Origin of the sequence: Maribacter arcticus (assembly GCF_900167935.1) — a bacterium.
In the GTDB taxonomy this organism is placed as follows: domain Bacteria; phylum Bacteroidota; class Bacteroidia; order Flavobacteriales; family Flavobacteriaceae; genus Maribacter; species Maribacter arcticus.
On sequence record NZ_FUYL01000005.1, the window covers coordinates 57,672 to 115,342 of the forward strand.

Sequence of the window (57,671 nt, forward strand, 5' to 3'; positions counted from 1 at the left end):
AAAGCAGCAGCACTAGGTCCTTTTAGCACTGAAACTTCGGCAATATCATCAGGATTCACTTCCATAGCTCCGTTTCCAAAATCAATCTCTTGAAAACCGGCAGCGGCTTCATTGGTAAAATTGAAAACCGAATTATTGTTAATAGGTACACCATCAACAATAAATAAAGGATTGTTGTTAGAGAAAGAAGCTTCTCCTCTTATGGTGATTTTTGAGGAGGACCCTACTCCTGTGGCGCCTTGATTAATAGTAACTCCGGCTAACTTACCAGAAAGGTTGTCTAAAAAGTTTACTGACTTTACTTCGGTAATGCCTTCAGCATCTAAGCTTTGAACGACATAACCCAATTCTTTAGTTTCTCTTTTAAGTCCTAACGCGGTTAATACGACTTCATCAAGTACTTCGGTTGATTCTTCAAGGGTAATGTTTATACTCCGATTATTATTTATAGGAACTACCATGGTTTGATATCCTAAAACAGAAAATTCTAGAGCCCCTAAAAGGTTAGGAATATTTAAAGAATATATTCCAGCTTCATTGGTGATGGTTCCTGTTGACGTACCCGAAAGAATGATATTAACGTAGGGAATAGTATTTCCTTCCGTACCTGTAACAATACCAGTGATCGTTTCTTGAGCATTGACCATGGTTAGCATAAACATAGTCAACACCATAAAAATGTGTTTCATAAATAGCTTTTGAACTGAGTTTTACATTTACCCTATTATTGGGTAAGGTGGGTAATAGACAAATGAAATCTCAGGAGAGCCTTTATTATAAAAACATCTGTTAGACAACAGATTTATGAAGTTGTATTTTTTATGAAAAAGCCCAAGTTTTACTCTTAGCAGGCCAATAATTAGAAGTAGTATGGAAGTAGATAAGGTTTTTGAAAATAACAATAAAGACCGTAAATCTTTTTCATTATCAACATCTTGTAGAACGGGTAGTTTTATTAATTCAGAAGATTCAGACTGTAACCATGTAGAAATATGGCTATATAAACTATACCGCTGCCATGGTAACTTTTCGAATTTCGAAACATCAAAATTATTTTTTTGTAAACCAAGCAAGTAAAATCCACCATCAACCGAAGGGCCAATTATGGTTTTACCTAATGCCAATTGTTTCGCTGTTTTTTTAAGATGTTGTGTCTTTAAATGAGGAGTGTCATTACCAATTGTGATGATATTATCAAATCCTTTTTCAAAAACAGTAGCTATAGCGTTGGTAAATCGTTCACCAAAATTAGAACCTACTTGGTCTTTATCTGTAAAATGAAATGTGGGTAATCCTGTTTTTTTTGCTTTTAGAAGCGTGTTTTGAGTCAGCTTATCGAATAATTCTTCACTATTGGGAATAGACTTATTTGCCAATTCTTCCTTCGCGGAATTGGCAAATACCAAAATTGCAGTTGTGTGCAGTGTATTCAATTAAATTATCTTTCTCATTAATAAACTTACGTAAAAATATTGCAAAGGTTTTTTTTGTTTAACAAATATCCAAAACTTCTTACTTTAAGTCAAAATGTCAGTTTTAGACTAGTCAGTCGGTTTTTAAGGTTCAAAATGTGATATTAAACATCAATTTCAGGCATAAACAAACACTTAAATCTGTCCATAAGCACCTTTTTAGCTAATTTACTAGCGAGATTTTTACGTTGCAGACTAGTTAGTCTAAAAAAATCCTTAAAATTTCAACCAAATTTAGATAATTATTAGCATTTGCTTAACTAGCAGTGGCACAGCTATTGCTACTAGACTGTTAGAAGAATTTAATAAAATATTAATTATGAAATCAGACACAAATACAAAAAGTGCTTGGAAGATTTACTTCTTCTCAGCCATTATTGCCCTAGTAGTAAGTTATGGGGTTATTGAATTTAATAAACAAACGACAAAAGATGCTGTTGGGGTAACGGTTGTTGATTCTGTTCACGGTAGTCATGTACTTTATACTGCAGACAATGAGGGCAATATTAAGCCATTAGATTTTACAGAAACTTCTGAAAAGGTTTTAGATGCGGTAGTGCATATTAAGTCCACTCAAAATGGTACGTCTTATGGAAACCAAGGGGCCCGCGAGTTACCTGACCCATTTAAGGAATATTTTGGTGATATGTTTAAAGGGCAATCTCCAGAAGATATGCAGTCACGACCAAGGGTTGGCACTGGTTCTGGTGTCATTATTAATGATAAAGGGTATATCGTGACCAACAATCATGTTATTGCCAATGCAGATGAAGTCGAAGTAACTCTTTATAATAACCAGTCTTATAAAGCAACGGTTATAGGTACAGATCCAACAACAGATTTAGCACTGTTGCAGATTAAAGCCGATAATCTAAAAACAATGGCCTTGGTAAATTCTGATGATGTTGAAGTAGGAGAATGGGTGTTGGCAGTTGGTAATCCGTTAGGATTGAATTCTACGGTCACTGCGGGTATCGTTAGTGCTAAGGCCAGAAGTATCCATATCAATACAGACAAGTTTGCGGTTGAAAGTTTCATACAGACCGATGCTGCCATTAATCCTGGTAATAGCGGTGGTGCCTTAGTAAATCTTGATGGTAATTTAGTTGGAATCAATACAGCCATTGCTAGTACAACTGGAACTTATACCGGATATGGTTTTGCCGTACCTAGTAATATCGTTACCAAAGTGGTCGAAGATTTGTTAAAATATGGTAATGTACAACGTGGTATGTTGGGGGTTACTATTAGAACAATGGATGGTAATTTGGCTAAAGAGAAGGATGTGGCGTTTACCAAAGGAGTTTGGGTAGAACAAGTAGGTGAAGATAGTGGTGCAGATATGGCAGGTATTGAATCTGGCGATATCATTGTTAGTGTAAATGGAAAAGAAACAGGGACTTCACCAAGACTTCAAGAAATCATTGCGGGTAAAAGACCTGGTGATAAAGTTGCCATCATTGTTAATAGAAATGGTAAGGAGAAAGAGCTAGAGGTTGAACTTAAAAATTCTGAGGGTGGTACGAGTATCATTAAAAAGGAAGAGAATGAAGTTTTTAACCTTTTAGGTGCTGATTTTGAAAACGTGAACAAAGAACTAGCTAAAAAATTCGGGCTAGACGGCGGTGTTCAGGTGACAAAACTATATCCTGGAAAAATTAAAAAGGAAACCCAAATGCAAGAAGGTTTTATCATCACACATATAGATGGTAAACGGGTTAAGGATATTGAAGATGTAGCGTCTATTCTTGAAGGTAAAAAAGGCGGAGTCATGATAGAAGGTATCTACGAAGATGGTACTAAATATTATTATGCCTTCGGATTGGATTCATAGTCCTTGATTATACTTAATTTTATGCCGTGCAGATATTATTATTGGCACGGCATTTTTTTTGAAATCAATTCTAGATAGATGCAAACACGTTCAAAGTCCATAGGTTTAGTGCTTTCAGGTGGTGGAGTGCGCGGTATGGCGCATATAGGAGTAATAAAAGCGATGCAAGAGTTTGGCCTTGAAGCAACAGTTGTGGCAGGTAGTAGTGTGGGTGCTTTAGTAGGTGCATTATATTCAGCGGATAAGCCAATTGAAGACATGCTTCATTTTTTCAAGGATACACCCTTGTTCAAATACAATTATTTTGCTGTTGCTAAACCTGGCCTCATAAATACCGAACGGTTTATAAGTGCGTTTCAGCAATATTTTCCTGAAGATAGTTTTGAAGCTTTAAAGAAAGACCTACATGTAGTAGCTACAAATTTAGAGCAGGGGGAAGAGGTTTTTATTAATAAAGGGGAGTTGATTAGACCTTTGTTGGCATCGGCTGCATTACCACCGGTATTCAGCCCTATAGAATATAACGGAGCATTACATGCGGATGGAGGAATAATGAACAATTTTCCATCAGAACCAATTTTGAGTAGGGTCGAATATGTAATTGGTAGTAACGTTTCTTTAGTTTCTAAATTAGAGAAAAAACACCTCAATAATTCCTTTCAACTAACAGGTAGAGTTACGGGACTCATGATTTACGCCATCAACAGGGAGAAAATCAATAATTGTAACTTGATTATTGAACCTCAAGAATTGGAAAATATAGGTATTTTGGACCGTAGAGGTATAGAAAAGGCTTATGCCATTGGGTATGAAACGGCAGTTAGAACATTCGAAAAAGTTCTATAAAACCAATCAGGTACTGTTTAAATTCTAAAACCGATAAATTACCAAGATGGTTATCCTTTTACATGCGGCAATTTATACATCATCATAATCAACTTTTAAAGTAGGTGTTGTAGGATGCGCTTGGCAAGTAAGAATGAATCCGTCCGCTATTTCCTTATCCGTTAAAATCTGATTCATCACCATTTCTGCTTTTCCTTCAGTTACTTTGGCAATACAACTGCTACAAACACCACCTTGACATGAATACGGAGCATCAATGTTTTCTTTTAATACAGCGTCTAACACCAAGGACTTTTTATCCATTGTAAATTGAAATTCTTCGTCATCTAAAACAACAGTTATAGCGGTAGATCCTTCTGCTTGAATAGGAAGTTCTTCTTTAATTTCGGTTGGGGTAAAAAGTTCAAAATGAATCTTGTTCTTGTCAATACCATTATCTAAAAGGGTGTCTTGAACGGTGTTGATCATCGCTTCTGGGCCACATAGGTAGTAAGCATCAAAATCAACGTTTTTATGTTTGTTCTTTAAGGCATAATTAACGATTGAGGTATCAATACGGCCAAACAGAGCTTTGTCTTCGCGGGTTTGGCTATTGGTAAAGTAAACAAAAAACCGATTGGAATATTCTAATTCTAATTTCACTAAATCAGTATAGAACATAGTTTCTTCATACGATTTATTACCATAAACAAGCACAAATTTATTTTTGGTGTTATTATCCAAAACCTTTTTTACAATGCTCATTATCGGGGTAATACCACTGCCTGCCGCAAATGCTGCTACATTCTGAACTTCGTTAGTAGGATTATAGGTAAAACGCCCTTCGGGTTCCATTACTTCAAGTACATCACCAACTTGTAATTTATTATTGGCGTAGTTGGAAAATCCTCCTTTATCTACCATTTTAATACCAATAGTAATTCCATCTTTTTCTGGTGAGGAACTAATAGAATATGCTCTCCTTAATTCTTTACCCTTTATTTCTTTTTTGATGGTGATATATTGACCGGCCGTAAAAGCAAAGGTCTGTGCCAAATCTTTTGGGATAGCGAAAGTTACCGCTACTGAAGTTGGCGTTAATTTTTTAATATTCTTTACCGTTAGTGGGTGAAAATGCGACATATGATCTTTTCTTTAAATCGAGTACAAAATTAAGCATTGATTTTGCTAAATAATATGACATTGATCAAAAAATATAAATCACTATGTTTTTGTTTGACTGTTCAGTTTAAAAAACCCTTAACTTTTTTTCTGAAAATTTACATAAGAAATTGTCCATCATTTAATTTCTTAGAAATCAAGCTGTTTAAGAAAATTTAATACCTAAAAATCTTATGCATAAGAAAATTATGTATATTTAACAAGAAGCTTCGTTGTTAGTTGTGGCGGAGTAGCGTACAAAACGAAGACAAGGTAATGGCGAATTCAAAACTATATAAAGGAAGTTTAAATACCATCATACTTAAATTGTTAGATGAAGGTGGTAGAATGTATGGTTATGAGATTACACAAAAAGTAAAGGAAATAACAAAGGGTGAATTAAAGATTACGGAAGGAGCATTATATCCTGCATTACATAAACTTGAGGCTGAAGGGTTATTAGTTGTTGAAGTTGCAAAGGTAGATAATAGACTTCGTAAATATTATAAACTAACAGAGCAGGGAGTGAAGGAAAAAACAAATCGCTTGGTTGAATTAGAAGATTTTATTCGAAATATGGAGCAACTCGTGAATCCTAAATGGACTATTAACTAAAAATTGTTGCATGAAATTAGGACAAAATCAATTAGATGTTATAGAGAATTATCTTAACTGGAAGGAATTAGTTCAGGTAGATTTGAAGAACGAAGTATTAGATCACATGGCTAATTCTATTGAAGATAGAATGGAGGAAGATGAGGTCTCTTTTTCAATGGCATTTAAAGACGTTGTCGTAATATGGGAGAAAGAACTTTCAAATTATTCAAGTCCGTTAATAGGTTTATTATTTTCTGGCCCAAAAATGTTGATTTATAAGTGTGCAAAAGAGCTTAAACGAATATATTTACGAACAGGGGTAATCGCTTTGTTAATAACCATTTTGTTTACTATACTATCTAGAAAATTTGATAATACCCTATTTTTAGAATTTTCTCGAAACTTATTCGGGTATGCTTATTTTTTGGCTATTGGCATTATAGTCATACTTCATTTTGCAATAAGAAGAACAAAAACAAAAAGTTCATTTAGTTATCTTTTTAAAACACAAGCTGTTGGCTTTGGTTTTTTTTACATAATCCACTTTTAACTGATATGTTTGGTGTGTTTAAAAGTGGCGAATATGATTTTGTTGGATTTCTCGCGTATTCTATTATGTTGGTTTTTTCTTTTTCTTTCTTCCCCCTTTATAAAGCGCATTTAAAAGTATTTAATACTATTAATGCATGAAACTATCACAAGACCAAATACAAGAACTATACAAGTTTACTAGGGCTCATTATGTTGAGCATTATGACCTGCAAACCGAGCTGGTGGATCACCTTGCGAACGGCATCGAACAGCAGTGGGCACACTCCCCAAAACTTAGTTTTGATGAAGCCAAACAAATGGAGTTTAAAAAATTTGGTGTTTTTGGGTTTATGGATGTAGTAGCCGAACGGCAAAAGGCAATGGGTAAAAAATACCGTAAGATTATCTGGCGATTTTTTAAAGAATGGTTTCAGTTGCCAAAAATTCTTATAATGTTTTTAGTCATAGTTATTATTTCGGTTTTGCTTTACAATAGTACAGATGAGGAATGGAAACAAGGAATTGTCTTGGGATTGTCCTCGGTGTTGGCTTTAGGAGCTTTAGGATATTTTTTTATAACAAGAAAGAATCGAGAACTTGATATGATTAAAGGTGGAAAAAAGTGGATGTTAGGTGAAATGATTTTTCAATTTGGTGGTATTACACTGCTAAGTAATTTCTCTTTGCAACTTGGTTTGTCAACCATACATGCTGAAGGTTTTATCTTAAATAATATATGGTTTGATGTTTCCTTTGCCATAGTTTGGACTTCTGTTGCTTTAGTAAGTTATGTAGCCATGTTCGTAATCCCCTCCAAAGGTGAAGAATTACTGGCAGAAACCTATCCAGAATATAAAATCACACAAAATCTGTAACAAATACCAGTTTTCCTTACCAATACGCTGAACACTAAAACCAACCACCCTATGTTCAAACAATTTACTTCGTTACAATGGAAGTCTTTTTTTAGATCTTCCAACCTGGGCAAAAGTCTTGGTATAAAGATCCTGATGGGATTCTTTGGTGTCTACATGCTAGTATCCCTTGCAGGTTTAGGGGCGGGAATGTATTTTATCCTTAGGAAAATTTTTCCGGATCAAAGTCCCATGTGGAGTATTAGTCAATATTTCATTTACTGGGTTCTAATTGAATTATTTCTAAGGTATTTTATGCAAAAATTACCAGTGATGGATATTAAACCATTCTTGACCACACCAGTAAAGAAAAGCACTATTGCCCATTATATATTGGGTAGATCAGCAGCATCAATTTATAATTTGTTGACCCTCTTTTTTATAATTCCTTTTGCTATTGTGCTTCTTTTTAATAGTTACCCTGGGTTAAATGTATTGCTTTGGGTTGTAGCGGTTATGGCAATTGTTCTTTGTATCAATTACTTGAATCTTTTAATTAATAAGAACGAAAAAGCACTAATTGGTATAGCAAGTATTTTAATCATTGGTTATGGATTAGATTATTTTGGCATTTTCTCTATTAAGGAATTACTAGCTCCTGTTTTCCATGCACTTTATGCGTATCCGATAACAGTACTCATACCAATTGTTTTAGCTTTCGGTATATACTATATCAACTATAAATTTCTAAAGGATAAAATTTATTTGGATGCGAAATTAAAATCTAAAAAAGTAGAAGCCAATACTTCTGATTTAGCCTGGACAAAGCGCTTTGGAGAAATGGGTTCGTTTTTGCAGCTCGATTTAAAAATGATTTGGAGAAACAAACGTACTAAATCACAGGTCTTTATTTCTTTACTTTTTGTCTTTTATGGATTAATATTTTACACCGTAGATGTGTATAGCAGCATGGTGCCCATGAAGGCCTTTGTAGGTATTTTTATGACAGGTATTTTCTTAAGTAATTTTGGTCAATTTATACCAGCATGGGATAGTAGTTATTATAGTATGATGATGTCTCAGAACATACCTATGCGTAAGTATTTAGAGTCAAAAGTAATCTTAATTTCCGTTAGTGTAGTCTTTATGTTCCTGTTGACTATACCCTATGTATACTTCGGTTGGGAAGCTTTAGCTATAAATTTTGGCTGTGCGCTGTATAATTTAGGAGTAAATATACCGGTCATTTTATATTTCGGTTCCTTCAATAAAAAACGAATAGAATTAGATCAAAGTCCGTTTGGTAATATGCAAGGTACTAGCGCTACACAATTTCTAATTATGCTTCCGGTTCTTGTGGTTCCAATAATCTTATTCTCCATATTTTATTACGTATTTAATATACAAGTAGCAGTAATTGTACTTTCCGTTTTAGGAGTTATCGGTTTTGCCATGAAGAATTACTTGTTGAACTTAATTACAGAACAATACAAAAGAAAAAAATACGGAATGATTGCTGGCTTTAAGGAAAAGGCAAGTTAAAAGGGTAGTACAGTACTAGTTCTTTTTATAATTACAAATTCGAATATTCAGATATGATTACAATAGAAAATTTATCAAAAAAATACGGTTCACAAATAGTTTTAAATATTGGAGAATTATCAATCCCTACGGGGCAAAGTTTCGGTTTAGTAGGTAATAATGGTGCGGGTAAAACTACCCTTTTTAGTCTTCTACTCGATTTAATTCAGCCTACAACGGGTCATATCATTAATAATGATGTTCAAGTGAACACTAGTGAAGAGTGGAAACCTTTTACGTCATCGTTTATTGATGAAACTTTTTTAATAGGGTATTTAACCCCCGAAGAGTATTTCTACTTCATTGGCGACTTACGTGGGCAAAACAAAGCAGATGTTGATGCATTACTGTCTGAATATCAAGATTTTTTTCATGGCGAGATTTTAGGGCAGAAGAAGTACCTAAGAGACTTATCTAAAGGAAATCAAAAGAAAGCGGGTATTGTTGCATCGTTTATAGGAAACCCGAAAGTGGTTATTTTAGATGAACCTTTCGCCAATTTAGATCCAACTACGCAAATACGTTTAAAACAGATAATAAAGGAGTTGGCAGAAAAGAAAGATGTTACTGTATTGGTTTCTAGCCACGACCTAATTCATGTTACCGAAGTATGTGAACGTATTGTAGTTTTAAATAAGGGAGAAGTGGTAAAAGATATTCAAACATCGACCGAAACATTAAAAGAATTAGAGGTCTTCTTTGCAGGATAGCGGCATTGAATGGTAAAATGTCAATGTAGTACATCGACAAATCACTTTTTTGTTCAAAAAATCAAAAAACCGACCATATGGTCGGTTTTTTAGTAATGTAAAGTCTTTAAAAGACGATGAACTTTTAATCGTATCGATTATCGGATAAAATTTGAATAAATCACGTTGGTTTTGAATTGAAACAAACTACCTAGTCGGTTTTTGTGTAATGTGAAAGCCAGCTCAAGTGTATAATACTTGAAAATAAAAATACGTTTTACCGATGAACCGTATAATAATATGGCTGTTTTTAAGTTAAACATACATACGTAGATCATCTATTTTGAACCTTAGAAAAAAACTTATTTTATCCGGTGTTTTGGCAACCATGCTCTTTAATGCATGTTCAACCAAAAAAGATGCCTTAATAAATCGCAAATGGCACGCATTAAATACCAAATACAACACCTTGTATAATGGTAATATCGCATTTGAAGAAGGCCGTAACACTTTAAATGATACCTATCAAGATGACTACTTTGAAGTTTTGCCAGTAGAACGTTTAGCCGTAAGTGGTGAAATAAAACTTGATTCAGAAGACAACAATCCTAATTTTCTTATTGCTGAAGAGAAAGCGACAAAAGCAATTCAGAGGCATAGTATGGATATTAAGGATGAAGAGCGAAACCCTGAAATAGACGAAGCTTTTTTATTGTTGGGTAAAGCACGTTATTTTGACGAGCGCTATATTCCTGCATTAGAATCTTTTAATTACATACTAAATAAGTACTCTGAAAGCGATAAACTTAACGAAGCCAATATTTGGCGAGAAAAAGTGAACATTCGTTTAGAAAATGAAGATTTAGCGATTAAGAATCTTAAGCGCTTAATGAAGTTTGAGCAATTGAAAGATCAAGAGTATGCCGATGCAAGAGCGATGATGGCGCAAGCATTTATAAATCTTAATGCACCCGATACAGCAGTGCAAAATCTTAAAATTGCATCGCATTACACCAAAAAGAATCCCGAAAAGGGAAGGTATTATTATATCATAGGGCAACTTTATAACCAATTAGGCTATAAAGACAGCGCTAATTACGCTTTTGATAAAGTCATTGATTTAAACAGGAAATCGCCAAGAGTCTATATGATCAATGCCGAGATTCAAAAATTAAGAAACACCAAAATATCAAACGAGAATAAGGAAGAGGTTTTAGAGTATTTGACTGAAATGGAATTGAATAGGGAGAACAGACCTTTTTTAGATAATATTTTCAGACAGCTGGCAGAGTTTCATTTAGAACAAGAATCTGATAGTTTGGCGTTGCTATATTTTAATAAATCGCTTAGGGCTACACAGAATAAACCAAAACTGAATGCTCTCAACTATGAAAATTTGGCTGAGTATAATTTTGATGAAAGTATTTATAAGGCTGCAGGAGGCTATTATGATAGCGTGCTTACGAATCTTGATGATAACTCGAAGAAATACAGGTCTATTAAAAGGAAGCTCGATAACCTAGAAGATGTAATAAAATACGAAGATATAGTTCAGTATGCCGATAGTGTCATAACACTGTATAATATGCCTAAGGAAAAGCAATTGGCTTATTTTGGAAAGCATATTGAAAACTTACAAAAAGAGAAAGAAGCAGCCGAGAAGAAAGAGAAAGATAGAATTACTGATGGTTTCGTCGCCTTTAATAAAAGCAAGGGCGGAAAGGAAAATAAAGGAAAGTTCTATTTTTATAACATTACTAGTTTAGGCTACGGACAAAACGATTTTAAGAACAAGTGGGGAAATCGAGAGCTGACAGATGATTGGCGTTGGTCAGACAAATCTAGAGTAAATGTTAAAGATGACATTGCTCAAAACACCACTAGTATTACCGATAGTTTAAGTACGATAAGTGACGATGAGAAATTTTCTCTTGAATATTATATGGATCGTTTACCAACTGATGTAGCGGTAATCGATAGCCTAAAAACAGAACGTAATTTTGCTAATTATCAATTAGGATTGATTTATAAAGAGAAGTTCAACGAAAATTTATTGGCAGCTGGTAAACTAGAAGATGTTTTAGCATCCAATGCCGAAGAAAGATTAATTCTACCTTCTAAATACAATCTGTATAAGATTTATGAAGAGGTCGACAGTCCGTTAATGAATGCGATGAAGAATGATATCATAACAAATCATTCAGATTCTAGATATGCTGAAATTTTATTGAATCCGCAAGCGGTGTTGGCCGATAATTCTGATAGTCCAGAAAAGCGATATGAAAATTTATTCAAAAAATTTAAGGAGCAGGAATTTTTACAAGTGATTACTGGTGCTGAGGAGAACATCAACAGATTTACTGGAGATCCAATAGTGCCTAAGTTTGAAATGTTGAAAGCGAATGCCATTGGAAGGCTGCAAGGTTTCGAGCTGTTTAAAGAAGCTCTTAATTATGTCGCGTTAACGTACCCGAATAATCCCGAAGGTAAAAAGGCAGAACAAATGGTAGCGGAGCAGTTGCCAAAATTAGAACCTAAAGAATTTTCACCAGAGACGGATTCGAAGGGAACGTCTAACTGGAAAGTAGTTTTTCCGTTTAAGAGAAGTAATAACCAAAAGGCTTTAAAATTGATGGAATTGTTAGTGAAGTCCATCGAAGATCTTCGTTACAAAAATATTGTATCAAAAGATATTTACAATCTTGAAGATCAATTTGTGGTAGTACATGGCTTTAAATCTAAAGATTTTGCACTTGGCTATGCCGAGCTTCTAAAAAACAATAAGGATTACCGAGTTGCTGATGAGAATTTTGTAGTTTTATCCGAGAACTATAAGATTATACAGGTACATAAGAATATAATCGATTATAGAAATACGCTTTTAACCCCAAAACCGTGAACAATGTTTTCAGACAGACAAAAACCTAAGGCTATGAATGAAATAGGAGGGCAACCCAACAGAATTGAAAAGAATACTAAGATAAAAGGAGATATCATTTCCGAAGCAGATTTTCGTATCGACGGTAAGCTAGATGGTAATGTAAAAACATCTGGTAAAGTTGTTATAGGTAAAGACGGCTACATACATGGTAAAGTAGAATGTGTGAATGCTGATATTGAAGGTAGCTTTAATGGTGAGCTTTTAGTAACTGACTTATTATCTTTAAAAGCATCTGCAGTTATAGAGGGTACAGTAACAGTTAGTAAATTGGCTGTTGAACCAGGCGCAACCTTCAACGCTGCATGTACAATGGGCGGGAAGAAAGGCTCGGGTAACAACGCAGGCTTTAAATCAGCAAACAGCAATGATACCGCAAAAGCCTCGTGAAAATAAGTCCGAACTTTTAAGAACAGCTGCAAGCTTATCTGGTATTGCTATTCAAATGGGTGCTACAATGTTTTTGGGCAATCTTTTAGGAGAATGGCTAGATGTAAAATTCGAAAAAACATATTTAGAAGACACGGTTACATTACTTGCCGTATTTTTGTCCATATACTTGGTCATTAAAAAAGTAATGACCTTAAATAAATAGGGTCAATTGCTTAAAAATATTCTCATAATAATAGTCGTGTTCCTTTTCGTGGGCACGACTTCTTATTTTTTACATCCTTTTCTTTTAGTAGAAGAGCATCAATTTTTTGTACCATTACTTAAGAAAGCATATCTATTTCATTTTAGTTTTTCTCTGATTTTAATACTAGCGTTCATTATTCTTGCTCGATACGATAAGTATTTTGTGCAATTAGGATTTATATATATGGGACTGTTGGTTTTTAAGATTGTGGTTTTCGCAGCCCTTTTTTATCCACAACTTTTAGGAGAGAATTTGTTATCTAGTTTTTATAGGTCTTCCCTATTAATTCCTGTTATTGTATTTTTGCCGCTTGAAGTGATTTTCATTTCAAAAATAATGCGAGGCAAAAAAGCTAAAATTTAAAGCTCTAAATTTGCGCAGATTAGGTTAATAATAATTACTTTTGCGCAAAATTTCAAGAGCTAATTTTTTGAAAAAGAAATAATGAAGAAAGTTTTAGAAACATTGAAAACGGCAACACTACTTTTCGTACTATGTTTTTCCTTACAAGGATTTGCATCTTCTGATGAGGATCAAAACCTTGAGGTAGATACTAAAGATGAGGTAGATGCGTATATTCAGCATCACATTAAAGATGCTCATGACTTTCATTTGTTTTCGTATACCTCTAACGGTGAGCGTAAACATGTTGGTTTTCCATTACCTGTAATTGTATGGTCTAGTAATGGTCTTGCAACATTTATGTCTTCTGCTTTTCATCATGATGATGATGGTAAGGTGGTTGTTGAACGAAATGGTTCAAGTTTTGTAAAATTTCATAGTAAGATTTACGAATTAAATGCAGGTGCTTCTCAAGTTGAATTCGACGAAACGCATCACGCGACCAACGCAGATAAAGTTTTAGATTTTTCTATTACAAAAAGTGTCTTTGGTATTTTATTAATTGGTCTGTTTATGTTGATTGCATTTTCTTCGTTGGCAAGACAGTATAAAAATAAAAGTATTCCAACAGGTTTTGGTAGAGTTTTAGAGCCACTAGTACTTTATGTAAGGGATGAAATTGCGCGTCCAAATATTGGCGAAAAAAGATATCGTCAATTCACAGGTTACTTATTGACCGTATTCTTTTTTATCTGGATTTTGAACTTATTAGGTCTTACACCTTTCGGTTTTAATGTTACTGGCCAGATAGCTGTAACGGCGGCTTTGGCAATCTTTACCTTGGTTATATACACTTTTAGTGGAAATAAAGATTATTGGATGCACATATTATGGATGCCAGGTGTACCGGTTCTAATCAGACCAGTATTGGCAGTCATTGAATTGGCAGGAGCATTGGTCATCAAGCCATTCTCATTGTTAGTGCGTTTGTTTGCAAACATTTCAGCAGGGCATATTGTTGTGATGAGTTTAATTGCTATTATGTTTACATTAAAAAAGAGTTTAGGTGTTGTTGGTGCAACGGGTCTTTCTTTAGTATTATCATTTTTCATCACTTTAATAGAAGTTTTGGTAGCTTTTTTACAGGCATATATTTTCACTATGCTTTCAGCACTATTTATAGGTATGGCAGTGGCAGAACATGATCACGATCATGAGCACGATACACATGGTCATGATGTGCCAGACGCGGAAGATGTAAGAGGAGATTTTATTTAACGAGAGTTTTTTTAATTTAATTATATAAATCAGTTTACTATGTACAATTTAATTGGAGCAGGTTTAATCGTAATCGGAGCAGGTATTGGACTCGGTCAAATCGGTGGTAAGGCAATGGAAGGTATTGCTCGTCAGCCAGAAGCGACAGGAAAAATTCAAACTGCGATGATTATTATCGCTGCACTTTTGGAAGGTTTGGCATTCGGTGCCTTGTTCTTAGGAAAATAGGAACACAAAGACCAAAGAACATTCTCCTGCAACGGTTGGTTGCAGGAAGTGTTTTTTAATTTTTGATTTAGTATTTAAAAAAATAAGATATGGAGATTTTAATTAACGATTTTTCACCGGGTTTATTTGTTGTAATGACAATTTTATTTTTAGGATTGATTTTTCTAATGGTAAAATTTGCTTGGAAACCTATTTTAAGTTCTCTTGACGAAAGAGAGTCAGGTATTAAAGATGCATTGGCTGCTGCTGAGAAAGCTCGTACCGATATGCAAAATTTACAGGCTGACAATGAAAAAATGCTTCAAGAGGCACGTGCTGAGCGTGAGTCTATGTTAAAAGAAGCACGTGAAATCAAAGAAAAAATGATTTCAGATTCTAAAGAACTAGCTAAAGTAGAAGGGGATAAAATGTTAAAGCAGGCGCAAGTGGCAATAGAAAGCGAAAAGAAAGCGGCTGTTGCAGATATTAAAAACCAAGTTGCAGAATTGTCTGTTGCCATTGCTGAGAAGGTTATAAAGGAAGAGTTGTCCAATAGCGAAAAGCAATTGAAGTTAGTAGATTCATTGTTGAGCGATTTAAAACTTAACTAAGAAATATAATGAGCGAATCAAGAGCAGCATTACGTTACGCAAAGGCAATATTAGATATGGCCAAGGAAAAGAAAGCCTTGACTGCTGTTGAGAAAGATATGCGTTCAATCGCAGCTACTATTTCCGATAGTAAAGAGTTGAGAGATGTTCTTGCTAGCCCTGTAGTATCTGGTAGTTCTAAAAGGAATGCATTAGCAGAAATCTTTAAGGGTAGCGATGCTATAACAGAGGGTTCAATTAGCATGTTAGTGGATAACAAGCGTATTGGAATGCTTAATGAAGTAGCATTAAAATATATTATACTTAATGAGCAATTGAAAGGAAAAGGCGTAGCTTACGTGACTACTGCAGTACCTTTAAATGCTGAAATGGAAAAAAAGGTTTTAAAGCAAGTTGCTAATATTACTGGTGACGAAGTAACCATTGAGAATAAAATTGATGAAAGTATCATAGGTGGATTCATTTTAAGAATAGGTGACTTACAATATGATGCAAGTATCGTTAATAAGCTAAATAATATTAAAAGAGAATTTTCGAATAGTCTATAATAACTATATAAGGCTTCAGATGTTTACATCTATCGCCTAATATCTTATATCTAATTAAAAATGGCAGGAGTAAAAGCCGCTGAAGTATCAGCAATTTTAAAGAAACAATTATCAGGATTTGATGCTACCGCAACTTTAGACGAAGTAGGTACTGTTTTACAGGTAGGTGATGGTATCGCAAGAGTCTACGGACTGGCAAATGCCCAATATGGGGAATTAGTTGAGTTTGACGGCGGACTTGAAGGTATCGTTTTGAACCTTGAAGAAGATAACGTTGGTGTGGTTCTTTTAGGACCTTCTAAATCAGTTGGTGAAGGCGATACTGTTAAACGTACGCAACGAATTGCATCTATTAAAGTTGGTGAAGGAATTGTTGGTCGTGTGGTTGATACTTTAGGTACGCCAATAGACGGCAAGGGGCCTATCTCTGGTGAAACTTATGAAATGCCATTGGAGCGTAAAGCACCAGGGGTTATTTATAGAGAGCCTGTAACAGAGCCAATGCAAACGGGTATTAAAGCTATTGATGCTATGATTCCAGTGGGTAGAGGACAAAGAGAATTGGTGATTGGTGACCGCCAAACTGGTAAGACTACAGTTTGTATCGATACCATTTTAAATCAAAAAGAATTTTACGATGCAGGTGAGCCTGTTTATTGTATATATGTAGCAATTGGTCAGAAAGCCTCTACGGTAGCTGGTATTGCTCAAGTATTGGAAGATAAAGGAGCTATGGCCTATACTACAATTGTAGCGGCTAATGCATCTGACCCTGCACCAATGCAAGTATATGCACCTTTTGCAGGTGCTTCTATCGGGGAGTATTTCCGTGATACTGGTCGTCCAGCATTAATTATATATGATGATTTGTCAAAACAAGCGGTTGCATATCGTGAGGTGTCTCTTTTGTTAAGAAGACCACCAGGACGTGAGGCTTATCCAGGTGACGTTTTCTACCTACACTCTAGATTGTTAGAACGTGCGGCAAAAGTGATTAATAATGATGCAATTGCTAGAGAAATGAACGATTTGCCAGAGGTGTTAAAGCCAATGGTAAAAGGTGGAGGTTCATTAACTGCATTACCTATTATTGAAACGCAAGCGGGTGACGTTTCTGCTTATATCCCAACTAACGTAATTTCTATTACTGATGGTCAGATATTCTTAGAGCAAGATTTATTCAACCAAGGGGTAAGACCAGCGATTAACGTAGGTATTTCTGTATCTCGTGTTGGTGGTAACGCACAGATTAAATCAATGAAGAAAGTTGCAGGTACGTTGAAATTAGATCAAGCACAGTTCCGTGAATTAGAAGCGTTCGCAAAATTTGGTTCAGATTTAGATGCTGCTACGTTGAATGTTATTGAAAAAGGACGTAGAAACGTTGAAATATTAAAGCAAGCTCAAAACGATCCTTTTACTGTTGAAGATCAGGTTGCAATTATCTATGCAGGTTCTAAAAACTTGTTAAGAGATGTGCCAGTAGAGAAAGTAAAAGAATTCGAACGTGATTATTTAGAATTTCTTAATGCGAAGCATAGAGATGTTTTAGACACGTTGAAGGCTGGTAAACTTACAGACGAGGTTACTGATACTTTAACTGCGGTATGTAAAGATCTTTCTGCTAAATATAAAAAATAAACTAGTACATAGTACTGAGTAAAAAGTACAAAGTGTTTTGCTTAACAATGTTGAACGATATGCTTTGTACTTATTACTAAATACGCTAAAGTATGGCTAACTTAAAGGAAATACGGAATAGGATTTCATCGGTTTCATCAACGATGCAGATTACCAGTGCTATGAAAATGGTTTCTGCTGCTAAATTGAAGAAGGCACAAGACGCTATTACGGCAATGAGACCTTATGCCGATAAACTAACCGAATTACTTCAAAATTTAAGCGCTAGTTTAGAAGGGGATTCAGGTAGTGTATATGCCGATAATCGTATTGTAAAAAAGGTTTTGATTGTTTCCATAACTTCAAATAGAGGTCTTTGTGGTGCTTTCAATACTAATATTTTAAAGCAATCGGTTAATCTTGCCGAAAATGTACATGCCGGTAAAGAAGTAGATTTTATTGCTGTTGGAAAAAAGGCAAATGACTTTTTAGGGAAACGTTTTAATGTTATTGCTAACCACAGTGGCGTTTATGATGACTTGACGTTTGACAATGTAGCTGAGATAGCAGAAAGTTTAATGCTGCTTTTTACAAACGGAGCTTATGACCGTATTGAAATTGTATATAACAAATTCAAAAATGCGGCTACTCAAATTGTAATGACAGAGCAGTTTTTACCTATCGTTCCATTGGAAGTTGAAGGTAATGTGAGTGCAGATTATACATTCGAGCCTTCTAAGATTGAAATTATTGAGCAGTTGATTCCTAAATCTTTAAAGACACAATTATATAAAGGTATTAGAGATTCGTTTGCTAGTGAACACGGAGCTCGTATGACAGCGATGCATAAGGCAACTGATAACGCGACTGAAATGCGTGATCAATTGAAATTAACATATAACAAAGCAAGACAAGCCTCAATTACTAATGAAATCTTAGAAATTGTAGGTGGCGCAGAAGCACTAAATAATTAAGAGTCATTGCTGGTATAGTAAAGCAAATTTTTTATTATAAAATATACTCATATGTAAAACCTCACTTTAATGTGGGGTTTTATTTTTTAATGGGTTTTAAAACCTTTTTTATCCGACTTTTGCCTTGACCATGAAATCAAAAAAGACAGCCTTACTTTTTATCTTTATTACTATTCTAGTTGATGTAATCGGCATCGGCATAATTCTTCCCATAATTCCTGATTTGATTATGGAATTGACAGGAGAAGGAAATCACATGGCAATCATCTATGGCATGTGGCTTACGACAGCTTTTGCAGGAATGCAATTTTTATTTTCACCAGTTCTTGGAGAAATTTCTGATAAATTTGGTAGACGCCCCATATTACTTCTAGCGCTTTTTGGTTTGAGCATTGACTATATGATTCATGCTTGGGCCCCAACGATAGCTTGGCTATTTTTAGGAAGATTTTTGGCAGGTATTACTGGGGCAAGTTTTACGGTTGCCTCTGCGTACATTGCAGATGTAAGTACTAAGGAAAATAAGGCGAAAAATTTCGGATTAATTGGAGCCGCTTTTGGTGTTGGGTTTATTATAGGCCCTGGTATTGGTGGATTTTTCGGAGAAATCGATATTAGATTGCCTTTTTATATAGCAGCAGGACTAACATTTGCCAACTTTTTATTCGGTTATTTCTTTGTTCCAGAATCTTTGGCTCCAGAAAACAGAAGGCAAATCAATTATATAAAAATGATTCCTGGCGTTTCTTTAGTGGCGTTACGTAATTATAAAGGACTCTTATTACTAATCTCTGCTTTCTTTTTGGCCAATCTTGCAGGCCAAGCTTTGCCTTCTACATGGTCATATTATGGTATAGAGCGTTACGACTGGAATCCTAGGCAAATCGGTATATCTTTAATGGTCGTTGGTTTGCTCGTTGCTATAGTGCAAGGTTTTTTGGTAGGGGTATTGGTAAAAAAGTTTGGCAAACGAAAAATTATTATTTACGGTTTTTTACTTTGGACAGTTGGTATGTTTTTATTCTCATTCGCAAAAGAACCTTGGATGCTTTATGCTTTCTTGATTCCTTATGCACTTGGTGGAATCGCTGGCCCTACAGTACAAGGTGTAATTTCGAACCAAGTTTCTGAAAAGGAACAAGGAATTTTACAAGGCTCCATTACCGGACTTGTCAGTGTTACAGCAATTTTGGGGCAACTTATTTTCTCACCCGTATTTTACTATTTTATACGTCCTGAGGGCACCATATATTTCCCGGGCGCCCCATATGCCTTGGCGGCCTTATTCTTATTAGCAGCCTTTATTTTAGCTTTTACTGCTATAAAACGAATGAATGTTGAGCCAGAATGATAGTATTATCCCAAGATTTAGGGTCTCTGAAGTATTAAAAAGTAAATTAAGGGTGAATACTAATTTTCAATAATAACTATACTTACAAAAACTAACTTTGTAAACAGGGTTTTAATAGGTACATTTATTGCTTCAATTTAAGGTGTTTGAATCCACTCAAAAAACTTTTTAAACAAACTGCAATCTATGGCTTGGCAACTGTCTTGCCAAGGATGATTTCATTCCTTTTGGTTCCTATCTATACCGATGTAATGGCTCCTGGTAAATATGGTGAAATCACTCTTATTTTTTCGTGGTTCGCTATCTTTAATGTGTTTTTGGCATATGGCATGGAAACTGCATTTTTTAGGTTTTATAAAGAAGCAGATAACCGTAAGAAAGTAGTAAGTACATCATTGCTTTCTATAATGGGTTCAACGATACTATTGGTCCTAATAGGTATCCTTTTTAAGGAAAAGCTATCGATTGCTTTAAATATCGACTTACCTTTCATGAACTACGTGCTTGGAATATTGGCATTAGACGCTCTTGCTATTATACCATTTGCATGGTTAAGAGCAAACGAAAAGCCTATGCGTTATGCTATTGTGAAAATATTAAATGTTTCACTCAATTTAGGGTTCACTTTATTTTTCTTAATTCTGTTACCCAAAATGGCAGATGGAACTTCAACCGGATTTCTAAACTCTATTTATAAGCCTGATTATGAAATACCATACATACTAATTTCTACCTTAATTGCAAGTGGTGTTACCTTATTATTAATGATTAGGGTTTATATACGTCGACCATATGTATTCGACACTGTTTTGTGGAAGCGAATGGTAAGGTATGCAATGCCGGTTATGGTTGCGGGAATAGCTTTCACGATTAATGAGGTATTTGACCGTTACTTGTTATCAGAATTATTACCAGTAGATATAGCAAAAAGTGAAATGGGTAAGTATTCAGCCTGTTATAAGCTAGCGTTGTTCATGACTTTATTTGCTACCGCTTTTCGAATGGGAATTGAACCATTTTTCTTTAGTCATTCTGATACTAAAAATCCACAAAAAGCTTATGCTCAGATTACCAACTACTTTGTGGTTTTGGGGAGCATAATTTTAGTTGCGGTAGTTGTTTTCTCCGATGTGCTTAAACAATTTTTAGTATTAAACGAGGCTTATTGGGAGGCTATGCCAATTGTGCCTTTAATTGTTTTGGCAAGTTTTTTCTTGGGAATATATCATAACCTATCAGTTTGGTACAAGGTTACCGATAAAACGATTTATGGTGCTTATATATCTCTGATTGGTGCGGTGGTTACTATAGTTATTAATTTTGTTTTCATTCCTTATTTTGGTTATATGGCATCAGCTGTAGCAACAGTTTCTGCCTATGGAACTATGATGATGTTGTCATTTTATTTTGGACGCATGTATTATCCTATTCCTTATAACTTTAGAAAAATTAGCTTTTATTTAGTAGTGTCTATCTTATTTTCCATCCTTTCATTTTACATTTTTGATAGAAATCTTTTTGTAGGCATACCACTGTTATTGTTGTTCTTGGGCTTAGTTTATAAACTTGAGTTTGAGAACCTTAAAAAATTATATTTAAATAGATGAACATAAAAATAATCAACAAGTCGAATCACGAGTTGCCTAATTATGAAACTAGCGCATCTGCTGGTATGGACTTGAGAGCAAATCTTTCAGAATCCATAACACTTCAGCCCTTGGATAGAAAAATTATACCTACTGGTCTTTTTTTGGAACTTCCTATTGGTATTGAGGCTCAAGTGAGACCAAGAAGCGGGCTTGCAGCTAAAAAAGGAGTTACAGTACTTAACGCTCCTGGCACGATTGATGCTGATTACCGTGGTGAAGTAGGGGTCATTTTGGTCAATTTATCTAACGAACCTTTTACTATTGAAAATGGCGAACGAATTGCTCAAATGGTGATAGCTCAACATGAGCGTGCAGAATGGAGCCTTGTAGATTCGTTATCGGAAACAGCAAGGGGCGAAGGTGGTTTTGGAAGTACTGGTGTCAAATAAGTTATTTACACAATATTATATGCTCAAGGGTTAGTATGAAAAAATTGTTCTTTTTGGTGATTGGAATTAGTGGATTTTTTTCACTGACGACAATCTATGCCCAAGAAGAACGAGACATAGAAGTTGAACAAAGTGCTGAAGTCTTTTTAGAAGAGTATTCCGATGCTTTTCAAGAGAATTTTTTCGAGGGATTAAAGCAAATGGGAATTAGAAATTATGACAGGGCGATAACTTACTTTTTAGAATGTAAAAGGTTACAACCTCAAAATACGGTGGTCGCGTTTGAATTGGCAAAATTTCACCTTTATGACAAACAATTTGAAGTTGCACAAGAATATGCGCTGGAGGCTGTGCAAGGTGAACCAGAAAATTACTGGTACGCAGAAACATTAATTAATATAGTTGAAGCTAGAAAATCAGTTTTAGAAGATATCAAAGATGAATTACCCTTTAATAATTCTGAGTTGAAAAGTAATATAGCAGAGATTTATTTTTTAAAGGGAGATTATGTAACTGCTCAATCTATTTTAAAAAAATTAAAAGCAACAAAAGGGAACGAGCGATTAAATCAACGAATAAATGATTCGCTCGAAATACAAAAAGAAAAGATTACCTCAGTAGGGGTGTCAAGCAAGAAGGTTTCTAGTGAAGAATTGAATAGTGTAGAGGAATACAAGTCGACAATAAATGAGTTGCTAAAGACTAACCTTGATGCGGATAAATTATTATTTACCTCAGAAGAGGCTATGGAACGTTTTCCTTCACAGCCATTTTTTTATTATGCGAACGGCACTGCCTTAAACCGTTCACAAAAACATAACGATGCTATAGAAATTTTGGAAACCTCTTTAGATTATTTGATTGACGATATAGTGTTGGAAAATAAAATTTATAAAGAATTGGCTTTTGCGTTTACCGCAATCAACAATACGACAAAGGCAAATATGTACCTTAGTAAAATAAAACCTGGTTTTTAGATGATGAAGTTTTTGAGAGGGATTACTATAAAGCATACATTGTTGATGGCATCAATAGTGATAATGGCTTCTTGTAAAAGTACAAAGGTCGTTACGGGAGGAACTGTTGATGAGAAATTATCGGCTAAATCTGTGATAAAGGCGCATTATCAAAATCAGGCTAATTTTAAAACATTGAATGGTAAGGTGAGAGTAAGTTATTCTGATGGAGAATCTTCACAAAATGTTTCGGTCAGTATACGAATGGAAAAAGACAAGGCCATTTGGATGAGCGCCCCTTTGGGTATCGTTAAAGCTTATATTACACCCGACCGTGTTTCGTTTTACAATAAATTACAAAATGAATACTTTGATGGAGATTTTTCATATTTAAGTGATTTATTAGGGACAGAAGTTGATTTTTCTATTTTACAGAATCTTTTAACGGGCCAAGCTATTGTAGATTTAAGGCTAGAAAAATACGGGATTGATATTTCAGAAGACTCATATCGATTAACTCCTAAATTACCAGGAGCCCTTTATAAAACCTTATTCAGAATTGAGCCTAAAAATTATAAAATTGCTTTACAGCAACTTTCACAACCTTTACAGAAAAGGTTGTTAGAGATATCTTATGAGAATTATCAAATCTTAGATAAAGAGATACTGCCAAATGAAATTATAATTAGGGCAATTTCTAAAGACAGTGAGAATAATATAGCCCTAGAATTCAGGAACATTGAATTAAATGGCGCAGTTAATTTTCCGTATTCCATACCAAAAGGTTTTAAAGAAATAGAGCTATAATCACATGCAGTTAAAACTACAACATGGCCTTTTATTTTTGTTGTTGGTCACTACTATGGCGTGTTTTGGTCAAACTAGCGAGCAAAAAGCTTTAGAGGAAAAACGTGAACAACTACAATCTGAGATTAGAAATATTAACCGTTTACTTTTTGCTGAGAAGAAAGAAAAAGGAAATGTTTTAGATCAAATGGAAGCACTGGATAAGAAAATTACGGTGCGTCAACAATTAATACGTGTTACCAATCAACAATCTAATTTGTTGAACCGTCAAATCAGCACAAATATTAGGAATATAGGAAAGCTAAAATCTGAATTACAAGAAATTAAGGATGAATATGCCAAGATGATTCAGAAATCATATCAAAATAAGTCTAAGCAAAATAGATTAATGTTTTTGTTGTCTTCTGAAAGCTTTTTTCAGGGTTTTAAGAGGCTTCAATATATGAAGCAATATACTGACTACAGAAAAGAGCAAGGAGCTCAGATAATGGCTAAAACTGAGGAATTATCTCGCTTAAACTCTGACCTAAACGAAGAGCGAAAAGTAAAAGAGGTATTACTCGCTCAAAATAAGAAAGCAAAGGATCAATTATTCGCTGAAATACAAACACAAAAAGCATTGTTAGGTACAATTCGCAAAAACGAAACTAAATATACTAGCGCAATTGATGCCAAAAGAAAAGAGGCTCGAAAGATAGATCAACAAATAGAACGATTAATTAGAAGTGCTATCGCGGCATCTAATAAAAAATCAGGAAGCACTACCAAAAATTCAAGCAAGTTTGTTTTAACCCCTGAGGCTACTATTATTGCAAATAATTTTTCCGCCAACAAAGGAAAATTAATTTGGCCTGTTGAAAAGGGTATAAAAAGCCAAGGTTTTGGTGTATATAGCGATCCGGTTTACCCCGGCATAAAGCACCAAAGTAATGGCGTAATAATCGCAACGGATGAAGGCTCTAAAGCACGGGCTATTTTCGAAGGTGAGGTTATTGCAATTTTGGCTGTTCCGGGCGGCAATAAAGGTGTTCAGATTAAGCATGGTAATTTTATAAGCACCTACTATAACCTTTCGGATTTATACGTTAAAAAGGGTGATAAAGTTTCTAGTAAAGAGGAACTTGGGACTATTTATACCAATCGGAATAATGGTCAAACACGGCTTAAATTTTACCTATATCAAGATATCTCTCGTTTAAACCCTGAGGAATGGGTGTATAGATTATAACTAATATAAGCATGAAGAATAAACCGGTGATTACAGATATTCAAGGAAGCTTTACATTGCATAATGGGGTGCAAATGCCTTATTTAGGATTAGGCACTTACCAATCTGATAATGATCAAGAAGTTGTAGATGCTATAAAAGGCGCAATAGATATAGGGTATAGGCATATTGATACTGCAGCTGCATATAAAAATGAACAAGGTGTTGGTAAAGGCATAAAAGAAAGTGGCATAGACCGAAAGGAAATTTTTGTTGTCAGTAAGGTTTGGAATGATAATCAAGGTTATGAATCAACACTAAAAGCATTTGATGAAAGCTTAAATCGGTTAGGTTTAGAATATTTGGATTTGTATTTGATTCATTGGCCAGTGTCCGGTAAATACAAAGAAACTTGGAAGGCCCTTGAGTACTTATATGCGCAGAAGAAGATTAGGGCAATAGGAGTTAGTAATTTTTTAAAGCATCATTTAGAGGATCTAATGAAGGATTGCACCATTGTGCCAATGGTTAATCAAATGGAATTTCATCCGCTATTGGTGCAACAAAATTTAGTAGATTTTTGTAATGAGAATTCTATTCAATACGAATCTTGGTCACCCTTTATGCAAGGCAAGGTCTTTGCATTGCATATTTGTAATGACTTGGCCAAAAAACACAGAAAATCTGTAGCGCAGATTATTTTACGTTGGAATTTGCAAAAAGGGGTGATTGCCATTCCTAAATCTGTTCATATCGACCGTATTACATCTAATGCAGATATTTTCGATTTTGAATTATCTGAAGAAGATATCAACTTTTTGGATAGTTTGGAAAATGGTCAGCGAAGCGGTCCTGATCCTGATAATTTTAACTTTTAGTAAATAAGGCCTTCAATTCAGTTGCATTATCGGGCTTCATTTTACCGGCCAAAACTAGACTCAATTGTTTTCTTCTAAGCGCGCCATCAAAACGGGTTATTTCTAATTCTGTTTCAGGAACCAGTTCTGGAACTTCAGTTGGTTTACCAGTTTCGTCAACAGCAACAAAGGTAAAAATAGCTTCATTTGCCTTAGTACGCTTACCATTATAACGATCTTCTATCCAAACATCGATATATACCTCCATAGAGGTGTTATAAGCTCTAGATACGGCTGCTTCAACAGTTACAACACTACCTAAGGGAATAGCAAGGTTAAAGGCTACGTGGTTAACAGACGCCGTAACTGTAATTCTACGGCTGTGTCTGCCGGCAGCAATACTAGCAGCGCGATCCATACGAGCCAATAGTTCGCCACCGAATAAGTTTTGAAGTGCGTTGGTCTCACTTGGGAGTACCATGTCGGTCATTGTGGTTCTAGATGCTGCAGGTGTTTTTGCTTCCATTAATGAAATTTTCCGCAAAGATACGGGCAAGAATGGTAGTTATAAAATGTGTAAAGGTTTATTTTTTAGATAATAACCAAGCGTCAGGTGACTGAGTCTGCTTAATTTTCCTTAATGCTTTTAATGCATCCGACGAATTGGCGTAGCTTTCATAGGTAACCATGTGTAGTCCGTAAGCATTGGTGCCGAAGTAACCAGCGTTAAAACCACTGGCTTTTAGTTGCTCTATCTTTCTATCAGCATTTGCTTTTACTCTAAATGCACCGGCAACAATATAATGCATTTCACCTTCTGCAATAGTTGGTGATAATGTGGTTGATGCTTCAACAGTTACGGTTGGTAGCTCTAAAGGAGAAAGGTCGAAAAAAGTGGCTTCTTGAATTTGCTTAGTTACATATTCTTTAGCGTCATTTTCGGCAACTTGATTATTAGCTTGTTGTCTTTGGTATGCACGATACCCCGTTACGCCCGTTGAAAAGGCAAGCAACAAAATTGCAGCGTATTTTAAATAAGGCCTAAATCCTTTATTTTCTCTACGCTCCGGACTTATAACGAACGGTGTTTTTTCTTCGATTTCAACTATTTCCTTTTTTAAAACCTCTCTAGTAATAGGAATGGAATTAAAGTTAGAAAGACCGAAAGATGATGTCAAGTAGTTTGGTTCAGAAGCTGGTTGAAATAATATCTTATCCTCATTATTTCTTGATAATGAACCAATATTCTTAAGGTTTAAAGACGTTTCTTGTGTTAAGATATTTTGCCAAACCTTAACTTGCTCCTCTATAGAAGATAATGCGGATTCAAAAGTAATTTTCTCTGATTCTGACACATAAGATACAAGCAAACCATCGTTGGAGATGAGCAGTTTGTTAAACGCGATAGATTTATTTGGTGCACTGAACGTATTCGTGACTTGATTAATTCTAGCCGAATTTTTTTGGGTAAGGAATGCTCCAAAACCAGGAACAACAACACAGTTGTACCTGTATAGTAAATCGCTTATGTAGTGTTCTAAAACCATTGTTACGCAAATATGAAAAAAATATGGGGGCATAAAAACCTCTTTCGTAACTTTTTATTAACATATTTTTTTCTCTAATTTGTGAATAATTAATGAAAACTACACAACACACTGCTGATGAACTCATTGCAATACTTCGGTTGCAACACGTACCAAACATTGGCGATATTTTGGCGAAGAAATTAATTTCGCACTGCGGAAGTCCATCTGCAATTTTTAAGGATAACCAGCGAAATCTTCTAAAAATTGAGGGTATTGGTACACATACCATTAGGCATTTATTTGAAACGGAGCATTTAGAAGCGGCTGAGAAAGAGTATGATTATATCATTAAAAACGACATCAGCTGTACTTATTTTAAAGATGCATCCTATCCTAACTACCTAAAACATTGCATTGATGGCCCTATACTATTATTTCAAAAGGGGAATATTGATTTAGACAATCGAAAAATTATAAGCGTTGTAGGTACTCGAAATATAACAAGCTATGGCATGGCTTTTTGCGAACAGTTTATATCAGACTTGGCGCCATTGAACCCTATTATTATTAGTGGATTTGCTTACGGAGTAGATATATGTATTCAGAAGGAAGCTGTAAAACAAGGACTTCAAACAATAGGATGCCTTGCCCATGGTTTAAATCAGATTTATCCAAAGGTTCATGCCAAATATCAGGCAGATGTTTTAAGAAATGGCGGATTTTACACCGAATTTTGGAGTACTAGTAATCCGGAACGCGAGAATTTTTTGAAGCGGAATCGGATTATAGCTGGCGTTAGTGAAGCAACTGTGGTTGTTGAATCTGCAGAAAAAGGTGGAAGTTTAGTAACAGCAGACATTGCCAATAGTTATAATCGAGATGTTTTTGCAGTACCGGGTAGAACAACAGATAAGTATAGTTTGGGCTGTAATAACTTAATTAAGCAACAAAAGGCACATGTAATGACTTCTGCAGCTGATTTAATTTATTTGCTAGATTGGGATATAGAGCAGAAACCAAGTAAGAATATTCAAAAGCAACTATTTATAGAATTAAATGAAACCGAGCAGGGCATTTATACCTATTTACAAAATAATGGGAAGCAGTTGCTAGATGCTATTGCACTTGAATGTAAGATTCCAATTTATAAAGCTTCTTCCACTTTATTGAATATGGAAATGAATGGAGTTATTAGACCTTTGCCAGGTAAACTATTCGAGGCGATTTAGATTTTTACAAACTACTTGGTTTGTTTTTAATGGGGTGCCATAACAATTACAGTCACTTTACTTAAACAACGATTTATTTACACACTAAATCGAATGAAATAAAGAAAAGGCAAGGATTTAAAAACATAAAACCGACCACTAGGTCGGTTTTATGTTTTTAAGCATATTTTAAAAAGGAAACTTATTTTCCTTAGTATCCTAACTTTTCACGAACACGTTCTAATACACCATCGGCAACTTTTTTGGCTTTTTCAGCACCTAAAGACAATGCGTCATCTATTTCGTTTAAGTTGTTTATATAGTAATTGAACTTTTCACGTGGCTCTTCAAACTTATTTACGATAACTTCATAAAGGGCTTGTTTGGCATGACCGTAACCATAATTCCCAGCCAAGTAATTGGCGCTCATTTCCTCTATTTGGGGTTGCGATGCTAATATTTTATAAAGGGCAAATACATTATCGGTAGAAGGGTCTTTTGGGTCTTCCATGGGTATACTATCCGTTTGTATGCCCATAATCTGCTTACGTAATTGCTTATCCGTTTGAAAAAGACTGATTAGATTTCCTTTACTCTTACTCATTTTTGCACCATCGGTGCCAGGTATGTACATGGTTTCTTCTTGAACTTTTCCCTCAGGCAATACAAATGTTTCGCCTAATTGAGCATGGAAACGAGATGCAACATCACGAGCCATCTCTATATGTTGCATTTGGTCTTTCCCAACAGGAACAATATTGGCGTCATACAACAATATATCTGCAGCCATTAACATAGGGTACGTAAATAAGCCTGCATTTACGTCTTCTAATCTATCAGATTTGTCCTTAAACGAGTGGGCAAGTGTTAAACGTTGATAGGGAAAAAAACAGCTCAAATACCAAGAAAGTTCAGTTACTTGTGGAACATCACTTTGTCTATAAAAAACAGTTTTTTCAATGTCAAGACCAAATGCCAGCCAAGTTGCTGCTGTAGCATAAGTGTTTTGTCTCAGTTCAGCCCCGTTTTTTATTTGAGTAAGGGAGTGCATATCCGCAATGAATAAAAAAGATTCATTTTTCGGATTTTGCGCCATTTCTATCGCAGGTATAATCGCTCCTAGAATATTTCCTAAATGAGGGGTTCCGGTGCTTTGTATGCCAGTTAAAATTCTTGCCATTTGCTTTATTTCTATGAAAGCAAAGGTAAAACAAATACAAAAAAACTAACCTAAATAACTACTTTTGATTTATGCTTAAAGTCGTTAGACAAACCGGTCAAACACTATACCGTATTTGGTTTCATGTTTTAGTGGCCGTACCTATTCTAATATTTTTTCCATTTTTAGTCATATTTGCGTCAAGGGAAAAGTGGTATCCACAATTTTTTTGGATGGCGCGAAACCTTTGGGCGAAACCCATTCTATATGGTATGTTCTGTTGGCCAAGTGTTAAGTACGAACAGCAATTAGTTAAAGGTAGCAGTTATATGCTTGTAGCAAACCATACTAGTATGTTAGACATTATGCTAATGCTGGTGGTTAGTAGAAATCCGTTTGTATTTGTGGGTAAGAAAGAATTGGTGAATATACCTTTATTTGGGTTCTTTTATAAACGCGTATGTATAATGGTAGATCGAGATGATGCACAAAGTAGAACCGGTGTGTATAGAAGGGCTCAAAAACGTTTGCAACAGGGGTCGAGTATTTGTATTTTCCCAGAAGGAGGTGTGCCGGAAGAGCACGTCTTACTCGATAATTTTAAGGATGGAGCTTTTAAAATGGCTATTGCACATGAAATACCAGTAGTGCCCATGACTTTTTATGACAACAAAAAAAGGTTCTCGTTTACTTTCTTCAGTGGTGGTCCAGGAAAGTGTAGGGCAAAAGTACATCGGTTTATACAAACAAAATCATTAAAATCAGACGATACAATCAGCCTACGTAAAAGTGTTAGGGTGACTATCTTGAATGATTTAATTAAAAATGGTTAGAATCTATACCCTAAGTTGATTCCACCTTTACCGATAATGGTAAAATCCCTATCATTTTTAAAAAGATTACGACCAATACCTAAATCTATTTCTACCACAAATCCTCTTTTGGTCAAAAGCTTTACACCTGTGCCAATACCAAGAGCAAAATCTATTATATCTTCCTCATAACCACCGCCGTAATAATAGCTATCTGTCGCAGGATCATATGAATTGTCATAAGTATAATCATTGACGGAATTTAGCATTCCAAAAGCCTCAACAAAAAATCCTGAAGCATATTTTTTGCCAAAATATTGGCGATAATAAGGAGAAACGTAATAGTTTACATCTAAATTTTCATCATCAAAAGCAACAAGTATATCTACTCCAATGCCAGACTCATCATTAATTAAATATTGATAATCTAATTCAACAGCGCCTAGAATTAAGAAGAGTCCATTAATTTTCAATTCATTCCTATCTTCTATAGGGCTAATAGGCGCCTCATTGTCTTGAGAAAAAATAGAAATACTCAATAGACAAAAACAGATTAAAAGATTTTTTTTCATTATATATATTTAAAACTTAAAGCTAAGTCCGCTGTAAACTCCTATAGAATATGGTAAAAACGTACCGTCAACTTCTGAAAATGTATTCAATTGATATTTGAATATCGGTTCTAAATTGAAATGAACCTTATTTGATAATTTATAATTAAATCCAAAACCCATATTTGCACTAAAGTTAAGGTCGTTAATGTTGTTTGCTTCACCGATTTCTGTAGTTAATTCCCCAGCTGTTAAAGAAACTGCATTATCTATTAAGAATAATGAACTTATACCGCCAATGATATTAACCCCAAATTTTTTATCAATTAGAGCATAGTTCAGTTCAATGGGTAGTTCAAGATAACCAAATTGTTGTGACATAAAACCATCTCTAGTAGCACTTTTAGCGGTTACATCTAAGGCGGAGTTAGCGGTACTAAAATTTTCTGAAGCTACTTTTTTACTTGAAACTGTAAGTGTTTCTGAAGTTGGAGCGTAATCAATTGATGCTAATTTACCATTGGTTGATGTCGCATTAATGGATGATGAAAAGGCGACATCTTCAGTGTCATATCCATAATCAACCTTATTAAGTCCAGAACGAATGGTAAGCTTTTTAGATACGGCGTACGCGACCGATACCCCATAGCTAAAATTGATATTTCCTGATTTGGAGTTAGGGGTAAAAATTGAGTTTACAGGTGATCCTTTTCCATGACCATTAAAATATACAGGAGCAATATTTGGTCCTGCTGACCATCTATTACTTGCAACATCTTGTTTTTTCTCTTCTTGATTAGCAATTTCTTCGAAAATCGATTTCTTATCTACCTCATCTATTTTTTCATTTTCATCGGTAAGCTCAATGATTGCAATTTCAAAATTTTTATCAAAATTTTTATTGGTATTATTATTTTCTAAAGTTGTATTAACAATTTCGTGATTTGAATTGTCTAAACCTTCTTCAATAAGTGTGGTTTTATTCGTATTCTCATTTTCTAATTTTTGTGCTGAAGTATTTTCTGCAATCAAGATATTAGAATTTAGGGTAGATTTTGCCTTATTTACTTCGTTTTTCGCTAAAGCACCATTCTTTTTAGACCGATTGGTATTAATATTTTTGTCAGCAAGTTGAATGGTCTCGTTAGAATTTTTAGATTTCGCCGAACCTTGTATTGTGTCTTCGTAAGCGTCTTTAGATTTTTTTACAGTTTTTTCAACTATTTGATGATCATCAGTAAAAAGCGATTTGATGGAGGTTTCTTTTTTAGAATTAGGTTGAATCTCTATCTTCTTATTAATTTCTTCTTGACTTTCTACGAGTATCTCGTTCGAAGTTTGGTTCTCTGTAAACGGATTAAACAAAAGAAGGCCAATAACTAGTGCCGCAGCAATGCTGCCCAGTTTCCACCAAATAGGAATAATTCGTTTTTTTCTCTTTTTTTCCAATGACGTATCAATAGCCCTCCAAACTTTATTGTCTGGTGTAGGTTTGAATTCCGAGAGTTTGTCTTGGAAAAGTTCGTCTAATTTCTTTTTCTGCATCTTTTAAGATTTCAGTTTATAATCAATTTGATTATAAAAAATGTGTTGTTATAATTACAAGTATTCCAATAATTGACTGGGTTACTTTAGTTTCTATTTTTTCTTTTAATAATGTACGAGCCCGGGCAAGGTTAGATTTCGAAGTACCAATGGAGGTACCTAGCAATTCACTAATTTCTTTATGGGTGTAGCCATCCAAAACATATAAATTGAATGTCGCACGGTATTTGTTCGGTAATTCTTGTATGTAGCCTAGCAGTGATTGCAAGCTAATATCACTAAAGGCATTATCTACGGTAATTTCTTCTTCAATATTATCAGATACTACGTTTAAAAATTCTTCCTTTCTATATTTCTGTAATACCGTATTCACCGTTATTCTTTTCATCCAACCTTCAAAGGACCCTTTGCCTTGGTATTGACCAATTTTCTCATAAATGATCATAAAACTATCATGAAGGCTATCTTCTGCGTTCGATTTAGAATTAGAATATTTCAGACATATACCAAATAGGGTCGTGGCATAGGCTCTGTACAAAAGCTCCTGTGCCTTACGGTCTCCCTTTTTGCAATTATGTATGAGTTCTTCTAGACTCACAAATGGTTGGTTTAAGGTTTATTTACTGGTACGATTACTTCTAAATATTGAGCTTCTCCTTCACTATTATCGCCTGTATAAAACTTAAAAGTGTAAGGGTCAGTGTAAATTACTTTAAAATTAAATGATGCTGTTAGTTCTATTGACTCTACAGTACAATTATCTGTATCGGTTCTTACTGAACCGATAGCAACAACATTTCTAACCGTTAATGAATCTTTAACCACATCAAAACCTTCATAGTTAGTACAACTATCAGGTTTAATATAGTTTACCAAAATCTCATAGGTTTGATTATAATCAAATGACTCTGGTAATTCTGCGTCAACAATTTCCAATGCTGTAAAATAAAAATTGACGTCATCATCTTCTATTGAGCAACCATTGTTTATGAACGCCATAACAACGGCCAACAATATTAACTTTTTTCTCATTGCACAATAATTTGTTTATAAGATGAAAGTTGGGTGCAATGGTTGCGTAGAAGGCAGCTATGTTTAGCTGAATAAAATTGAATTTAAGCTTTCAGCGCATTAATGGCTTCTCGTATTTTACCATCCAATTCTTCGAAAAGTTCTGGATTGTCTAATAAAAGACTCTTAACCGCATCACGACCTTGTCCAAGTTTTGTATCTCCGTAACTAAACCAAGAACCACTCTTTTTTACAATTTCGTATTCTACACCTAAATCGATAATCTCACCAACTTTAGAAATTCCTTCACCGTACATGATGTCAAATTCGGTTGTACGGAATGGTGGGGCAACTTTATTCTTAACCACTTTTACTCGAGTCTTGTTACCTTGAACGTTTCCGTCTGTATCTTTTATTTGTGTAGATCTTCTGATATCTAAACGAACCGATGCGTAAAATTTAAGTGCATTACCACCAGTTGTTGTTTCTGGATTACCGAACATAACACCAATTTTCTCACGCAATTGGTTAATGAAAATAACGGTACAATTAGTTTTACTTATAGATCCGGTAAGTTTTCTTAATGCTTGAGACATTAAACGTGCATGAAGACCCATTTTAGAATCTCCCATTTCTCCTTCAATTTCACTTTTCGGAGTTAATGCTGCAACAGAATCAATTACAACAATGTCAATTGCGCCTGAGCGAATTAAGTTATCAGCAATCTCTAATCCTTGCTCACCATTATCAGGTTGAGATATAATTAAGTTGTCTATGTCTACACCCAATTTTTGAGCATAAAAACGGTCAAAAGCATGTTCTGCATCAATAAAAGCTGCTATACCTCCATTTTTTTGTGCTTCTGCAATTGCATGAAGTGTCAATGTGGTTTTACCAGAAGATTCAGGTCCGTATATTTCTACTACACGACCTCTTGGATAACCACCTACGCCTAATGCAATATCCAATCCTAATGAGCCAGAAGGAATCACTTCCACATCTGCAACAACCTTGTCGCCCATTTTCATGACAGCACCCTTACCATAGGTCTTATCCATTTTGTCAAGGGTCAATTGTAATGCTTTTAATTTTGCTTCTTTTTCGGAACTCATTTTAATTTTTTTGGAAAGCTAAATTACTATTTCTTTTTTGAATTGAATAATATTGAATCGTATTACGCAACCATTTTAAGGAATTACTATCTTATAAAAAATAGAAGTTGTTTAATTGTGTATACTTCGTTGTTATTAGTGACAACGAACATTGGTGGCTATTTCCCTTTCTGTGTTCTGAAAGAATGTTATGAAAAAGAAAAGAATGGAATAGTCGATAAAGAGTCTTGATTTTTCAAGACTCTTTTTTTATTTTAAAGCGGCTAAGCATAGCGCAATAGGCGTAACTTTTCTATTTTATTATTACTTTTGCTTTTTAAAATTTTTCTATAACTTAAAACTATTGGTATAGCATGCAACTGTACAATACACTAAGTGCAATAGAAAGGTCAGCTTTAATTGAAGAAGCAGGTAAGGAGCGTCTTACTATATCTTTCTATACCTATGCACACATCGGTAATACCGATTTATTCAGAAATCATTTATTTATACATTGGAATGAGATGGATGTTCTTGGCCGAATTTATGTCGCTCAAGAAGGTATAAACGCTCAATTATCGGTTCCTGCCGAAAATTTTAACATTTTTAAAGAACATTTAGATAGCATTTCATTTCTAGAAAACGTTCGTCTCAATATTGCAATCGAGCAAGACAATCTATCATTTTTAAAACTTAAGGTAAAAGTTCGAAATAAGATTGTGGCAGACGGTCTTAATGACCACAGTTTTGATGTTACCAATAAAGGTATTCATGTAGATGCAGAAAGATTCAATGAGCTTATTGAAGACCCAGATACTGTTTTGGTCGATATGAGAAACCATTACGAAAGTGAAATCGGTCATTTCAAAAATGCAGTAACACCAGATGTAGATACATTTCGTGATTCGCTAGATATTATTGAACGTGATTTGGCTGATCACAAGAAAGATAAGAAACTGGTCATGTATTGTACAGGCGGTATCCGTTGTGAAAAAGCAAGTGCTTATTACAAGCATAAAGGTTTCGAACAGGTGTATCAGCTAGAAGGTGGTATTATTGAATATACAAGACAGGTTGAAAACAAAAATCTAGAAAATAAGTTTAGAGGGAAGAATTTTGTATTTGACCATAGAAGGGGGGAACGAATAAGTAATGATGTTATATCAAATTGTCACCAATGTGGAGAACCTTGTGATGAACACGTCAATTGCGCCAATGAAGCATGTCATTTATTATTTATTCAGTGTACATCTTGTGCTGAAAAAATGAACGATTGCTGTTCTGATGCTTGTAAAGAGGTTCATGAATTACCTTTTGAAGAGCAAAAGGCACTAAGAAAAGGCAAAGTAGTCAGTAATAAAATTTTTAAGAAAGGCCGCTCTGAGGTTTTGAAGTTTAAAAAATAACGTAGTTTTTAAAGTTTGGACTAAGGGAAGACTAAAATCTAGCTGTAAATAATCCTAGATTTTAGTCTGTTTTGATTTCATAGGATGCAGATTATTGACTACGGGTTATTGAATGCTGAATATCGATACTGCCAACTTACCTTTTATTTCACATTAAAAAAACAGTATCTTTACCTATAAGTTTTTTATGAACCTTTTTTGGTGAATCTTCAAAAATTCGACCAAATCAATATATATAATATGGGTTGTAGTAGTTGTTCTACCGGTAAGGATGGACAACCAAAGGGATGCAAGAATAACGGTACTTGCGGTACAGATGGTTGCAATAAATTAACAGTTTTTGATTGGCTTTCCAACATGTCGCTCCCAAATGGGGAACGGCCATTCGATTATGTTGAAGTACGATTTAAAAACAGTAGAAAAGAGTTTTTTCAAAACACAGAGAATCTTTCACTTTCCATTGGCGATATAGTTGCCACTCAGGCACTAGCTGGTCATGATATAGGTATGGTTACTCTAACGGGTGAGTTGGTACGTGTTCAAATGAAGCGCAAAAAGGAAGCGATTAATGCGTCAGATGCGCCAAAGGTATATCGAAAAGCCAGTCAAAAAGATATTGATATATGGCAGAAATGCCGAGATAGGGAAGATGAAATTAAAAAACGTGCACGTGAAATTGCTATTATTCTGAAACTTCAAATGAAGATTTCTGATGTTGAATTTCAAGGTGATGGTTCTAAAGCAACCTTTTATTATACTGCAGATGAACGTGTAGATTTTAGACAGTTAATAAAAGATATGGCTAAGGCATTTGGTATTCGTATCGAAATGCGTCAAATAGGGTATCGTCAAGAAGCACAACGATTGGGCGGTATTGGCTCGTGTGGTAGAGAACTATGTTGTTCAACTTGGCTTACAGATTTTAGATCGGTAAGTACTTCTGCAGCACGTTACCAACAATTGTCTTTGAATCCTCAAAAACTGGCAGGACAGTGCGGTAAATTAAAGTGCTGTTTAAATTATGAACTAGATGTTTATTTAGATGCCTTAAAAGACTTTCCTGCGCAAGACACCAAATTATTTACAGATAAGGGTTTAGCCTTTTGTCAAAAAACCGATATTTTTAAAGAAATGCTTTGGTTCTCTTACAAAGAAGATCCAGGTAACTGGCATGTTCTTTCAAAAGATCAGGTAAATGAGATTTTAGAGAAAAATAAAAATAAAGAGAAAGTCGCAAGCTTAGAAATGTATGCGATTGAAATTGAAGTAGAAGAAAAAGTAGTTTTTGAGAATGTAGTTGGTCAAGATAGTCTTACTCGTTTCGACAGACCTAAAGGTGGTGGAAACAAGAATAAAAATAGAAATCGAAACCAAAATAAGAACAAGAACAGAAATCGAAAAAGAAATCAAAATAATGCGTAGTATATCATGTTGTTTCTTAGCAGTTATGCTTTTTGCTTCCTGTAATACAAATATTATTAAATCAGAATACCGTTCAATAAAAGATGGTGTTTGGAATAAAGATAACGTGCTTGAGTTTTCCTTATCCAAAATGGATACTCTAGATAGGCATGATATATTTATTAATATTAGGAATGACAACACATTTCCATATAGTAATTTATTTATAATCGCATCTCTAACAACACCTCAAGGTGAAGTAACAAAGGACACATTAGAATATGAAATGTCTTTACCAGATGGTACTTGGCTTGGAAAAGGGAGTGGTAGTATTAAGGAAAACAAATTATGGTATAAGGAAAACATCGTTTTTTCGTCTTCTGGCGTATATACTATTGAGGTTTCACAAGCGATGCGCAAAAACGGAAATATTTCTGGAATTATTGGTCTAGAAGGTATTACCGATGTAGGTATTGAAGTAATTAAAAGTAACCCGTAAATTATGGCAAAAGCGGAAAAGAAAAGTACAACCAACAGTTTCTCTAAATTCATAAAGTGGTTTTGGATTTTATTCTTGTCAGGCATTGCTTTTGTGGCTTTGATATTTTTATCTGCCTCTTGGGGACTGTTTGGGGAACTTCCTCCTTATGAATATTTAGAAAATCCACAAACCAATTTAGCATCTCAAATTATTTCTTCTGATGGTAATTTATTGGGTAAGTTTTATTTGGATGATAACCGTACCGATATAAAATTTGATGATTTACCAGAAAATTTAGTGAATACACTAATTGCTAGTGAAGATATTCGTTTTATGGATCATTCTGGTATTGATGCTAGAGGAACACTAAGAGCATTTGCTTATTTAGGAAGCAAGGGTGGTGCAAGTACCATATCTCAGCAATTGGCGCGACAATTATTTGTAGGCGTTCGTTCTCGAAGCAAGTTTGATGCTATTAAACAAAAATTAAAGGAATGGGTATTGGCTATACGATTAGAACGTAGCTATACCAAAGAAGAAATCATAAGTATGTATTTGAATATATATGATTTTGGAAATAATGCTGATGGTATACGCTCTGCTGCGCGTATTTATTTTGGTAAAGAACCAATAGATTTAAAAGTTGAAGAATCAGCTATGCTAGTTGGTATGCTACAGAACTCTTCATTGTTCAACCCATTAAGACGAGAAGAACTTACGCTTAACAAAAGAAATGTTGTTTTGGCCCAAATGGCTAAATACGATTATATCACTGAAGCGGTAAAAGATTCTCTTCAGGCTATGAAAATGGATATTAATTATAATCCGGAAAGCCATAGAGAAGGTTTAGCTACCTATTTTAGAATGTACTTGCATCGCTTTATGAAAGATTGGATTGATAAAAATCCTAAGCCTGCTATGGAGGGTGATCGTGACCGTTATAACTTGTATTTAGATGGACTGAAAATTTACACGACCATTGATTCTAAAATGCAAGCGAATGCAGAGGAGTCGGTTAATGAACACATGACGAAGTTGCAAGCGGAATTTTTTCATCAAAACACACCAGATAGAAATCCAACAGCTCCGTTTTTAGATTTAACTCCAGAGGAGACGAATGGCATTATGGAACGCGCTATAAAAACATCAGAAAGATGGCGTATCATGAAGGATCAGGGTAAATCTGAAAAAGAGATTCGAGAATCATTTACCAAAAAGACTGAAATGACGGTTTTTGATTGGAAGAGCGCGACCAAGGAAAAGGATACAATTTTAACGCCAATGGATTCCATTCGGTATTATAAAGCCTTTTTAAGAACAGCCATGATGTCGATGGAGCCACAAACTGGTCATGTTAAGGCATGGGTTGGGGGCATCAATTATAAGCATTTCCAATATGATAATGTAATACAAGGAGCAAGACAAGCAGGTTCTACTTTTAAGCCTTTTGTTTATGCTGCGGCGATTGACCAATTGCGATTATCGCCTTGTGAAACACGGCCGGACACTCAATATTGCATTGAAGCAGGTAAACATGGAAATATGGAGCCATGGTGTCCTAGAAATTCTGATTTAAAATATTCTGGAAGCAGTTATACTTTAAAAAGAGCTTTGGCGAATTCAGTAAATACAGTTACAGCTCAATTGATAGATGAGGTGGGTCCAAAATCGGTGGTAAGTATGGTTCGTAACTTAGGGCTTACTGGTGATATTCTTGAGGTGCCTGCCATTGCTTTGGGTACCTTAGATGTAAACGTGTATGAAATGGTAGGTGCTTATGGGGCCTTTGCCAATCAAGGGGTATATGTAAAACCTGTTATGGTGACTCGAATTGAGAATAAAGATGGTACTGTTCTTTATGAATATGTGCCTGAGACTAAAGATGTACTGAGTAAAGATGTTTCTTATGCTATTGTTGATTTATTGAAAGGTGTTACCCAGGGTGGTTCAGGTACTCGTTTACGTACAACAGGTGCTAATAAATATAGAAATGAATATGATGAAATCATTACCGGGTACCCATATGAATTAACTAATCCTATAGCTGGTAAGACGGGTACAACCCAGAATAATAGTGATGGATGGTTTATGGGTATGGTTCCGAATTTAGTAACTGGCGTTTGGGTTGGTGGTGAAGAAAGAGCAGTTCATTTTAAAACTATTACTTATGGGCAAGGAGCTTCTATGGCATTACCTATTTGGGGTCTTTACATGACTAAAAATTATGCTGATCCTGAACTTGGTATTTCAAAAGAGGACTTTGAAAAACCTGAGAATATGTCAATCGAAATAGATTGTGATAAATTCGCTTCAGATATCAAAGAAGATAAGGATATTGAAGATGATTTAGATGATTTGGATTTTTAATCTACATTCTTAAGTAAATAAAAAAGGTCTTGGTTTATGCCAAGACCTTTTTTATTTAATCCATTTAATTTCGGTATTTTAGTAACAAGATAATTTAATAAGAAATGATACGTAAAACAGTAGCAAGCGTAACTGATGCATTAGCGGGAGTAAAGGATGGAATGACCTTTATGCTGGGTGGTTTTGGCTTATGCGGTATACCAGAAAATGCAATTAGCGAATTGGTGAAAATGGGTGTAAAGGATATTACTTGTATTTCTAATAATGCAGGAGTAGATGATTTTGGCTTAGGATTATTGTTGCAGAAACATCAAATTAAAAAAATGGTGTCTTCGTATGTGGGTGAGAATGATGAATTTGAACGACAAATGCTTAGTGGCGAATTGGAGGTAGAGTTAACTCCACAAGGTACACTTGCAGAAAAATGTAGGGCAGCACAAGCGGGTTTTCCAGCATTTTTCACACCTGCTGGTTATGGAACAGAAGTTGCTGAAGGCAAAGAAGTACGTGAATTTAATGGTAAGATGTACATATTAGAGGAAGCCTTTAAAGCAGATTTTGCCTTTGTAAAAGCTTGGAAAGGTGATGCGGCTGGTAATCTAATATTTAAGGGTACCGCAAGAAACTTTAATCCTTGCATGTGTGGTGCAGCTAAAATTACGGTAGCTGAGGTCGAAGAGCTTGTGCCTGAAGGTGAATTAGACCCTAATCAAATACATGTTCCCGGAATTTTCGTTCAACGAATTTTTCAAGGTAAAGATTACGAGAAAAGAATAGAACAAAGAACGGTACGTCAAAAATAAGAACATGTTAGACAAAAACGGAATTGCAAAGAGAATTGCACAAGAAGTGGAAGACGGCTATTACGTTAACCTTGGTATTGGTATACCCACTTTGATAGCTAATTATGTACGCGAAGATATAAGTGTTGAATTTCAGAGTGAAAACGGAATTCTTGGTATGGGCCCTTTTCCTATTGATGGAGAAGAAGATGCAGATTTAATCAATGCAGGTAAGCAAACCATTACAGCCTTGCCGGGTGCTTCATTTTTTGACTCGGCAACAAGTTTTGCTATGATTAGGGGTAAGCATGTTGACCTGACTATACTGGGTGCAATGGAGGTTTCTGAGAATGGTGATATCGCTAACTGGAAAATACCAGGAAAAATGGTTAAAGGAATGGGTGGTGCGATGGACTTGGTAGCTTCAGCAGAGAATATAATTGTAGCTATGATGCATACCAACAGGGCTGGAGAATCTAAACTATTAAAAAAGTGTAGTTTACCACTCACCGGCGTTGGTTGTGTTAAGAAAATTGTAACCAATTTGGCGGTTCTGGAAGTTACAAATCAGGGTTTTTTATTATTAGAAAGGGCTCCAGGGGTAACTGTAGATGAAATTATAAAAGCCACTGAAGGTGAGTTAATTGTGAAGGGCGAAATACCAGAAATGAAAATTGACTAACTGTATTCCGTTTGTCGATAAAAGTATTATATAATTTTATTCACAACATATTGTATAGTATACACAACATTAATTTCTTAAAACGAGAAGAATATATGTATATTTAAAAGGTATACCCATTTAACCTATTAATTACTTAACCGAAATGAATTCTCAATTAAACCACATCGCAGCTGAAGAAAAAGTTCAAGTTTATCGTAATGATTTTTTTAGCGGATTTTTAAGACTTACGAAAAAGTTATTTATGATATAAATTACTTTTTAGACAATTACAAAGGAGCGACTTTTCTAAGTCGCTCCTTTTTTTATGCCAAATTTTTGTGTATTGGTTGTTTAAAGTACATATTATGGACCACTTTTAAGTTTTTACAATTAATAAAACGAAATACCTGACATTGTTTTAATAGAGTAATAAATGCATTTGTTATGAAAACATAGGAATTTCTCAACAGGTATAGACATTTTTACCACAAATATTAGTTTGTAAGAAAAATACTACATATATTTGTATTGTAATACAAAGTGAATCCCAAATCGCTTTAGAAACGTAACCTAAAATGAAATACTTATTAAATTGCCTGCTATTACTGGTACTTGTTACCTCATGTTCAAAAATTGAAGAGAACAACGACCCTATAATTGGTATTTGGCAACATAGGGTAAAAACTGCTACCAATACTAATAAAATGGTCATAGATAATGAGGAATGGATTTTTAATGATGTTTATTTAGGTCGTTTTCATGGCTATAAAAATGGGAAGGTGGTTTACTTAACAGATTTTAAATGGAGTGTAAATAATGAATTTTATATTGTCAGCTACCCAGGTACTGATTTCCCCGATGATTTTATTGAAATGAAAGAAACTGAAGATGGCGCTATTCTAATGAGAACCGAGGGTAAAATATTCGCTGAAAAACAGTAGAAAAAAGTCGTAATTGAGAAATGTCCTTTATCAATTGAATTGCAATTAAAAGCAATGATGAAAATGGTTAAAATACCAAATCAACCATTTTGTATTATTTCCCCCAAAAAGGAGCAAAGATATTTGCTCCTTTTTTTATTTTAGTGGTATGGAACTTACTTATACCAAATGTTCTCTTACTGATCTTCAGCAATTGCGACAAATTTCTGAACAAACTTTCGTTACCGCCTTCGAGAAGGATAATGATCCTAATGATTTCAAAAATTATATTGAAAATGCTTTTGCATTAGAGCGAATAAAGGAAGAATTATTAAACCCAGATAGCGACTTTTTTTTTGTTTATTCCAATAATGAAATACTTGGTTATTTTAAGCTTAATGTTGGAGTTGCACAATCAGATATTAAACAAGATGACAGTATAGAGCTAGAACGAATTTATGTGCTCGTTGAACACCAAGGGTTGGGGTTGGGTGAAGTTTTTCTTAATCATATTAAGAACGTTGCCTTAAAAAGAAAAAAGAAAATGCTCTGGTTAGGGGTATGGGAGCAGAATATACGAGCTATAAAATTCTATGAACGCCAAGGATTTAGAAAATTTGATACCCATCCTTATTTTATAGGTTCAGACGAGCAAACCGATTGGCTAATGTGTTTCGATTTAAGTATCTTGTAGGTTCAAAAATAATATTAAATGAAATTGAAATATTTTGTTCTTTTGATGTTCACAGGTTTATTAAACCTCAATGCCCAAGATTATTATTTTCCAGAGGTAAATGCTAATTGGGCTCAAAAATCTCCTCAGTCTTTTAAGATAAATGAAACACAATTAAAGAACGCAGTAGATTTTGCTAAAGCAAACGAATACAGTGGTTCACGTGATTTAAGAATTGCAATTTTAAAAGGTTTTGAAAAGGAACCATTTCATCAAATTTTAGGTCCGACAAGGAAACGTGGTGGCCCTGCCGGTATGATTCTTAAAAATGGATATGTGGTTGCACAATGGGGAGATACCAAAAGAGTGGATATGACCTTTAGTGTGACTAAAAGTTTTTTGAGTACCATGGCTGGCCTTGCAGAAGATGTAGGCTTACTATCTAACACTAACGATATGGTTGGTAATTATATATGGGATGATACCTTTAAGGGTGCTCATAACTCTAAAATTACATGGGAACATTTATTACAACAGAATTCTGCATGGTCAGGTGAACTATGGGGTGGCAAAGATTGGGCCGATAGACCACCTAGCGAAGGCGATATAGATGATTGGAAATTTGCAGCACCAAAAGAGCCTGGTACAGTAATGGAGTATAATGATGTTCGTGTAAATGTGTTGGCTTATTCTCTTACCCAGCTTTGGCGTAAACCTATGCCAATGGTTCTTAAAGATAAAATAATGGATAAGATAGGAGCTTCTTCAACTTGGCGCTGGTATGGGTATGATCATGCTTGGACAGAAATTGACGGACTTCAAATGAAATCTGTAACTGGTGGGGGACATTCAGGGGCTGGTATCTTCATTAATACAGAAGATCTGGCACGTTTTGGGCTGCTGTTTTTAAATGATGGAAAATGGAAGAATGAGCAATTGATTTCATCCTCATGGATTAAAAAAGCTACCACTCCTTCAACTCCAAATTCTAATTATGGATATATGTGGTGGTTGAACAAAAAGGGAGACCGTCATTGGGACGGTCTTTCTGAAAATATTTACTATGCAGCCGGTTTTGGAGGTAATTTTATAGTTATTGATAAGGAACACGATTTGGTGGTAGTCACACGTTGGTTAGAGCCAAATAAAATTGGAGAGTTTATGACTAAAGTAAATGCTGCTTTCAAGTAAATAATAGGTTTGCTGTAAATCTATAAAGAACGTAATATTTCTACCGCCTTTTCTAAGCTTTCTTGTTTTTTAGCAAAACAGAAACGTAACATATGGTCATTACGATTATCTACATTAAATGAAGAAATAGGTATGCTTGCTAATTGATGTTCTATAATCAATCTTTTTCCTAACGATTCGTCATTTTCTATGGTAATGTCGGTATAATCTAGTAGTTGAAAATAGGTGCCTTTAGAAGGGGTAAACTTAAATCGTGAATCTTTTATACCATCTAGAAAAAAGTCTCTTTTTTGCTGGTAGAAATTATTCAATTCTAAGTAGTGTCTTGAATCTTTTAAATAGGTAGTTAAAGCCCTTTGAATAGGATGGTCAACGCAAAAAACTGCGAATTGATGCACTTTTCTAAATTCATTCATTAGTTCTGTTGGACCTGCACAATAACCAATTTTCCACCCAGTAACATGAAATGTTTTCCCAAAGGATGCACATATAAAACTTCGATTGGCCAAATCTTTAAATCGAGATGCACTATAATGAGTTTCCCCATCGAAAATGATGTGCTCATAAACTTCATCGCTTAGTAAAATTATATCAGTAGGCTTTAAAATGGACTCAAGCATTTCCATATCCCTTAGTGATAAAATCTTACCACTAGGGTTATGGGGTGTATTAAGAATGACCATTTTTGTTTTAGCCGTAATTTTATTTTTAAATACCTCCCAATCAATTCTATAATCTGGTGCGTCTAATTGAATATACACGGGCACACCGCCATTTAAGATGATAGCTGGCTCGTAACAATCATAAGCAGGTTTTATAACAATAACCTCGTCACCTTCATTTACAAAAGCTGTAATAGCCGTGAAAATGGCTTGAGTTGCTCCTACAGTAATTGTAATTTCCTTTTCTGGATTATAGCGATGATTATGCAGCGATTCTATTTTATCTGAAATAACTTCTCTAAGACCATAATAACCTGGCATAGGAGCATATTGGTTATAGCCTTCGCACATCGCTTTGTTTACCAATGATAATAGATTCGGGTCTGCTTCAAAATTCGGAAATCCTTGTGACAAGTCTATAGCTTTGTGCTCCCTTGCAAGATTGCCCACGGTCGTGAAAATTGTGGTTTTCACATCAGGTAGCTTTGATTTAGAAGTAAGGTTTTTATAATCCATAGTAGTAAATGTATGAATTTTGAGAATGGACAAAAAAAAGCCCAACCTTTTGGTTTGGCCAATTCTAATCTACGTATTCAAATACAATTTATGCATGCTACATTTCATGTTTTCCTTCTTTTAGTATATAGTGCTTTACGACATGTCAATTCTGGTTTGGTGTTTTTACCGCGAATTTTGCTAATTATTTTTGAGCGCTGTGGTGTAGTAAAGAAACCAGATTCTTCATTAAATCGTGGCACTTTTATTCGTTCTTCTTTGTAATCTTAAGGCATGTATTAAAAATAAAAAATCCCACGCCTTTCGACATGGGATTTTAAATATTTATTATAAATGGATTTTATTCTTTTACATTCGCGCTAAAATATTCTCTATTCATACGAGCAATATTTTCTAAAGAAATGCCTTTCGGACATTCAACTTCACAAGCACCTGTGTTCGTACAATTTCCAAAACCTTCTAAATCCATTTGAGCTACCATATTTTTAACACGGTCTACGGCTTCAATCTGGCCTTGTGGTAACAAAGCATATTGTGAAACTTTTGCACCGACAAATAACATAGCAGAAGCATTTTTGCAACTTGCTACACAAGCGCCACAACCAATACAGGTAGCGGCATCCATAGCTTCATCTGCTGCATGTTTTGAAATAAGAGTAGCGTTTGCATCTTGTGTGTTACCTGAAGTATTTACAGAAATATAACCACCTGCTTGCTGTATACGATCAAAAGAACTTCTATCAACTACTAAATCCTTAATTACAGGAAATGCTTTTGCTCTAAATGGTTCAATAGTAATGGTGTCACCATCTTTGAACATACGCATGTGCAATTGACAAGTGGTTACACCTCTATCTGGGCCGTGAGCTTCACCATTTATAAACATTGAGCACATGCCGCAAATACCTTCTCGGCAATCATGATCAAAAGCAACTGGCTCTTCACCTTTGTTAATAAGTTGTTCGTTAAGAACATCCATCATTTCTAAAAAGGACATGTGTTCAGATATTTCTGTCACTTTGTAATCGACCATTTTACCCTTGTCGTTCGCATCTGATTGACGCCAAATTTTAAGTGTTAAGTTCATGATACCTTCTTTATTTATAACTTCTTTCTTTAACTTCTATATTTTCGTAAACCAATTCTTCTTTATGCAAGACTGCATCTTTTGGTTCCCCTTTGTATTCCCATGCTGAAACAAATTGAAACTCTTTAAGTCTTTTTGCTTCACCATCTTCGGTTTGGTGTTCTTCTCTAAAGTGACCTCCAGCAGATTCTTCCCTTACCAATGCATCTTTAGCGAATAGTTCTCCCAACTCTAAGAAATCTGCAACTCTACCAGCTTTAGCTAATTGCTCATTGTATTCTGTTGTTGTTCCTGGGACATTTACATTTTTCCAAAAATCCTTTCTAAGTGCCGATATTTCGTCAATTGCTGTTTTAAGACCTTCTGCATTACGTGACATACCACATTTATCCCACATAATCTTGCCTAACTTCTTATGGTAGTAATCCACAGAATGCTCTCCTTTATTATTAATGAAGAATTCAATTCTATCGGTTACTTCTTTTTCTGCAGCATCAAACTCTGGAGTGTCTGTTGGTATTTTTCCAGTTCTAATGTCATGTGATAAATAATCACCAATTGTATACGGTAATACAAAATAGCCATCAGCCAAACCTTGCATTAAAGCAGAGGCTCCTAATCGGTTCGCACCATGATCAGAGAAATTTGCTTCACCAATAGCATAGCAACCAGGTATTGTAGTCATCAAATTGTAATCTACCCAAACACCACCCATAGTATAGTGAACCGCTGGGTAAATCATCATTGGTGTTTTGTATGGATCTTGATCTACAATTTTCTCGTACATCTGAAAAAGGTTTCCGTATTTCGCTTTAACGATAGCGGCACCTAATTCATATATTTTTTCTTTTGATGCATTTTCAATGTTATGAATTTTAGCTTGCTCTATACCATAACGTTGTATCGAGGAGGCAAAATCTAAATAAACAGCTTCTCCAGTAGCATTAACACCATAACCGGCATCACAACGTTCTTTTGCTGCTCTTGACGCAACATCACGTGGTACTAAGTTACCAAATGCAGGGTATCTTCTTTCTAGGTAATAATCTCTTTCGTCTTCAGACAAATCAGTTGGCTTTTTCTTGCCTTCACGAATTGCCATTACATCTTCCATATTCTTAGGCACCCAAATACGACCATCGTTACGTAACGATTCTGACATTAGGGTAAGTTTAGATTGGTAATCACCAGAACGAGGAATACACGTTGGGTGAATCTGAGTATAACAAGGATTTGCAAAAAATGCGCCTTTTTTATGTATTTTCCAGGATGCCGTAACATTCGATCCCATTGCGTTTGTTGAAAGGAAATAAACATTTCCGTATCCGCCAGATGCGATAACAACGGCATGAGCAGAGTGACGCTCAATTTCACCGGTAACTAAATTACGAGCGATTATTCCACGAGCCTTGCCATTTACTTTAACAACATCTAGCATTTCATGACGGTTGAACGAGGTAATTTTACCACGAGCAATTTGCCTGTTCATTGCAGAATATGCGCCTAATAAAAGTTGTTGTCCTGTTTGGCCTTTCGCGTAAAATGTACGAGAAACTAAAACACCACCGAATGAACGGTTGTCTAATAGTCCACCATAATCACGTGCAAAGGGTACACCTTGGGCAACACACTGGTCAATGATGTTTCCAGATACTTCAGCCAAACGATAAACGTTAGCTTCTCTAGAACGGTAATCACCACCTTTTACCGTATCATAAAATAAACGGTAAGTAGAGTCACCATCGCCTTGATAGTTTTTAGCAGCATTGATACCACCTTGCGCTGCAATAGAGTGCGCCCTTCTTGGTGAATCTTGGTAACAAAACGTTTTAACGTTATACCCTAATTCTGCCAAGGTAGCAGCAGCAGAACCACCAGCTAATCCTGTACCAACAACGATAACATCAATGTTTCGTTTATTGGCAGGGTTTACCAAATCAATATGGTTCTTATAATCGGTCCACTTCGTTTTCAATGGACCTTTAGGTACTTTTGAGTCTAATACAGACATAAGTAAAAGGTATTAATGATTAAAATGATGAAAAAGGGCAATGAAAATAAAGCCTAACGGAATTATGATAGCATATGCCTTACCAAAAGTTTGAAGCTTTTTCTTTCTCATTGATGTTACACCAGCAGACTGAAAAGCAGAACTAAATCCGTGCATAAGGTGTAATGATAAAAACACAAAGGCTAATACATAAGCAGCAACCCTAATCGGATTCACAAATTTATGGGTCAATTCTTCGTAGTAACGAAAACCTTCACCGTCTCCCAACAATCCAGACATATCGCCTTGAATATATTTGGTATTGATTTCTGGTAACCAGAAATCAATAAAATGCAGCACTAAAAAGGCCAAAATTGCCAACCCGCTGTAAATCATGTTTCTACTCATCCAGCTAGAATTAGCTGAACCATTGTTTTTAGCGTAATTCACTGCTCTAGCATTTCTGTTTTTAATTTCTAGAATGAAACCCATCACAAAGTGATAAATAACCCCAAAGATTAAAACAGGTTGCAAAAGGTATTGTACGGCCCAAAAAGTACCCATAAAATGCGAAGCTTCATTAAACGCATTAGGACTGAAAACCGATAAAATATTAATTGCAAAATGCTGAAGTAGAAAAAACATTAAAAAGAAAGCAGAAAGAGCCATTGCATACTTTCTACCAATCGAAGATTTAAAAAATCCGCTCATTAGTTGTTAATTTTATACGCGAATTTACATCACACGCTAGTTATTAACAAGTTTTCAAGGGCTTTAGTATATCAATTTAGATTCATTTTAAGAATCAATTTTATACTGTTGAAGATTTATAAGTTTAATCTACCAAAAGAATTAAAAATCTTCAACAAAAATCTAATGTGATAATGGATAGGTTTTTAAATGTGATTTTTCTACAGCCCAAAGCACGGCGTCATCTAAATCATTGAATTGAATAATTGAGTTTTTAAAGAAAAATCGTTCTAAAAGTAAACTTGCTCTACTTCCAGTTGTTTGCCCTACCAGACCGTAAAAGGCCATTTTATGTCTGTTTTGGTAAAATTTTAGCCAATTTGACGGTACTACATAATAGTTATTTATTCGGTTGGCAATGTATATAATTGGAATTTCTAACCCATATATATTTTCTGCTGCGGTAACAACTTTCGAGGCGTCTTCCCATCTGAAAAGAACTCCTTTATTCATTTCTGATATAATAATTCCCTTTTTAAAAAAATAGAAAATGCCAAAATCAAATTCCCTAATCTCTCTAATCTGATTAAGTAACTCAAGCTCTTTTATTCGCTTCATTTTTCCATATCCTTTAATTGAATAGATAAGGCTTTGGTGGAAAGTTGAACTTCAATTAGACTTAAAACTAAAGAAAGGATTAAAGCAAATAAACTAATTCCAAATACTATTTTGGCGGTAATTATATATTCGAAAAATAGGAGTGCCATTGTAATTACTGCTAGTAAAAAACTGAATATGGCGGTTGCCTGCATGTTTTTTATAATAGTAAGTCTTTTGCGTAATTGTTGAACTTGTAAGCCAATAGATGGTGAAGCTGTTTCTTGATATTTTTGATGCAATTGACGAATTAGAGCTGCAATGGCTAGGTATCGAGCATTATAGGCTAACATGGTCAAAGAAATTGCGGGGAATAGTAAGGCAGGTATTCCTAAAGTAAGTTCCATATGTTTTTTATAGGATTTTAATCTGTAGCAATACCAAAATATGTCCAAGTGACATCTGCATCGAATGGGTTTCGCTGTGCATGTAACTCGCCAGGTTCTATTGTAATGCAATGTCCTGGGCCTACTTCATATTCTTTTCCTGAAATGGTAAAAACGGCCTTACCAGTCTGAATATGAAAAACTTCAAACATGGTGTCATGTTTATGTATTTCGACTTCTTGGCCAGGTTTAAATACGGCCGTACCGTACATCATTAATTGAGGAATTTCATTATAACCAATTAATGTTCTCTTTTTTATTTCAGGATTATGGCTTACACCCAATTCTGGTAATTCATTCCAATCAACTATTTTCATAGTGGTTATTCAATTTCAAAAGTGACAAGTTCCGTTTTTCCGTTTCCTTTTAATTCAACAGAATAAGAGCCTTTGGGCAGATAGGTCTTTCCATCATCTGCTGTCTTTAATTCTGTTTTATGTTTTTTAAGGTAGTTTAATTTTCCAATTTTGGAGAATGCCAAATCATATGATAGAATGTTGATTCCTTTGTCGGACACAATATCGGTCTCGCTCACTAAAATATCATCAGATGATTTTATTTTGGCTTGGTAAACCTCATCTCTGTTGGAATAAAAAGAGATATCCAAGCCTGGGGTACTTGCTTTAGACCATGAACTCCATGAATTTCCCCAACGTGCTGAATGCTTAATATTTTCTAAGGGATAAACATACAATTCCTTTTTCAATACTTCGGGAGTCAAATTCTGCAATTTAGCAATATCGGCCTTGTAGATACTTCTACCATGTGTGCCAATTAATATATGCTTTGCTTCTTTCTGAATTACTAAATCATGAACGGCAACATAAGGCATTCCATTGGTAAACGATTCCCAAGAATTTCCGTTATTCAATGACACGTATAGTCCGTTATCAGTTCCTACGTATAGTATATTTTCATTTTCTGTGTCTTCAATAATTACATTAACAGGAGATGCCGGTATGTTGGCAGAAATACTCTTCCACGAAGCTCCTTTGTTTTCACTTACATATATATAAGGAGTAAAATCGTCTGAGCGGTAGCCATTTAAGGAAGCATAAACTCTATTTTCATTAAACTTTGATGCGATAACTCTACTTACCCATAAGTTTTGTGGTAGGTTTTTAGAAATTACTTCCCAACTTCCACCGCCATTATCTGTGCGTTGAATGAGTCCGTCATCACTTCCTGTATAAATCAATCCGAATTTAAATGGAGATTCAGAAATTGTTGCCAAAGTACCAAAAGCGACATTTCCTTTTCTACCACCTTGGGTTAAATCTGAAGAAATCGTTTCCCAAGTATCACCTTGGTTTAATGAACGATGTAATTTGTTACTTCCCATATATAATATATCCTGATTATGGGGCGATAATAGAATAGGGGATTGCCAATTAAAACGGTACGGAGTTTCTCCTAATTCATGCTTAGGTTGAATGTAAGCTCGTTTGTCATTCTCTAAATCCAATCTAAAATAATTACCAAATTGAAACCCGGTATAAACCGTATTGTGATTTCTAGAATCAATTTGTACTTGCATACCGTCACCACCCAAAATCGATTTCCAAGGGTATTGACCTGTTTGATGCCATTCTGTATTTTCCTCTGCATTATGTGGTCCCATCCAAACACCGTTGTCTTGCAAACCACCATATACGTTGTACGGTTTTTGATTGTCTACAGCTATCGCATAAAACTGAGCTACTATTGGTGAATTGTTCTTAATCCAACTTTCCCCATCATCGTAGCTGGTATTTACCCCACCGTCGTTACCATTAATCAAATGCCCTGGTAAATTAGGGTTAACCCATAATGCATGGTGATCAGAATGAACATTGTCGCCATTAATAGATGTATACGTTTTACCCCCATCTTTTGAAGAAATTATGGGGACACCTGATAAATAAATGGCATCTACATTTTTAGGGTCTACACTTATTTGCGCAAAATAATAGCCATAGCTATAAAATAGATCGTCAATATAATTATCATTTTGCTTTACCCATGTTTTTCCGCCGTTGTTACTTCGGTAAACTTCAGCGCCAATTACAGGAGTATCAAAAAGTATAGAATTCGTATCTTCTAAATAAAGGGCAAGGTCTACTGGTTTAACCACATCGCTACGCACCATTTGTTTTACGTTGGCGGCGCGATATTTTTCTTGAAAATTATTGGTCTTCAAAAAATCGTTTAGTTCCTTGTCATTTAGGTCAAGAAATTGCTCTTTTGATAATGATTTGAAATTATCTTTGGTTAAGCCTTCTTGCTTGTCTTTCTTCTCATCGGAATTTTTTCTCCTAAACTGATTATCATGAACAGCATAAACCGTGTTATCGTCAAACACAGCTAATCCTATTCTACCAACTCCTTCGCCAGTTGGGAAACCACTTGAAGGGGTTGAAATTTTCTCCCAAGTTGCGCCGGCATCAGTACTTTTATATATGCCTGAACCTTCGCCATTGCCAATAAAATCCCATGCTTTTCTATCTTTTTGCCACGCTGCTGCGTATTGAATATTGAAGTTATTCGGTGATACGGCAACATCTATAATACCTGTGTTTTCATCAATGAACAAGGTGTTTTTCCATATTTTTCCACCATCTGTGGTTTTATAAATACCTCTTTCTTTGTTTGGTGAGTATAAGTGCCCTGCAACTCCAACAGTAACTTCATTGGCATTATCAGGATTTACCACAATACGACCAATATGATGCGAATCTAGTAGGCCTGTATTCTGCCAAGTCTTTCCCTTATCGGTAGATTTTAAAATTCCTATTCCTGAATATGACGAACGAGAAGCATTATTTTCTCCTGTACCGACCCATATTGTGCCGCTTGGCCAATGTACCGCAATATCACCGATATTTTGAGTTTGGGTGTGATCCATTACCGGCGTAAAAGTTGTGCCATTATTATTGGTGTACCATAATCCACCTGAGGCATATGCAACGTAATACTCTGTTGGGTTATCTTCATTAATAGCCAAGTCTACTACACGACCACTCATTACAGACGGACCAATATTAGTTAACGGTAAATTTTTAATTAATGAAGTGGCATCCATGGCTTTTTTTGCCATTAATGATTCATCAACTTTTTCTGATGCTGTTGGTTGTACTTGGGCCGTTGCAATTGAAATACTGGTGAGTAGTAGAAGGTAGAATTGTTTCATTTTCATTTTTTTGATTATGCTGATGGTAAGTTAAGAATTAGTTTTGCTCTTGACAATTTTAGAATTTACTACTGCTTTGATTGTATAGTCAATGCTTCAATTAGTTTTTTTGTTTTTGCTTCAATTTCGGCTTGAGCTTTCTTAATAGCATCTGTTGTAGAGCTATTTGAAGTGTGAATTACATCATTTACCGACTCGATAGCATCTATATACCATATTTCCCAAGCTTTTAAAATTTCTATTTCATTAGATAACTTTTCTCCAGAATCAATTGCTTTTTTACTCAACTCAAATTCATTCGACAAACGAAGTAAGGCTTGTTCTTTTAAAATTGACAATTGTTCTATTAAAAAAATTTTATCTGAATTGACCAATTCCAATCCGCTGACCAAAGCGGCAGTGCCTACATTTTTCAATGTTTCTTGTGAAACTTTATCGATACGGTCATTATCCGTATGGTAAAACTGATCTGTAAAGTGCCAAAGTAAAAGTCCAGGTATATTGGCCTGTATAAATGGCGTGTGATCACTTCCCCCTTCAAAAGGGTTGGTTTCTACCTTCCAATTTGCGAATGTACCTTGTTGTTTAAAATTTGATAGTATAAAATCGTTGAGGTAATGTGGTTTCATATCTTCTAACGATAATACTTCACCACCCCATTCGCTATGCTTGTCCATGCCTCGTGTCCAAATAGCACTGGGGTCTGGCATTTTTTCAATTAAAAAAGTACCGCCTGTAATTGAAGTGTTTTCGCCAACCATATCTAAACTTATACCCCATTTAATACCTTCTGCACGTTCGGGGTCTTCTTCTATATATCTGCGTGTAGAAATTATTTCATCTCCCCATAAAAAGGTCATGCTACGGTCAAGTTCAATTTTATGCTCTTGAAATAATTTTGCAGCTACTTTGGCGATTTCTAATTGAGCACCTACACCAGTAGCATTATCATTTGCCCCTGGTTCTTGAATATGCGCGCTAAATACCAATCTCTCATCTGCATTTTTTACTCCTTTAATAGTTGCAACAATAGTTAGTTCTTCAGATGGGTATCTTTTGGTTTGGATGTTTACCATTACCTCGGTCTTTCCTTTTTGTAAATGCTCTATTAATCTTTCTTTAGCCTCGAAGGAAAGTGCGATACCCCAAAATTCAGAAGCATCTTCAGCGGGCAAACTTCTAAATTGAATGGAGGTTTTGTTTTTTTCTGGTTGTAAATAATCAGGATTGTCATATGAAATGATGCCTAAGGCACCTTTTTCAATGGCTATCTTGGATACACGTCGTGCGCCCATTTCTGTAAAAATGACTTTTCCACTTACTGAACGTGTTTCTAATTGATCAATAGATTTTATCCAAATTACTTCTGCTATTATACCACTTTTTGATGTTGATGCCGAATTTAAATAGGTCATGTTTCTATTTGTTTCAGACTTCAATAAAGGTTTTTTCTCACCAAAGATTTGTAATGAGGCTGAAACAGGTTCCCAAGTGTCATGGTTCATTGTCCGTTTTTCAATACGATAGATTAGCCGGTCAGAAATAGTAGCTTCTTCTTCTATCACATAGCCAGCAGCTTTTAAGGTATCGGCAATGAGATAGATAGTTTTGTCAAATCCCGTATTGCCAACTACACGCCAATAGTCTTCCACAAAATCTGTGGTTTCATAGGCTAATTGCCCAGTAAATTGAGGGCGAACTAATTCAAAATAATCAACAGTGGTTTTTTTCGAATGTTGTGAGCATCCTGTTAAAAAAGAAAAGCAGAGCATTATAGGAACAATACCCTGCTTAAACAATTTTCTTTTAACGAGTTCTATGAAATTTATTCCTCCCATTTCCAGTCGTTACCTATAATCAATTTCTCCTTTAAATTATTTTTGATCATGAATTCTTTCGTAGTCTCGCTGTCCATTTTAGTTGCAGGTAATTTGTCAGCATTTGCTAAAGAATACAACATCATCGTACCAAAACGGGCCGTGTTGGTCATATGACCTTCGTTCACTAAATTGAAATCATCACAATCGGAATGATAGCAACCATAAATAGACCTGTCTAGATTACTATTTACAGATAAAATCGGAACGCCTTCTAACATAAAAGGTTGGTGGTCGCTATGGAGACCAGATTTGTTAGAAAATGTATTTTTATAGATAGTATCTTGTTGCTGAATAGCTGCGCCTAAATCCATAAAAAATTTCTCATCTTCTAATTTACCGCCCGCGTTCATACCTATCGGGTTACCAGACATATCTAAATTCATCATGTATTTAATGTTGTCGATGGTGTTGTTTTTAATCGCTTCCTCTACCAAAAACTTGCTACCAAGAAGACCTTGCTCTTCTCCCATAAACATTACAAATTTTACGGTACGTTTAGGATAAAGATTATTTGCTTTAAATGCTCTTGCAATATCAATAACTGCAAAAGAACCAATGCCGTTATCAATGGCACCTGTTGCTAGATCCCAAGAATCTAAATGGCCGCCAAGAACAATTTGCTCTTCAGGAATTGTAGTGCCAGCTAATGTAGCTACAACATTTCGAGCTTTAATAACATTGCTTGTATTGGTCATTGCTATTTTAGCAATGGCTTTTTTAGTTTTTAATGATTCTTTTAATGCCATGCCGTCTTCTTTACCAATACAAACTGCAGGAATTGGAATTAACTCTCCGGTTACAGAGGCTGTGCCGGTTAAAAGAACTCCGTTATCCACTTGATTAACGATTATGATACCAATGGCGCCATATTTTATTGCTAAGGCTGTCTTTTCACTACGGTGAAGATTGGTCAAACCTTCTGCACTTTCAGGTAAAATGCTGATATAAGCTAAGGCAATTTTTCCCTTAACTGCATCTGGGTTGGCAGCATAGTCTGCTTCTAAGCCATTGCCCATATCTACAATTTCTCCTGTTACATTCGCTTCTATAGGAGAATGGCCTAGGGTAACAACCTTAATATCTTCGTCATTTATTTGTAAGGAAACATCGCCTCTAGCCCATGCTTCTACTTCGAAAGTCTGGTAGGCTACATCTTCAAAGCCGTATTCTTTAAATATATTATACGTGTATTCTTCAGCTTTTGCACCATTTGTTGACCCTGTTAATCTATGGCCGATGGTTTCGGTGGCTTCCTTTAACGTACTATAGCCTTTTGAGTTAGCTTTAATTTCAGAATCTATCCTTGCAAATAATTCGGCTTGTGATTCTTCTTTTTTAGTTTCACCGCATGAACTTATTATGAGGACTAATAGGGCGAAAAAAATTGGTTTTTTCATGTTTTGATTTATTGAGTTATGATTTTATTTTTTTGTTATTTTTAATTTGTAATTCACTATTTTTCAATTGTATATTCAACTTTTTGATGTCAACATCAATGAATTTTTTAAATTTAGCATCCACATCTTTTAAACGTTTGTTGAAAATAGCATATACTTCTCTCTGCTGGTCTGTAGGTTTGAAATCGGCTCCGAATGCACCAATATCACTAGCCAACGCACTTAGTCTTCCATATAGCTTAATGGGAGATCTAAAAGCATCTTCTCGCGCACCGGTTAATTGAATGTCGTAAAGCGAGGCTATAATGGTTTCTGCTACTGTTCTTAATTCTTGAGATTTTTTACGATCGCCACTACGTTCTAGTTTAGGAATAATTTCGTTCAACTCAGCCCTAATTGTTTCAATATCGTTTATCATGGTAACGGCCAGGTTCATGGCATCTCGTAGTTGTAAGGAGAAAGCTACCTGTTCTGTTAATTCTTCTAAACTTGCTTCTGAATTTGGATCTTTTACAACCTCTAATTCACGAA

Annotated in this window: 58 protein-coding genes (2 of these 58 cut by a window edge); 36 read left to right on the forward strand and 22 right to left on the reverse strand. The window is 35.1% G+C overall.

The window, feature by feature from the left end; translation table 11 throughout:
* Together B5X55_RS09075 and B5X55_RS09080 are read right to left on the reverse strand one after the other, a co-directional pair.
* Positions 1–689, reverse strand: partial view of a SusC/RagA family TonB-linked outer membrane protein gene (locus tag B5X55_RS09075; protein ID WP_079512310.1) — the start only. Its footprint begins 2,515 nt before the window's first position; 689 of the gene's 3,204 nt are visible here — the first part of the coding sequence; the start codon lies at positions 687–689; the stop codon falls past the left edge of the window.
* Between the two features lie 27 nt (positions 690–716).
* Entirely contained in the window at positions 717–1,433 is a 717-nt protein-coding gene (locus tag B5X55_RS09080; protein ID WP_079512311.1) for a TIGR04282 family arsenosugar biosynthesis glycosyltransferase, read from the reverse strand.
* A gap of 358 nt (positions 1,434–1,791) precedes the next feature.
* On the opposite strand from B5X55_RS09080, the gene B5X55_RS09085 reads away from it, so the two are divergent.
* Both B5X55_RS09085 and B5X55_RS09090 read left to right on the forward strand, forming a co-directional pair.
* Complete coding sequence (locus tag B5X55_RS09085; RefSeq protein WP_079512312.1) at positions 1,792–3,306, forward strand: Do family serine endopeptidase; 1,515 nt, start codon at positions 1,792–1,794, stop codon at positions 3,304–3,306.
* Between the two features lie 78 nt (positions 3,307–3,384).
* The gene (locus B5X55_RS09090) at positions 3,385–4,152 is read left to right on the forward strand and encodes a patatin-like phospholipase family protein (protein ID WP_079512313.1); all 768 of its coding nucleotides are present in this window, start codon (positions 3,385–3,387) and stop codon (positions 4,150–4,152) included.
* 72 nt (positions 4,153–4,224) lie between these two features.
* On the opposite strand, the gene B5X55_RS09095 is transcribed toward B5X55_RS09090, so the two are convergent.
* The gene (locus B5X55_RS09095; protein WP_079512314.1) at positions 4,225–5,274 is read right to left on the reverse strand and encodes a ferredoxin--NADP reductase; all 1,050 of its coding nucleotides are present in this window, start codon (positions 5,272–5,274) and stop codon (positions 4,225–4,227) included.
* A gap of 294 nt (positions 5,275–5,568) precedes the next feature.
* Here B5X55_RS09095 and B5X55_RS09100 point away from each other — a divergent pair, with 294 nt between their 5' ends.
* From B5X55_RS09100 to B5X55_RS09205, 22 genes are all read left to right on the forward strand, one after another.
* Positions 5,569–5,907 (forward strand): PadR family transcriptional regulator, encoded by a 339-nt coding sequence (locus B5X55_RS09100; protein WP_079512517.1) that lies wholly within the window; start codon positions 5,569–5,571, stop codon positions 5,905–5,907.
* A 10-nt stretch (positions 5,908–5,917) separates the two neighbouring features.
* Positions 5,918–6,439, forward strand: coding sequence for a hypothetical protein (locus B5X55_RS09105; protein WP_079512315.1), 522 nt, complete (start codon positions 5,918–5,920; stop codon positions 6,437–6,439).
* A gap of 136 nt (positions 6,440–6,575) precedes the next feature.
* On the forward strand, positions 6,576–7,295 hold the full coding sequence (locus tag B5X55_RS09110) for a hypothetical protein (RefSeq protein WP_079512316.1): 720 nt from the start codon (positions 6,576–6,578) through the stop codon (positions 7,293–7,295).
* Positions 7,296–7,346: 51 nt separating this feature from the next.
* Entirely contained in the window at positions 7,347–8,816 is a 1,470-nt protein-coding gene (locus tag B5X55_RS09115; RefSeq protein WP_079512317.1) for a DUF5687 family protein, read from the forward strand.
* A 53-nt stretch (positions 8,817–8,869) separates the two neighbouring features.
* Positions 8,870–9,565, forward strand: a complete 696-nt coding sequence (locus tag B5X55_RS09120; protein ID WP_079512318.1) for an ABC transporter ATP-binding protein — start codon at positions 8,870–8,872, stop codon at positions 9,563–9,565.
* A gap of 322 nt (positions 9,566–9,887) precedes the next feature.
* Positions 9,888–12,443 (forward strand): type IX secretion system periplasmic lipoprotein PorW/SprE, encoded by a 2,556-nt coding sequence (gene porW / locus B5X55_RS09125; RefSeq protein ID WP_079512319.1) that lies wholly within the window; start codon positions 9,888–9,890, stop codon positions 12,441–12,443.
* A gap of 3 nt (positions 12,444–12,446) precedes the next feature.
* Positions 12,447–12,872, forward strand: a complete 426-nt coding sequence (locus B5X55_RS09130) for a bactofilin family protein (protein WP_079512320.1) — start codon at positions 12,447–12,449, stop codon at positions 12,870–12,872.
* Positions 12,850–13,077: an AtpZ/AtpI family protein gene (locus tag B5X55_RS09135; RefSeq protein ID WP_079512321.1), complete on the forward strand. Its 228-nt coding sequence runs from the start codon at positions 12,850–12,852 to the stop codon at positions 13,075–13,077. Before B5X55_RS09130 ends, B5X55_RS09135 begins: the two co-directional genes overlap by 23 nt.
* A gap of 6 nt (positions 13,078–13,083) precedes the next feature.
* The gene (locus B5X55_RS19280; protein ID WP_339666548.1) at positions 13,084–13,482 is read left to right on the forward strand and encodes a DUF6168 family protein; all 399 of its coding nucleotides are present in this window, start codon (positions 13,084–13,086) and stop codon (positions 13,480–13,482) included.
* Between the two features lie 81 nt (positions 13,483–13,563).
* Positions 13,564–14,739 (forward strand): F0F1 ATP synthase subunit A, encoded by a 1,176-nt coding sequence (gene atpB, locus B5X55_RS09145; RefSeq protein ID WP_079512323.1) that lies wholly within the window; start codon positions 13,564–13,566, stop codon positions 14,737–14,739.
* Positions 14,740–14,778: 39 nt separating this feature from the next.
* Positions 14,779–14,967, forward strand: coding sequence for an ATP synthase F0 subunit C (gene atpE, locus B5X55_RS09150; RefSeq protein WP_013993139.1), 189 nt, complete (start codon positions 14,779–14,781; stop codon positions 14,965–14,967).
* Positions 14,968–15,056: 89 nt separating this feature from the next.
* Positions 15,057–15,557, forward strand: coding sequence for a F0F1 ATP synthase subunit B (locus tag B5X55_RS09155; protein ID WP_079512324.1), 501 nt, complete (start codon positions 15,057–15,059; stop codon positions 15,555–15,557).
* Positions 15,558–15,565: 8 nt separating this feature from the next.
* Entirely contained in the window at positions 15,566–16,105 is a 540-nt protein-coding gene (gene atpH / locus B5X55_RS09160) for an ATP synthase F1 subunit delta (protein ID WP_079512325.1), read from the forward strand.
* Positions 16,106–16,165: 60 nt separating this feature from the next.
* Positions 16,166–17,746, forward strand: coding sequence for a F0F1 ATP synthase subunit alpha (atpA, locus tag B5X55_RS09165; protein ID WP_079512326.1), 1,581 nt, complete (start codon positions 16,166–16,168; stop codon positions 17,744–17,746).
* 92 nt (positions 17,747–17,838) lie between these two features.
* Entirely contained in the window at positions 17,839–18,699 is an 861-nt protein-coding gene (gene atpG, locus B5X55_RS09170; protein WP_079512327.1) for an ATP synthase F1 subunit gamma, read from the forward strand.
* A 130-nt stretch (positions 18,700–18,829) separates the two neighbouring features.
* Positions 18,830–20,050, forward strand: a complete 1,221-nt coding sequence (locus B5X55_RS09175; RefSeq protein WP_079512328.1) for a TCR/Tet family MFS transporter — start codon at positions 18,830–18,832, stop codon at positions 20,048–20,050.
* A gap of 146 nt (positions 20,051–20,196) precedes the next feature.
* Positions 20,197–21,657: a lipopolysaccharide biosynthesis protein gene (locus B5X55_RS09180; protein ID WP_079512329.1), complete on the forward strand. Its 1,461-nt coding sequence runs from the start codon at positions 20,197–20,199 to the stop codon at positions 21,655–21,657.
* Positions 21,654–22,088, forward strand: a complete 435-nt coding sequence (gene dut, locus B5X55_RS09185; RefSeq protein WP_079512330.1) for a dUTP diphosphatase — start codon at positions 21,654–21,656, stop codon at positions 22,086–22,088. The genes B5X55_RS09180 and dut overlap by 4 nt, the downstream gene beginning before the upstream one ends.
* 35 nt (positions 22,089–22,123) lie before the next feature.
* Positions 22,124–23,065 carry a tetratricopeptide repeat protein gene (locus B5X55_RS09190; RefSeq protein ID WP_079512331.1) on the forward strand — a complete coding sequence of 314 codons (942 nt, stop codon included), beginning with the start codon at positions 22,124–22,126 and terminating at the stop codon, positions 23,063–23,065.
* A complete protein-coding gene (locus tag B5X55_RS09195) occupies positions 23,066–23,851 on the forward strand; it encodes a lipoprotein insertase outer membrane protein LolB1 (RefSeq protein ID WP_079512332.1) in 786 nt (261 codons plus the stop codon). It abuts the gene before it with no gap.
* A gap of 4 nt (positions 23,852–23,855) precedes the next feature.
* The gene (locus tag B5X55_RS09200) at positions 23,856–25,079 is read left to right on the forward strand and encodes a murein hydrolase activator EnvC family protein (RefSeq protein WP_079512333.1); all 1,224 of its coding nucleotides are present in this window, start codon (positions 23,856–23,858) and stop codon (positions 25,077–25,079) included.
* A gap of 11 nt (positions 25,080–25,090) precedes the next feature.
* Positions 25,091–25,936: an aldo/keto reductase gene (locus B5X55_RS09205; protein ID WP_079512334.1), complete on the forward strand. Its 846-nt coding sequence runs from the start codon at positions 25,091–25,093 to the stop codon at positions 25,934–25,936.
* Here the strand turns inward: B5X55_RS09205 and B5X55_RS09210 are convergent.
* Together B5X55_RS09210 and B5X55_RS09215 are read right to left on the reverse strand one after the other, a co-directional pair.
* Positions 25,926–26,441 (reverse strand): acyl-CoA thioesterase, encoded by a 516-nt coding sequence (locus B5X55_RS09210; RefSeq protein ID WP_079512335.1) that lies wholly within the window; start codon positions 26,439–26,441, stop codon positions 25,926–25,928. The genes B5X55_RS09205 and B5X55_RS09210 overlap by 11 nt on opposite strands.
* Before the next feature lie 58 nt (positions 26,442–26,499).
* The gene (locus B5X55_RS09215) at positions 26,500–27,495 is read right to left on the reverse strand and encodes an HU domain-containing protein (RefSeq protein ID WP_234999701.1); all 996 of its coding nucleotides are present in this window, start codon (positions 27,493–27,495) and stop codon (positions 26,500–26,502) included.
* Positions 27,496–27,554: 59 nt separating this feature from the next.
* Between B5X55_RS09215 and dprA the strand changes: the two genes are divergently transcribed.
* Entirely contained in the window at positions 27,555–28,673 is a 1,119-nt protein-coding gene (dprA, locus tag B5X55_RS09220) for a DNA-processing protein DprA (RefSeq protein ID WP_079512337.1), read from the forward strand.
* A gap of 190 nt (positions 28,674–28,863) precedes the next feature.
* On the opposite strand, the gene trpS is transcribed toward dprA, so the two are convergent.
* The gene (gene trpS, locus B5X55_RS09225; protein WP_079512338.1) at positions 28,864–29,832 is read right to left on the reverse strand and encodes a tryptophan--tRNA ligase; all 969 of its coding nucleotides are present in this window, start codon (positions 29,830–29,832) and stop codon (positions 28,864–28,866) included.
* Positions 29,833–29,903: 71 nt separating this feature from the next.
* Between trpS and B5X55_RS09230 the strand changes: the two genes are divergently transcribed.
* Entirely contained in the window at positions 29,904–30,644 is a 741-nt protein-coding gene (locus B5X55_RS09230) for a lysophospholipid acyltransferase family protein (protein WP_079512339.1), read from the forward strand.
* On the opposite strand, the gene B5X55_RS09235 is transcribed toward B5X55_RS09230, so the two are convergent.
* From B5X55_RS09235 to recA, 5 genes are all read right to left on the reverse strand, one after another.
* The gene (locus tag B5X55_RS09235) at positions 30,641–31,195 is read right to left on the reverse strand and encodes a hypothetical protein (RefSeq protein ID WP_079512340.1); all 555 of its coding nucleotides are present in this window, start codon (positions 31,193–31,195) and stop codon (positions 30,641–30,643) included. The two genes, B5X55_RS09230 and B5X55_RS09235, sit on opposite strands and share 4 nt — an antisense overlap.
* A gap of 9 nt (positions 31,196–31,204) precedes the next feature.
* Positions 31,205–32,719: a porin family protein gene (locus tag B5X55_RS09240; protein WP_079512341.1), complete on the reverse strand. Its 1,515-nt coding sequence runs from the start codon at positions 32,717–32,719 to the stop codon at positions 31,205–31,207.
* Between the two features lie 31 nt (positions 32,720–32,750).
* Entirely contained in the window at positions 32,751–33,317 is a 567-nt protein-coding gene (locus B5X55_RS09245) for an RNA polymerase sigma factor (protein ID WP_079512342.1), read from the reverse strand.
* Positions 33,318–33,328: 11 nt separating this feature from the next.
* Positions 33,329–33,751, reverse strand: coding sequence for a hypothetical protein (locus B5X55_RS09250; RefSeq protein WP_079512343.1), 423 nt, complete (start codon positions 33,749–33,751; stop codon positions 33,329–33,331).
* A gap of 83 nt (positions 33,752–33,834) precedes the next feature.
* A complete protein-coding gene (gene recA / locus B5X55_RS09255; RefSeq protein ID WP_079512344.1) occupies positions 33,835–34,842 on the reverse strand; it encodes a recombinase RecA in 1,008 nt (335 codons plus the stop codon).
* Positions 34,843–35,195: 353 nt separating this feature from the next.
* Here recA and trhO point away from each other — a divergent pair, with 353 nt between their 5' ends.
* From trhO to B5X55_RS09300, 9 genes are all read left to right on the forward strand, one after another.
* On the forward strand, positions 35,196–36,227 hold the full coding sequence (gene trhO, locus B5X55_RS09260) for an oxygen-dependent tRNA uridine(34) hydroxylase TrhO (protein ID WP_079512345.1): 1,032 nt from the start codon (positions 35,196–35,198) through the stop codon (positions 36,225–36,227).
* Between the two features lie 240 nt (positions 36,228–36,467).
* The gene (locus tag B5X55_RS09265) at positions 36,468–37,649 is read left to right on the forward strand and encodes a PSP1 domain-containing protein (RefSeq protein ID WP_079512519.1); all 1,182 of its coding nucleotides are present in this window, start codon (positions 36,468–36,470) and stop codon (positions 37,647–37,649) included.
* On the forward strand, positions 37,642–38,127 hold the full coding sequence (locus tag B5X55_RS09270) for a gliding motility lipoprotein GldH (RefSeq protein ID WP_079512518.1): 486 nt from the start codon (positions 37,642–37,644) through the stop codon (positions 38,125–38,127). The genes B5X55_RS09265 and B5X55_RS09270 overlap by 8 nt, the downstream gene beginning before the upstream one ends.
* A 3-nt stretch (positions 38,128–38,130) precedes the next feature.
* The gene (locus B5X55_RS09275) at positions 38,131–40,476 is read left to right on the forward strand and encodes a penicillin-binding protein 1A (RefSeq protein ID WP_079512346.1); all 2,346 of its coding nucleotides are present in this window, start codon (positions 38,131–38,133) and stop codon (positions 40,474–40,476) included.
* 104 nt (positions 40,477–40,580) lie between these two features.
* Positions 40,581–41,279 (forward strand): CoA transferase subunit A, encoded by a 699-nt coding sequence (locus B5X55_RS09280; RefSeq protein ID WP_079512347.1) that lies wholly within the window; start codon positions 40,581–40,583, stop codon positions 41,277–41,279.
* Positions 41,280–41,283: 4 nt separating this feature from the next.
* Positions 41,284–41,940: a CoA transferase subunit B gene (locus tag B5X55_RS09285; protein ID WP_079512348.1), complete on the forward strand. Its 657-nt coding sequence runs from the start codon at positions 41,284–41,286 to the stop codon at positions 41,938–41,940.
* A gap of 557 nt (positions 41,941–42,497) precedes the next feature.
* Positions 42,498–42,863, forward strand: a complete 366-nt coding sequence (locus tag B5X55_RS09290) for a hypothetical protein (protein ID WP_079512349.1) — start codon at positions 42,498–42,500, stop codon at positions 42,861–42,863.
* A 148-nt stretch (positions 42,864–43,011) separates the two neighbouring features.
* The gene (locus tag B5X55_RS09295; RefSeq protein WP_079512350.1) at positions 43,012–43,536 is read left to right on the forward strand and encodes a GNAT family N-acetyltransferase; all 525 of its coding nucleotides are present in this window, start codon (positions 43,012–43,014) and stop codon (positions 43,534–43,536) included.
* An 18-nt stretch (positions 43,537–43,554) separates the two neighbouring features.
* Positions 43,555–44,706, forward strand: coding sequence for a serine hydrolase domain-containing protein (locus tag B5X55_RS09300; protein ID WP_079512351.1), 1,152 nt, complete (start codon positions 43,555–43,557; stop codon positions 44,704–44,706).
* Positions 44,707–44,726: 20 nt separating this feature from the next.
* Here B5X55_RS09300 and B5X55_RS09305 read toward each other — a convergent pair whose 3' ends face one another.
* Entirely contained in the window at positions 44,727–45,884 is a 1,158-nt protein-coding gene (locus tag B5X55_RS09305; protein WP_079512352.1) for a methionine aminotransferase, read from the reverse strand.
* 12 nt (positions 45,885–45,896) lie between these two features.
* On the opposite strand from B5X55_RS09305, the gene B5X55_RS19215 reads away from it, so the two are divergent.
* The gene (locus B5X55_RS19215; protein ID WP_317042704.1) at positions 45,897–46,148 is read left to right on the forward strand and encodes a hypothetical protein; all 252 of its coding nucleotides are present in this window, start codon (positions 45,897–45,899) and stop codon (positions 46,146–46,148) included.
* Positions 46,149–46,224: 76 nt separating this feature from the next.
* On the opposite strand, the gene B5X55_RS09315 is transcribed toward B5X55_RS19215, so the two are convergent.
* From B5X55_RS09315 to B5X55_RS09360, 10 genes are all read right to left on the reverse strand, one after another.
* A complete protein-coding gene (locus B5X55_RS09315) occupies positions 46,225–46,971 on the reverse strand; it encodes a succinate dehydrogenase/fumarate reductase iron-sulfur subunit (RefSeq protein ID WP_079512353.1) in 747 nt (248 codons plus the stop codon).
* A gap of 10 nt (positions 46,972–46,981) precedes the next feature.
* Positions 46,982–48,982: a fumarate reductase/succinate dehydrogenase flavoprotein subunit gene (locus B5X55_RS09320; protein WP_079512354.1), complete on the reverse strand. Its 2,001-nt coding sequence runs from the start codon at positions 48,980–48,982 to the stop codon at positions 46,982–46,984.
* Between the two features lie 12 nt (positions 48,983–48,994).
* On the reverse strand, positions 48,995–49,672 hold the full coding sequence (locus B5X55_RS09325; protein ID WP_079512355.1) for a succinate dehydrogenase cytochrome b subunit: 678 nt from the start codon (positions 49,670–49,672) through the stop codon (positions 48,995–48,997).
* 162 nt (positions 49,673–49,834) lie between these two features.
* On the reverse strand, positions 49,835–50,269 hold the full coding sequence (locus B5X55_RS09330) for a hypothetical protein (RefSeq protein ID WP_079512356.1): 435 nt from the start codon (positions 50,267–50,269) through the stop codon (positions 49,835–49,837).
* The gene (locus B5X55_RS09335; RefSeq protein WP_079512357.1) at positions 50,266–50,655 is read right to left on the reverse strand and encodes a DUF2721 domain-containing protein; all 390 of its coding nucleotides are present in this window, start codon (positions 50,653–50,655) and stop codon (positions 50,266–50,268) included. The genes B5X55_RS09330 and B5X55_RS09335 overlap by 4 nt, the downstream gene beginning before the upstream one ends.
* Positions 50,656–50,672: 17 nt before the next feature.
* Positions 50,673–51,011, reverse strand: a complete 339-nt coding sequence (locus B5X55_RS09340) for a cupin domain-containing protein (protein WP_079512358.1) — start codon at positions 51,009–51,011, stop codon at positions 50,673–50,675.
* 5 nt (positions 51,012–51,016) lie between these two features.
* Positions 51,017–53,863 (reverse strand): glycosyl hydrolase, encoded by a 2,847-nt coding sequence (locus B5X55_RS09345; protein ID WP_143814451.1) that lies wholly within the window; start codon positions 53,861–53,863, stop codon positions 51,017–51,019.
* Positions 53,864–53,931: 68 nt separating this feature from the next.
* A complete protein-coding gene (locus B5X55_RS09350; protein WP_234999703.1) occupies positions 53,932–55,701 on the reverse strand; it encodes a M28 family peptidase in 1,770 nt (589 codons plus the stop codon).
* Positions 55,689–57,140, reverse strand: coding sequence for a M20/M25/M40 family metallo-hydrolase (locus B5X55_RS09355; protein ID WP_079512360.1), 1,452 nt, complete (start codon positions 57,138–57,140; stop codon positions 55,689–55,691). Before B5X55_RS09355 ends, B5X55_RS09350 begins: the two co-directional genes overlap by 13 nt.
* A gap of 16 nt (positions 57,141–57,156) precedes the next feature.
* Positions 57,157–57,671: the final stretch of a WD40/YVTN/BNR-like repeat-containing protein gene (locus tag B5X55_RS09360; protein WP_079512361.1), read on the reverse strand. It continues 2,647 nt past the right edge of the window; only the last 515 of its 3,162 coding nucleotides appear in the window; its start codon lies off the right edge, out of view; its stop codon occupies positions 57,157–57,159.

Coding starts and splice junctions, on each gene's coding strand:
- B5X55_RS09210 (WP_079512335.1), bottom strand. CDS start 26,441: ATGGAAGCAAAAACACCTGCAGCATCTAGAACCACAATGACCGACATG.
- atpB (WP_079512323.1), top strand. CDS start 13,564: ATGAAGAAAGTTTTAGAAACATTGAAAACGGCAACACTACTTTTCGTA.
- B5X55_RS09085 (WP_079512312.1), top strand. CDS start 1,792: ATGAAATCAGACACAAATACAAAAAGTGCTTGGAAGATTTACTTCTTC.
- B5X55_RS09240 (WP_079512341.1), bottom strand. CDS start 32,719: ATGCAGAAAAAGAAATTAGACGAACTTTTCCAAGACAAACTCTCGGAA.
- B5X55_RS09300 (WP_079512351.1), top strand. CDS start 43,555: ATGAAATTGAAATATTTTGTTCTTTTGATGTTCACAGGTTTATTAAAC.
- recA (WP_079512344.1), bottom strand. CDS start 34,842: ATGAGTTCCGAAAAAGAAGCAAAATTAAAAGCATTACAATTGACCCTT.
- B5X55_RS09275 (WP_079512346.1), top strand. CDS start 38,131: ATGGCAAAAGCGGAAAAGAAAAGTACAACCAACAGTTTCTCTAAATTC.
- B5X55_RS09215 (WP_234999701.1), bottom strand. CDS start 27,495: ATGCCCCCATATTTTTTTCATATTTGCGTAACAATGGTTTTAGAACAC.
- B5X55_RS09230 (WP_079512339.1), top strand. CDS start 29,904: ATGCTTAAAGTCGTTAGACAAACCGGTCAAACACTATACCGTATTTGG.
- B5X55_RS09115 (WP_079512317.1), top strand. CDS start 7,347: ATGTTCAAACAATTTACTTCGTTACAATGGAAGTCTTTTTTTAGATCT.
- B5X55_RS09350 (WP_234999703.1), bottom strand. CDS start 55,701: ATGGGAGGAATAAATTTCATAGAACTCGTTAAAAGAAAATTGTTTAAG.
- B5X55_RS09130 (WP_079512320.1), top strand. CDS start 12,447: ATGTTTTCAGACAGACAAAAACCTAAGGCTATGAATGAAATAGGAGGG.
- B5X55_RS09330 (WP_079512356.1), bottom strand. CDS start 50,269: ATGAAGCGAATAAAAGAGCTTGAGTTACTTAATCAGATTAGAGAGATT.
- atpA (WP_079512326.1), top strand. CDS start 16,166: ATGGCAGGAGTAAAAGCCGCTGAAGTATCAGCAATTTTAAAGAAACAA.
- B5X55_RS09155 (WP_079512324.1), top strand. CDS start 15,057: ATGGAGATTTTAATTAACGATTTTTCACCGGGTTTATTTGTTGTAATG.
- B5X55_RS09090 (WP_079512313.1), top strand. CDS start 3,385: ATGCAAACACGTTCAAAGTCCATAGGTTTAGTGCTTTCAGGTGGTGGA.
- B5X55_RS09195 (WP_079512332.1), top strand. CDS start 23,066: ATGATGAAGTTTTTGAGAGGGATTACTATAAAGCATACATTGTTGATG.
- B5X55_RS09280 (WP_079512347.1), top strand. CDS start 40,581: ATGATACGTAAAACAGTAGCAAGCGTAACTGATGCATTAGCGGGAGTA.
- B5X55_RS09100 (WP_079512517.1), top strand. CDS start 5,569: ATGGCGAATTCAAAACTATATAAAGGAAGTTTAAATACCATCATACTT.
- B5X55_RS09355 (WP_079512360.1), bottom strand. CDS start 57,140: ATGAAAAAACCAATTTTTTTCGCCCTATTAGTCCTCATAATAAGTTCA.
- B5X55_RS09205 (WP_079512334.1), top strand. CDS start 25,091: ATGAAGAATAAACCGGTGATTACAGATATTCAAGGAAGCTTTACATTG.
- B5X55_RS09325 (WP_079512355.1), bottom strand. CDS start 49,672: ATGAGCGGATTTTTTAAATCTTCGATTGGTAGAAAGTATGCAATGGCT.
- B5X55_RS09335 (WP_079512357.1), bottom strand. CDS start 50,655: ATGGAACTTACTTTAGGAATACCTGCCTTACTATTCCCCGCAATTTCT.
- B5X55_RS19215 (WP_317042704.1), top strand. CDS start 45,897: ATGAATTTTGAGAATGGACAAAAAAAAGCCCAACCTTTTGGTTTGGCC.
- B5X55_RS09320 (WP_079512354.1), bottom strand. CDS start 48,982: ATGTCTGTATTAGACTCAAAAGTACCTAAAGGTCCATTGAAAACGAAG.
- B5X55_RS09315 (WP_079512353.1), bottom strand. CDS start 46,971: ATGAACTTAACACTTAAAATTTGGCGTCAATCAGATGCGAACGACAAG.
- B5X55_RS09190 (WP_079512331.1), top strand. CDS start 22,124: ATGAAAAAATTGTTCTTTTTGGTGATTGGAATTAGTGGATTTTTTTCA.
- B5X55_RS09340 (WP_079512358.1), bottom strand. CDS start 51,011: ATGAAAATAGTTGATTGGAATGAATTACCAGAATTGGGTGTAAGCCAT.
- B5X55_RS09110 (WP_079512316.1), top strand. CDS start 6,576: ATGAAACTATCACAAGACCAAATACAAGAACTATACAAGTTTACTAGG.
- B5X55_RS09290 (WP_079512349.1), top strand. CDS start 42,498: ATGAAATACTTATTAAATTGCCTGCTATTACTGGTACTTGTTACCTCA.
- B5X55_RS09270 (WP_079512518.1), top strand. CDS start 37,642: ATGCGTAGTATATCATGTTGTTTCTTAGCAGTTATGCTTTTTGCTTCC.
- dprA (WP_079512337.1), top strand. CDS start 27,555: ATGAAAACTACACAACACACTGCTGATGAACTCATTGCAATACTTCGG.
- dut (WP_079512330.1), top strand. CDS start 21,654: ATGAACATAAAAATAATCAACAAGTCGAATCACGAGTTGCCTAATTAT.
- B5X55_RS09175 (WP_079512328.1), top strand. CDS start 18,830: ATGAAATCAAAAAAGACAGCCTTACTTTTTATCTTTATTACTATTCTA.
- trpS (WP_079512338.1), bottom strand. CDS start 29,832: ATGGCAAGAATTTTAACTGGCATACAAAGCACCGGAACCCCTCATTTA.
- B5X55_RS09250 (WP_079512343.1), bottom strand. CDS start 33,751: ATGAGAAAAAAGTTAATATTGTTGGCCGTTGTTATGGCGTTCATAAAC.
- atpH (WP_079512325.1), top strand. CDS start 15,566: ATGAGCGAATCAAGAGCAGCATTACGTTACGCAAAGGCAATATTAGAT.
- B5X55_RS09095 (WP_079512314.1), bottom strand. CDS start 5,274: ATGTCGCATTTTCACCCACTAACGGTAAAGAATATTAAAAAATTAACG.
- B5X55_RS09285 (WP_079512348.1), top strand. CDS start 41,284: ATGTTAGACAAAAACGGAATTGCAAAGAGAATTGCACAAGAAGTGGAA.
- atpG (WP_079512327.1), top strand. CDS start 17,839: ATGGCTAACTTAAAGGAAATACGGAATAGGATTTCATCGGTTTCATCA.
- B5X55_RS09105 (WP_079512315.1), top strand. CDS start 5,918: ATGAAATTAGGACAAAATCAATTAGATGTTATAGAGAATTATCTTAAC.
- B5X55_RS09120 (WP_079512318.1), top strand. CDS start 8,870: ATGATTACAATAGAAAATTTATCAAAAAAATACGGTTCACAAATAGTT.
- B5X55_RS09265 (WP_079512519.1), top strand. CDS start 36,468: ATGGGTTGTAGTAGTTGTTCTACCGGTAAGGATGGACAACCAAAGGGA.
- B5X55_RS09235 (WP_079512340.1), bottom strand. CDS start 31,195: ATGAAAAAAAATCTTTTAATCTGTTTTTGTCTATTGAGTATTTCTATT.
- B5X55_RS09135 (WP_079512321.1), top strand. CDS start 12,850: ATGATACCGCAAAAGCCTCGTGAAAATAAGTCCGAACTTTTAAGAACA.
- atpE (WP_013993139.1), top strand. CDS start 14,779: ATGTACAATTTAATTGGAGCAGGTTTAATCGTAATCGGAGCAGGTATT.
- B5X55_RS09295 (WP_079512350.1), top strand. CDS start 43,012: ATGGAACTTACTTATACCAAATGTTCTCTTACTGATCTTCAGCAATTG.
- B5X55_RS09305 (WP_079512352.1), bottom strand. CDS start 45,884: ATGGATTATAAAAACCTTACTTCTAAATCAAAGCTACCTGATGTGAAA.
- trhO (WP_079512345.1), top strand. CDS start 35,196: ATGCAACTGTACAATACACTAAGTGCAATAGAAAGGTCAGCTTTAATT.
- B5X55_RS09345 (WP_143814451.1), bottom strand. CDS start 53,863: ATGAAACAATTCTACCTTCTACTACTCACCAGTATTTCAATTGCAACG.
- B5X55_RS09200 (WP_079512333.1), top strand. CDS start 23,856: ATGCAGTTAAAACTACAACATGGCCTTTTATTTTTGTTGTTGGTCACT.